We start from the raw sequence: 44921 nt of genomic DNA, 5'->3' as shown, positions 1-44921 counted from the left end.
CTAGGGGAGATTTGTCAATCCTCAGCACCACTAAGAGAGATTTGTACTTGTTCTAAAAATAAATAAATCTGCTCTACAACAGCCTCAATCTCATAATAAATTTCATCATTACTAAACCTCATCACTGTAAAACCTAGAGATCTTAACTCATCATCTCTTAATCGATCTTTTTCTTGATGCTCAGCCTCATAATGATGAGAACCATCTAGTTCGATAATCAGCTTTGCCTTTGCACAATAAAAATCTACGATATAATTCAGCAACGGCTTTTGACGATTAAAGCGAAAGCCTAATAATTGATCTCGATTAATCCGTTGCCATAATTTACGTTCAGCATCGGTCTGATTAGAACGTAATTTCTGTGAAAGTTCCTTTAAATTCTTAACGTAAGGCAGCATTCTAACTAAAATTTACTATTTCAAAAAATTCTATTAACTAACAATATATTATTTAGCAAGCCGTTCTTTCGCTCGTGATACCGCCAAATGCAATCGCTGCTCTAATATTTCTTTACTCGGTAACACCGTCATATATTCAGCAATATGAATATCAGAATGGTTTAAATCTAATAATTCAACTTGCTCTTGCTTTTTAGACGTACACAAAATAATACCCAAGGGAGGATTTTCCCCTTCTTCTTTTTCATATTTCGCAAGCCACGCCAAATAAAGTTCCATTTGGCTTTTGTGTGAATGCTTAAATGCTTCGGTTTTTAATTCAATGGCAATTAAACGTTTTAATTTACGGTTGTAGAGTAGTAAATCAATATAAAAATCATCATTATCAATTTGAATTCGTTTCTGCCGAGCAATAAAAGTAAAACCCGCTCCTAATTCTAAAAGAAATTGTTCAACTTCTCTTAAAATTGCATCTTCAAGATCTTTTTCTAAATAACGATCATTAAGTTCTAAAAAATCCAAAATATAAGGATCTTTTAAGATCATTGATTGATTATATTCGCCCTTTTCTCGCAATAACGTTAATTCTTGACTAATGGTTTCATCAGGCTTTTTCGAGATTGCGGTGCGTTCAAACAGCAATGAGCCAATACGCTCTTCTAGTGTTCTTGTACTCCAACGCTCTTGGGCTGCCATTGTGGCATAGAAATCTCGTTTGAGTGGATCATCAATATAAATTAATGCTTTAAAATGCGTCCAACTCAATTTTCCACGCAGTGCGTGGACAATCTCAAAATCACTAAATGTTTCCGCAAATTTCACACAATAATTAAGGTGAGAACGTCCCCAGCCCTTCCCAAATTGCTCTGTTAGGCTTTTAGACAAATTCTTAATCACTTCTTTGCCATATTCCGCCCGTTCATTATTGAGAATATGCTGATTAATTCGTTGTCCAATATGCCAATAAAGCAAGGTAAGCTCCGCATTAACGGTTACCGCAACACGTTGTTTGCTGGTTTGAATAAGTTGGCTAATTTCACCAACTAATTGCTGTTCACTTCTCACAAGTAGCTTTTTTGTCGTCATCTAAAACCTCTGCAAAACTTACCGCGCTTTTATTTATGGAGTAAACACTTCTGCCAGTTTCTTATAATCCAAAATTACTTCACCACTATTCAACAACAGTGCTGGAATTCCCGCATAGCCATTTGCTTTGGCGTTATCAAACACCGCTGACTTATCACGCAAACGTAGAAATTGTTTAAAATTGGCTAATGAAGTTAAAACTTCTACGCGTTCATAATCCACATTTAATCGCTTCAACTCTGCCACAAAAGGAGCAGTATCAGGGCAACTTTCGGCGAAAAATAAAATCGGTTTATCCATTATAGTTGCCCTTTTTGTTCTGCTAATGCTAATGGATTCGGTGTTGGTTCAGCAACCTTCGTTAAACGATTACGATCTTGATGATGAAACGGCTCATCGTAATTAGGAATTACCATTACAGTATCTTGCTCATATGACCACGTACCATCATTATTGATAGTTACAGTAATAGTATAACTTTCTGTACGGAAAGATTGTTCTAAAAATGGATTAGAAATAATACCATTCGTTAATGAACCACGTTGTGCGGTTAATGTAAATTTCTTGGCATCTACACTAGCATTACCAGTAGCAATTAAAGTTTGTCCGCGAGGAATACTTAAGGTTAACAATAAATTTCCTGTTGCCGGTTCCCATAGCCAATAACCAACTTGATCGTGAAATGTTTCCACTTCATTTGGTTGCACAATATGGATATGATAACGCAAACCATAAAAAAGCTGCGGTCCGTTAGTTTGTGGGTCAATAGGTTGTAACTCAATATGTTCAATATAAGGATCTTTTACCGCTCCTTCCGCTTTTGGATTAATATCTAATCCTCGTTTTCCTTCCCATATACCAGCCATTGCTGTTAATGGTCCAAGATTAGCAAGAGTATTCACATCCGCATCTGGTTCAGTGTAGATATCTTTAGGATATTGAAATTCTTTCATTGTTCCTGCCTTATTTTTTGTTACATCCTGGGAATCCCAATGCTTCGCGACTGGCATAATAAGCTTCCGCCACACCTTTAGTTAACGCTCTAATACGCAAAATATAACGTTGACGTTCGGTTACAGAAATGGCTTTGCGGGCATCTAACAAGTTAAAACTATGTGCCGCTTTTAAAATACGTTCATACGCCGGTAAGGGTAATGGTTTTTCCAATGCCAACAGTTCTTGAGCTTCTTTTTCATATTGTTCAAAAGCCTTGAAGAGGAAATCAATATCAGCATATTCAAAGTTATAAGTGGATTGTTCTACTTCATTTTGATGGAAAACATCACCGTAGGTGGTTTTACCGAGTGGGCCATCTGACCACACTAAATCATACACGCTATCCACGCCTTGAATATACATCGCTAAACGTTCTAATCCGTAGGTAATCTCACCAGTTACTGGACGACACTCCAAACCACCCACTTGTTGGAAATAGGTAAATTGTGTTACTTCCATACCATTTAACCAAACTTCCCAACCAAGCCCCCACGCACCAAGCGTTGGATTTTCCCAGTTATCTTCAACAAAACGAATATCATTTTGTGTTGGATCAAAACCAAGCATTTTAAGAGAACCAAGATAAAGCTCTTGAATATTATCTGGAGAAGGTTTGATCACCACTTGAAATTGATAATAATGTTGCAAACGGTTTGGATTTTCACCGTAACGACCATCAGTTGGGCGGCGTGAAGGTTGCACATAAGCAAATGCCATTGGCTCAGGACCTAATGCACGAAGTGCCGTCATTGGATGAGAAGTCCCTGCACCTACCTCCATATCAAACGGCTGAACGATAGTGCAGCCTTGTTCCGCCCAATATGCTTGAAGTGCAAGAATCATCCCTTGAAACGTTTTAATGTTAAATTGTGTTGTCATAATAAAATCTTTGTGCAGTGAGTTTCTAAAAAATAACGTTATTCTACTTGATTTTTTGGTTAATGAGTAGAATTAAGCTCTACTCCCTTTTATATTTATTTTCTTTTCCATTTTGGTCTTTTCTGTGACTTTACTCAAAAAACACTCTTTTTCAATTAGATCAATCCACTTTTTTGAAGTAAAATTATCTTGATTATTTAAATAATGAAGTTTTATTTTAAAATGTCTATTTATTATTCAAGGAGCAATCTATGCGTCTTATTCCATTACATAATGAACAACAGGTAGCAAGATGGGCAGCGCGCCATATTGTTGACAGCATTAATCGTTTTTCTCCCACTAAAGAACATCCATTTGTTCTTGGCTTACCAACTGGCGGCACACCGCTCGCTACTTACAGAGAGTTAATTAGGCTTTATCAACAAGGTGAAGTAAGCTTCAAAAATGTCGTTACTTTCAATATGGATGAATATGTCGGTTTGCCAAAAGAACATCCTGAAAGTTATCACTCCTTTATGTTTAATAACTTCTTCAATCACGTTGACATTCCGCTTGAAAATATCAATATTTTAAACGGTAACACTGATGATCACGATGCGGAATGCCAACGTTACGAAGATAAAATTAAATCTTATGGTAAAATTCATCTGTTTATGGGGGGTGTAGGTGAAGACGGACATATCGCATTTAATGAACCAGGCTCATCACTTTCCTCTCGGACTCGGATTAAAACTTTAAATGAAGACACTTTAATTGCAAACTCTCGATTCTTTAATAATGACATTAATCAAGTGCCAAAATATGCCTTAACCATCGGGGTTGGAACTTTAATGGATGCGGAAGAGGTAATGTTGTTAATTACCGGTTATCGTAAAGCTCAAGCATTGCAAGCAGGTGTAGAAGGTGCAGTAAATCATCTATGGACAATTAGTGCATTGCAAATGCACAGCCGTGCAATTTTTGTTTGCGATGAGTCAGCAACTCAAGAATTAAAAGTTAAAACTGTGAAATATTTCAAAGAATTAGAATCACACGCAATTCATAGTGTAAGAGAGTTAAAATGAAAAAATATGCGTTAGTCAATAGTATTATCTATACAGGGGCTGAGATTCTGTATGATCACGCTTTGATCGTAAATGACGATAAAATTGCAGATATCGTTAAAACCGCTGATCTTGATCCGGCTCTTGATACTATCGATCTTCAAGGTGCTAACCTTTCTGCCGGTTTTATCGATCTGCAACTTAATGGTTGCGGTGGCGTAATGTTCAATGATGATTGTTCTGTTGAAACATTGGAAATTATGCAGGCTACCAATTTAAAATCCGGCACAACCAGCTTTTTGCCAACATTCATTACCGCCCCTGATGCTGAAATGAAACAAGCTGTTGCGGTAATGAAAGAATATCTTGCTAAACATCACAATCAAGCGTTAGGGCTACATCTAGAAGGGCCATATTTAAGCAAAGCTAAAAAAGGTGTTCATCGCGAGGAATTTATTCGTGAAATTTCTGATGAAATGCTTACTTTTTTATGTGATAACGCTGAAGTGATTACAAAAATGACGATTGCTGCGGAAAATCCTACCGCAGATCATATTGCTGAATTTATTAGAAACAATATTGTCGTTTCTATCGGGCATTCCAATGCCACTTATCAACAAGCGAATGCTCGTTTCCAACAAGGAGCAACTTTTGCAACTCATTTGTATAATGCAATGTCGCCTGTGTCATCCGGACGAGAAATGGGTGTTGTTGGTGCTGTACTGGATAATCCTAATGTCTATACCGGCATTATTGTTGATGGTTTACACGTAAATTTCGGCAATGTGCGTATTGCTAAAAAATGCAAACAAGACAAACTTTGTTTAGTCACTGACGCTACCGCTGCCGCTGGTGCAGATATTGAATCATTCCAATTTGTGGGCAAAACCGTTTATGTTCGAGATCACAAATGCTATGACGCTAACGGTACAATCGGTGGTTCTGCTGTTACTATGATCGAATCAATCCGTAACTGTGTAAATGAAGTGGGTATTCCTTTAGACGAAGCCCTTCGTATGGCAACTCTCTATCCAGCTCGTGCCATTCATATTAATGATAGATTAGGTAGTTTAGAAAAAGGAAAGATTGCCAACTTAGCAGCCTTTAACCATAAATTTGAAGTAATTGGCACTGCAGTCAACGGTAATTGGCACTTTAACTAACTCTTTTATCCAAAAATTGCGATAATCATTTTATCGCAATTTTCTTTTTTATAATTATTCATTTATTAGCTAATCCAATTGTTTTACAGCCAACCTCTCCATTCACACTTTTATAAATCTATTTTAATTGCATATCAATGGACAACCATCCGACTATTTCTAATAAAAAAACAACAAATTGGCTATTCTCTATGCGAACAGACCGAAAAATCTTTTTTTCTAAAAAAATGTGTTGACGAGACTTACAGATATCAGCATAATTAGCGCCGCAAAAGCAATGGCTATGTAGCTCAGTTGGTTAGAGCACAACACTCATAATGTTGGGGTCACAGGTTCGAATCCCGTCATAGCCACCATTGCGGGACTGGCGAAATTGGTAGACGCACCAGATTTAGGTTCTGGCGCCGTGAGGTGTGTGGGTTCAAGTCCCTCGTCCCGCACCATTTTGCAACTTTCATAAAGTTGGGGTATCGCCAAGCGGTAAGGCACCGGGTTTTGATCTCGGCATCCCTAGGTTCGAATCCTAGTACCCCAGCCATCTTTTATTAATGATCATCTTTTATGTTGGGGTATCGCCAAGCGGTAAGGCACCGGGTTTTGATCTCGGCATCCCTAGGTTCGAATCCTAGTACCCCAGCCATCTTTATTAATAAATCCCCTTTAGATTGGGGTATCGCCAAGCGGTAAGGCACCGGATTCTGATTCCGGCATTCCTAGGTTCGAATCCTAGTACCCCAGCCATTTTCCTTGAATTCCGCTTTTTTAAGATTATATTTAACAATTACATCATTTTTGGATCAGGATATTGATAAACAAAATCTAAATCTCTACAAATTTTATCCGCTAAAATAATTCTCTCCATTTTTTCTTCATCCGGCAAAAAATGTGGTACTGGCAATGATAGTTTTTCCGCCATTGTAGTATAAAAATCCTGTTTTAATGGATGAATTGGCGCAACTAAATTATAACGACGGTGATGTGTTGGCGTTTCTAACAATAATTGAATTGCTCGTATACAATCAGTTAAATGAACTAAATTAACAGTCTGATTCGCACCTTGAATATTTTCTTTTCCGGATAAATGATAAACCGGATGCCGATCTTCCCCGACTAAACCGGCAAAACGAATAATATCTACATCAATATCCTGCAAATCCCACAACCGTTGTTCAATTTCCAAAAGTGCTTTACCCACATCCGATGTCGGTTTCGGCAAATAATCCTCATCAAACACACCAGAAATCATTGGATATACAGAAGTTGAACTAATAAAAATAATATGCTGAACATTATGTAAAAGCGCCTCTGTCAATAAATTTTCGACACTTAAAATATAATTATTAAGATCGAAAAAGTATTCACTTGGTGGGATATTGATAATTAAACTATCAACATTTAATAAGGCTTCAAGATCATCCGGATCAGCATTAATTGCCGGAGTTAACTCAAGTTGATAACACTCAATACGCTGTAATCGCATATGTTCTGTGCCTTCGTGTGTCCTTTTACTACCTTTTACTAGCCACCCTAAACTTTGTAAATAACGCCCTAATGGAAATCCTAACCAACCTAACCCTACAATAGCAACACTTCTCATTTCATTCCTATTTTTCATTTACTCTTTCCTTCATAAAAAACATATCCTATTTAATGTCCATTACAAAGTCAAAAAGATAAATCAATAAAAAAGATTATTCACTAAAAAAATTGAGCATATAAACAAAATAAATCTAATTAATTACATAAAAAACACCAATATTAAATAAGAAACATTAATTTTTAAAATATAAAATAACCACACAAAAATAAAAGATTTTTTACAAAAAATAGCTAATAAATTTTATTTATTGATTTTACTTTCATAGAAGTAATGTATAAAATCCACAAAATTTTTTAGGGTATAATTATATGAAAAAACATTTTTTAGCATTAAGCGTTTCTCTTGCATTAGCAACTAATGCATATAGTGTAGGAATGCCAGAAAAACTGATCATTTTTGGAGATAGCCTTAGCGATAACGGTAATATTCTTCGCTTTACTTACAACCAAGAAAATGTCTATAACGAATATCTAGCCAATTATTATGGCTATAATTCTCCTCGTCACGATGGAAATTTTTTAACCAAAAGAAATCAAGATGGACCTAATTATGCATTAGGCGGAGCTGTTGCTAATGATTATCTTGGTGGATTGCAGGGGTCTTTATCACCAAAATTAAGCGATGAAATCAATAATTATCTAAGAAGTCGTCGCAATACTCAAAATCAAGATTATAAATATATTTTTTGGATTGGTGGCAATGATCTCCGTTTAGCCGATGATGATATTAGTTTAGGTGATCCTAATATTTCAACAGACCAAAGCCAAAACAAAAAAATTCAAGGTAGTATTGAAGCCGTAGAAACACAATTAAAAAAATTATTGATCAATGGGAAGTCTAAGTTTGTAATTGTGCCAAATGCACCAAATATTGCGAACACCCCAAATTTTACTAACAATTTTCTTTCTGATGGGCGCATTTACTTTGACGGTTGGAAATCATTGCTTGGTGGGCGCAAATTTCTTGGTTTCGGTTGGATCAATAAAGATGACGTTATCCGTTTTTTAGATGATCAAAATAATCACGGTCGTCCAGCAAAAGACGTTATTTACGATGCTTTTGAATTTGTTTTGCGTAAGCATTATAACATCCCTCAAGGTAAGCCATTAACTAGTGCCGCCTTTCAAGAATTGCAACAATGGAAAAGACAATTTGAGCGTGTATATAAAGCAGAAACGTCTTTGGTAAATACATTTAATCAAGGTGTTGATAAAGTAATAGAAAACTTAAAAGCTCAACATCCTGATGTTACTTTCATCCGCCCAAATATCCAATTATTGCTAGATGAGGTAATGTCTCACTATACTGAATTTGGCTTTAATAATGTTTCCGGTTCTGCGGCAAATCCTTTTACCAGTGCAGTAGTTGGTTGGGGAGCTGGAAAAGGGCGTGTTGCGGCTTTTGAACCAATAGACAGGCAAAAAGGTGTTAAAGATAAAAATTATCTTTGGGGGAAAGGTTACCAATTCGTTTTTGCTGATCAATTTCATCCTTCACCAAAAACACATCGTATGATCGCAGATTATATTATGTCGTTACTAGAATCTGAGAGTGGAGATCCAACCGATTTAACAGTAAGACGTGTAAGCACTACGCCATTTAATAGCACTGCTAATAATATTTACCATTCTGCTGAAGGAGATGGCGTTTTCCATGTTGATATGCATAGTAATGATATTAACAAATCAAACCTCAATATTTTTAATGACGGTCGCGCTTTATTCGCCAGTAATAGTGGCACAATCCAATTAACTAATACAAATATCACCTCTCAAGGGCGTTTGGGTGGAATTATCAATGCAGAATTAGGGGGTAAAATTTATCTTACTAATGGTCATATTGATATTTATCGTACTAACCCTTATGTTGCCCCTTTCGGTGTAATGGTTAATGGACAAAGCTCAGAAGTTGAATTAAATAAAATCAAGTTGAATACCTTTGGTAAAGAAACGACTGCAATAACAGTTGGTAATAAAGCAACTTTACGATTACAAGACAGTCAAGTAAAAACCAATGGTATCGGTGCAAATGTTTTGAACTTATGGGATAGCACCGCAACAATCATCAATTCAACACTGAATACAGAAAGTGAAGGTGCAAGTGCAATTCGTGTTTTTGCTAATGACGAAGGTAATCTTTTATCTCAATTGATGATGAAAGGCAGTACAATTTCAGCAGAACACTATGCGATTAAAGTAGCAAAAAATGCGACTAAGAATTTGCCGGTGTTTGAAGCTTCAATCAGTAATTCTGTCATCAATGGCGGAATATATACTGAGAAAAATGCAAAATCCTATTTCACAATTGATAATAATAGCCAATGGAATATGTCTAAAAATTCCAGTGTTTATCAGTTAAATTTAAGCGATTCCAGTCTTAACTTATCGCAAACTACAGACACTTGGCAGCCAAAAACTTTGGAAATCTATGAAGGTTTAATTGCTCAAAATGCACGAATCACATTAGGAACAGATTTAGGTAATGATAATAGCCAAACAGATAAAATCTCTGTTAGCGGTGATAGTATCATTAATGGTAATTTGCAAATTGAAAAACGTTATTCATCTTTAGGTGAAAAAACCCAGTTTGGGATTAAAATTATCGATCTGAATGCTAATAAAGTTAATATTGGTAATCTAACATTAGCTAATGATGTTACAGCCGGGCTTTATCAATATGTTTTATCTCACGGCGGTGTAGGGGCTGATGATCAAAGCGATTACTATTTAACCTCAACTTACATTAAGCAAGATAATAAAATTATCCCTGTTATTATTGCACCAACATTAGAAGAAACTGCTCAGCCGGTAGAAGAACCAGTTATGCCTGCTGAAGTGATCGCTAAAAATGAACAAGCTGTGCCTGCATTAGCAGAAACCGTTCAGCCGGTAGAAGAACCAGTTGTGCCTGCTGAAGTGATCGCTAAAGATAAACAAGCTGTGCCTGCATTAGCGGAAACCGCTCAACCGGTAGAAAACCCAGTTATGCCTGCCGAAGTCATCGCCAAAAATGAACAAGCTGTGCCTTCATTAGCAGAAACCGCTCAGCCGGTAGAAGAACCAGTTATGCCTGCTGAAGTGATCACTAAAGATGAACAAGCTGTGCCTGCATTAGCAGAAACTGTTCAGCCAGTAGAAGAACCAGTTGTACCTGCCGTAGTCATCGCTAAAAATGAACAAGCTGTACCTGCATTAGCAGAAACCGCTCAGCCGGTAGAAGAACCAGTTGTGCCTGCTGAAGTGATCGCTAAAGATGAACAAGCTGTGCCTTCATTAGCAGAAACCGCTCAGCCGATAGAGAGATCAGTTGTGCCTGCTGAAGTAATCGCTAAAGATAAACAGGCTGTGCCTGCATTAGCAGAAACCGCTCAGCCGGTAGAAAAATCTGTTGTGCCTGCCTTAGTGATCGCTAAAGATGAACAAGCTGTGTCTTCATTAGCAGAAACCGCTCAGCCGGTAGAAGAACCAGTTGTGCCTGCCTTAGTGATCGCTAAAGATGAACAAGCTGTGCCTGCATTAGCAAAAACCGTTCAGCCGGTAGAAGAACCCGTTGTGCCTGCCGCAGTAAACACGCAATCAGTACCAACCAGTTCAGAACAAGGTGAATTAGCCAATGAACTAACTAAAATTCAAGAATTAAACGAATCTAACGAATTAAATAATTCAACAGATATTGTTAAAAAACGGACTAAACGCAATATTTATGATTTAGAAGCTACATTATTGACAACAAATAATCTAGACCAAAAAACCCCTGTAGTAATTGCACAAAATGGAACTACTGCATCGAGTGAACTGGCTGAGAATCAACAAGCAGACGAATCTAATGAATCAAATAATTCAGCAGATATTGTTAAAAAACGGACTAAACGCAATATTTATGATTCAGAAGCTACATTATTGACAACAGATAGCGTAGAAACTCCTGCGATAACTGCACAAAATGGCACTACTGCCCCTGCAAGTAAAGCAGCTGAAGTTAAACAAGACGAATCTGGTGAATTAAATAATTCAACAAATCTTGATGATAGTACAGCTGCTACAAATGAAACTACTGAACAAACTTCTCAATTAACAGCTGATAATAATAAGACTGTTCTACCAGCTTCAATAACAAACGATATGCCGATAAAGCGTTTATTAAATGCTGATGCGTCTTTAATTGCGGCATTACCTTATATCAGTAGTTATGTAGGTCAGTTACACCTTGATTATTCCAGAAGAAATCCAAATACTCCTCTTTGGAGTCAAACCAGTAATTTAGATTATTGGGTAAATATGGCATATGCACATAATGATGTGAAAGGTAAAGAGTTTTTGAACATCAAACAAAATAGTCAAATTTTGGCTATTGGTAAAGATTTAGTAAGTAATACCGATAATTTAATTGGTATCTCAGCAACTTATTCAAAAACAACTAGTAATGTCAAAAATGAAATTAATGAACATCTTAACCTTAACCCGTATGTAGGTAAAGTTACCTCAGAAATGGTTTCGGCTAATGGTTATTTTGCACACAACTGGAATAATTGGTATGCTCAAGCAATTATCAGTGCTGGGCGTGTAATTCACGATTTCAAAAATAAAGATAAAATACGTTATAAACAAAATGGATATATTTTATCGAGTGAACAAAATATTGGTTATCGTTATCCGTTTAATCAAGATTTAACACTTTATGCAGATCTTGGGTTACAAGAAAGCTATCACCGCTATAGCGCGATTTCAGTAAAAGATATCAATGTTGACGCTGTCAGAGAAAGTCAGGTTAATGCCTTAATCAATCTGGGCGCTGATTATCGAGTAGCAAATTTCGCTTTATCATCTAATATTAGATTGATCAAGAATTTACGTGATTTCGATCACCTCATTATGAATAATGAATGGATTGAAGATAAATTTGTTAAAGATAGTGCTGCACTCTCTGCAAATGCAAGATATTATTTCACAGATAATATTTCAACCTTTATTAATTTAGAGTATTTGCGTTCTTTAACTAAAGAACAAAAATTGAGAAGAATGAATTACCAAGTGGGTATGAGTATTCAATTCTAAAAAATAAAGACAAGAAATTGAAATAATTCATTAAGCTACTAATAAAAGGTCTAGATAAAAACTAGACCTTTATTCTAAAAGCAAATCTACAATAAAAAATCATAGATTGACTAACTGCATAACTGAATTTTATCTTAAAATTCGCTAATTAATGTGCTTGATCCCAATTATCCCCAAAATTAACATCAACAATGAGAGGAACACTCAATTTAACTGCATTCTCCATCATATCCTTGATAATGGTTTCATAGTATTCAATTTTATCTTCTTTTACCTCAAAGACTAATTCATCGTGAACTTGCATAATCATACGAATATCTTCTTTGTCAGCAATAAAACGATCTATATCAATCATCGCCTTTTTAATAATATCTGCTGCTGTGCCTTGCATCGGTGCATTGATTGCCACTCGTTCAGCTGCTTTACGACGCATTCCATTGCTTGATTTTAATTCAGGTAAATAAAGCCGTCGTCCCAGCAATGTTTCAACATATCCTTGTTGTTTTGCTTTCTCTTGAATATCACTCATAAACTGTTTAACGGCAGGATAACGATGGAAATAACGATCTATATAGATCTGCGCCTCATTACGAGGAATTTGTAATTGACGTGCCAATCCAAATGCACTCATTCCATAAATTAAGCCAAAATTGATCGCTTTAGCACGATAACGTTGTTGTGGAGTAACTTGTTCCAACGGAACATCAAATACTTCAGCAGCAGTAGAGCGATGCACATCCAAACCGTGAGAAAAAGCATAAGCCAAACCGGCATCTCCAGAAAGATGTGCCATAATTCTTAACTCAATTTGTGAATAGTCTGCAGCGACCACTTTAAATCCTTTTTCGGCAATAAATGCCTGACGGATTTTTCTGCCCTCTTCACTACGGGTCGGAATATTCTGTAAATTCGGATCGGATGATGATAAACGACCTGTAATAGTAACTGCTTGATGATAAGAAGTATGCACACGACCGGTATCCGGATCGATCATTTGTGGTAGTTTATCCGTATAAGTAGACTTCAATTTACTGAAACCACGATGCTCTACTAATAATTTCGGCAATTCGTGTTCATAAGCTAACTCTTCCAGCACTTCCTCATTCGTTGACGGTGCACCTTTAGGCGTTTTCTTTAACACTGGTAAACCGAGTTTTTCAAACAGAATTTCTTGTAGCTGTTTAGTTGAAGCCAAATTAAATGTTTGTCCGGCAAGTTGATGTGCTTGCTGTTCCAATTGGATAAGTCTAGCACTGATTTCCTGCGACTGCTGATAAAGCAGATCACTATCAATCAAGACACCGTTACGTTCCATTCGTGCTAAAACTTGAGAAAGGGGCAATTCCACTTCAGTAAAAAGTTTAACTAAACTTGGTATTTGATTAAGTTGCGACCACAAAGCCTGATGCAATTTAAAGGTAACATCTGCATCTTCCGCTGCATATTCAGCAGCTTTGTCAATTGTAATCTGATCAAACGTAAGTTGCCCTTTACCTTTACCTGCCAAGTCTTCAAAATGAATAGTATCGTGATGTAAAAAACGTTTTGCCAAATCATCCATATTATGGCGACCGGTGCTATCCAAAGTATAGGACTCCAACATTGTGTCATAAACAACACCCTGTAATGTAACACCGTGTCTGGCAAGAATGGTCAAATCATATTTTAAATTTTGACCAACTTTCTTAATATTCGGATCTTCTAAAATCGTTTTTAACTCAGCTAAAACCTGATCCCAGCTAAGCTGTTTCGGACAGTCAAGATAATGATGTTGTAGTGGTAAATAGGCAGCATCACCATTTTCTAATGCAAAAGATAAACCAACTAATTTTGCCTGCATATAATTCAAACTATTAGTTTCAGTATCTATCGCAAACAGTGTTGCTCTGCTTAATTTTTCACGCCACTGTGCTAACTGTTCTTCCGTTAAAATAGTTTGATAACGACTACGATCAATTTTGGCTGAAAAAGGCTGAATCTCACGGTTCGGCGTTGCTTTAGCCGCAACAACATTTTGCAATGAAGACACGGTATTTCCATTTAAAATTTCATTTAACCAACGTTTAAAATCATAACGTGCATAATATTCAATTAATTGATCACGGTTTTCACTTTGCAAGGTGAGTTGTTCAAAAGTAACTTCCAACGGTACATCTGTTTTTATGGTTGCCAATTTATAGGAAAGATCCGCATCTTCTTTGCCGGCAACAAGTTTATCAGCCAATTTTTTTGCGCCACGAATCGGTAAATCAGCAATTCTATCTAATTGTGAATAAATATCAGCAATACCACCAAGCCCTTGCAACAATGCAACAGCCGTTTTATTACCAACACTTGGAACACCCGGAATATTATCCGAACTATCACCCATTAATGCCAATAAATCAATGATTAATTCTGGCGGTACTGAATATTTTTCAATAACTCCCTCACGATCCAATAAAGTGTTAGTCATTGTATTGATCAGCATAATTTTATCATCGACTAATTGAGCCATATCTTTATCACCAGTACTGATCAATACATTACGCCCTGCTTTGGAAGCCTGCTTAGCTAATGTACCAATTACATCATCCGCTTCAACCCCCTCAACAATAAGTAACGGCAATCCTAAAGCTTCAATCATTTGATGAAGTGGCTGAATTTGTTGGCGTAAATCTTCCGGCATTGGTGGACGGTGCGATTTATATTTTTCAAACATTTCATCACGGAAAGTTTTTCCTTTTGCATCAAATACTACCGCAATATGTGTCGGCTTAACCTCTTTCAATAAGCTCTTAAGCATATTCAGTACGCCATACATTGCTCCAGTCGGCTCTCCGGCAGAATTAGATAATCCTAAGCGAAAATTAGCGTGATAAGCACGATATAAATAAGATGAACCATCAACAAGGACAAATGGATTTTCTGCGATTTGTGGCATAACGTTCTCAATTTGATTTAATAAATAATATTTTTACAAAGGGCTAATTCTAAGCGCTAAGAACGAAATTGCAACCGCAACACAAAAAAAGAGCCCGTTTTCAGGCGGACTCTTAGTTGGGGTTGATTGAGAGAATTATTTATTCAATTTTGCTTTGTAAGTTGGATTCATTAAGTTTTCAACAGAAAGAATATCATTTAATTGTTCTTCAGTAAGCAAACCTAATTCTAAAACAACTTCTTTCACACCTTTTCCAGTTTTCGCACAGATTTTACCAACTTTATCACCGTTGTGATGCCCAATAAACGGATTGAGATAAGTTACAATACCAATTGAATTAAAGACATAATTTTCACAAATTTCTTTATTTACGGTAATACCATCAATACATTTATCTCTTAAATTAACGCAGGCGTTAGACAAGATACTGATAGATTCAAACATTGCTTGACCGATAACAGGTTCCATTACATTAAGTTGTAATTGACCAGCTTCCGCTGCCATTGTTACTGTAATATCATTTCCCATTACTTTGAAGCAAACTTGATTAACAACTTCAGGCACAACTGGATTAACTTTTGCCGGCATAATTGAAGAACCTGCTTGCAATTCAGGCAAGTTAATTTCATTTAAGCCTGCACGAGGACCTGAAGAAAGCAAACGCAAGTCATTACATACTTTAGAAATTTTCACAGCAGTGCGTTTTAATGCACCGTGAACCATTACATAAGCACCACAGTCAGAAGTTGCTTCAATTAAATTTTCTGCTTTGACACAAGGCAAACCAGTTACTTTTGCTAAATTCTGCACAACTAAATCAGTATAGCCTTGAGGTGTATTCAATGCCGTACCGATAGCTGTTGCCCCAAGATTAACTTCCAACAATAATGCAGCAGTTTTTAATAAATTCTTAATTTCTTCATCAATTAACACTGCAAATGCTTTGAACTCCTGACCGACAGTCATTGGAACAGCATCCTGTAATTGAGTACGCCCCATTTTTAAAATATTGGAAAATTCGTCTGCTTTATTTTGGAAACCATCGTGTAAATATTGTAGTTTCTCCACTAATTTTAAAATGCTGTTATACACTGCAATACGGAATCCTGTTGGATAAGTATCATTAGTTGATTGGCTAGCATTGACGTGATCCATCGGGTCTAAGAATTGATACTCACCTTTTTTATGACCAAGGATTTCAAGTGCGATATTGGCAACCACTTCGTTGGTATTCATATTAACGGAAGTTCCTGCTCCGCCCTGATAAATATCAGACGGGAATTGATCCATACATTTTCCAGTAGTCAAAATTTCATCACAAGCTGCAACAATTGCATCAGCAATATTTTGCGGAATAGCACCAAGTTCACCATTAGTCATTGCAGTAGCTTTTTTCACCATTACCATTCCACGTACAAATTCAGGCACATCAGAAATAGTATTATTAGAAATATTGAAATTTTCGATAGCCCGAAGGGTATGAATTCCCCAATATACATCAGCTGGAATTTCTCTTTCACCAAGTAGGTCAACTTCTTTACGGAATTCGCTCATAAAACACCTCAAATTATTTATTTTTAATAAAAATCAAATTGATAACTAAAGAAAAATCTTTTTTTATCAATCTCTGTCAATCTATTTTTCGCGTATTATAAAAGTTGTTTTTATGAAATTTTGTGATGTGGATCATAAAATTTAAATGAGCAAATAGGAGTTATTTTTATTTAATTCATTAGTTTTTTTTATAGATTGAGCGCAAGAAAAATTTTTTAATTTCCCTCTTGAAAGTGTCTTTGTGATCCCCATTTCTACAAACGTTCAACAAACTGGGTAAGATACCTAAAAATCAATTTTCGCTAAAATGTATAGGAGTACTTTTATGAATATTCGTCCATTACACGATCGTGTAATCTTAAAACGTGAAGAAGTAGAAACTAAATCAGCTGGCGGCATCGTTTTAACTGGTTCTGCTGCACAAAAATCCACTAGAGGAAAAGTGTTGGCAGTTGGTAAAGGTCGCATCTTAGAAAATGGTCAAGTACAACCGCTTGATGTAAAAGTTGGTGATGTTGTGATTTTTAACGATGGCTATGGCGTAAAATCAGAAAAAATTGATGGTGAAGAACTATTGATCATCTCTGAAAATGATATTTTGGCAATTGTAGAATAATAAAAGAAGGAATATAAAATGGCAGCAAAAGATGTAAGATTTGGTAATGATGCACGCGTAAAAATGCTTAACGGTGTTAACGTATTAGCTGATGCAGTAAAAGTAACATTAGGTCCTAAAGGTCGTAACGTTGTATTAGATAAATCTTTTGGAGCACCAACTATTACTAAAGACGGTGTATCTGTAGCTCGTGAAATTGAATTAGAAGATAAATTTGAAAATATGGGTGCACAAATGGTTAAAGAAGTTGCATCCAAAGCTAATGATGCAGCTGGTGACGGTACCACTACAGCAACCGTTTTAGCACAAGCTATTGTAAATGAAGGTTTAAAAGCAGTTGCAGCTGGAATGAATCCTATGGATTTAAAACGCGGTATTGATAAAGCCGTTGCAGAAGTGGTTGCTGAATTAAAAAATCTTTCTAAACCTTGCGAAACCTCAAAAGAAATTGAACAAGTAGGTACAATTTCAGCCAACTCTGACAGCGTTGTCGGTAAAATTATCGCTCAAGCAATGGAGAAAGTAGGTAAAGAAGGTGTTATCACTGTTGAAGATGGTACTGGATTGGAAGATGAACTTGCTGTAGTTGAAGGTATGCAATTTGATCGTGGTTATCTTTCACCATATTTCATTAACAAACCAGAAACCGGAACAGTTGAATTAGATTCACCATATATTCTATTAGTAGATAAAAAAATCTCTAATATCCGTGAATTATTACCAGTGCTTGAAGCTGTAGCAAAAGCAGGAAAACCATTATTAATTGTTGCTGAAGATGTTGAAGGTGAAGCATTAGCAACTTTAGTTGTAAATACTATGCGTGGTATTGTGAAAGTTGCTGCTGTGAAAGCGCCTGGTTTCGGAGATCGTCGTAAAGCGATGTTACAAGATATTGCGATCTTAACTGCTGGTACAGTTATTTCTGAAGAAATTGGTATGGAATTAGAAAAAGCAACCTTAGAAGATCTTGGTCAAGCCAAACGTGTTGTGATTTCTAAAGACAATACTACTATCATTGACGGTGTTGGTGATGAAGCACAAATTCAAGGTCGTATAGCACAAATTCGTCAACAAATTGAAGAATCTACTTCTGATTATGATAAAGAAAAACTTCAAGAGCGTGTTGCTAAATTAGCAGGCGGTGTAGCTGTAATTAAAGTTGGTGCGGCAACAGAAGTTGAAATGAAAGAGAAAAAAGCACGTGTTGAAGATGCGTTACACGCAACTCGTGCAGCCGTTGAAGAAGGTGTTGTTGCAGGAGGCGGTGTAGCCTTAATTCGTGCAGCAAATAAAGTTGCCGGATTAGTAGGTGAAAACGAAGATCAAAATGTAGGTATTAAACTTGCATTACGTGCAATGGAAGCACCTCTTCGTCAAATCGTAACTAATGCAGGTGAAGAAGCTTCTGTTGTTGCAAGTAAAGTAAAATCTGGCGAAGGTAACTTCGGTTATAACGCCGGTGCAGAAGTATATGGTGATATGTTGGAAATGGGAATTCTAGATCCAACTAAAGTAACACGTTCTGCCTTACAATTTGCTTCATCAATTGCGGGATTAATGATCACTACTGAATGTATGGTGACTGAACTTCCTAAAGATGAAAAAGCAGATTTAGGTGCTGCCGGAATGGGCGGTATGGGTGGAATGGGCGGTATGATGTAATCGCTTGTCAACCTAATTAATGTTCTATCAAAATGCCGACTTAATGTCGGCATTTTTATATGGATTAATCAAATTTAACTTCCGTAATATATTCACTGTCTAACGTAGCAATCGGTAAGTTTGATCCCTGCCAAGCCCGAACAACCTGCACTTTCATTAAATCTAAGGTATCCAATCCCGGTGTTGTACTTGGAGTATATTGTTGAGCAATCCGAGCAAGTTGAGTTAAGCCAAAACTAGATTCAATACTTGAACTAATCACAGCAATTAGACCTTGTTGATGAGCTTGTTCAATCAAACGAATACATTTTTCTAAAGAGCCGACTAATGTTGGTTTTATCACAATTGCCACCACCCCTTCTTGTGATTGCACTACAAAATCAGGCTCTCTTACCGTTTCATCCCAAGCTATCGCAATACCGGTATCCTGTGCAAACTGCAAACTTTCCTCCGGCGTTTTGCAAGGCTCTTCTAAAAATTGAATGCGGCTGCGATGTTCCGGTTTAACATATTTGGCAAACATTTCTGCTTTTGCCGGCGTCCAAGAACGATTGGCATCCAAGCGCAGTTTCAGATCGGGAATCGCTTCTAGAAACATATCGGTAATTAAACCGTCACGATTGGCTTCGTAGAGTCCTACTTTAATTTTGGCGATTTTTTCACCGGGAAGTTGATCCAATTCGGCATACAATTCATCCGGATCGCCATAACAAAGCGGCGCAGTTTTAAAATTACCTTGAGCAGTTAATTTATTTTGCATCTCTGCCAAAGCACAGCTTAAGCCGAAAGCAACGGAGGGATAACAGTTTTCAAGCGAGAGCTTCTCATTTTTAGCGCGTGCTTGATCCCACGCTTTCAACCACTCAATCGCTTGTTGTTGTGCTTGTTCTAACGTTTCTTGGCTAAATTCCGGCAACGGTGCAATTTCTCCCCAGCCCTCTTTATCATTACATTTAATTTGTACCAATAAACCTTCTCGTTGTTTCAAAAAACGGTTACGTAATACCACTTGGGAATCCATTGGAATTTGATAACGGTAAAGTTTATAGTGTCGTTCTGCCATAATGCTTAATTCCTTTTAGTAAAAAATATCTTTCGGCAAAGAGTATAACATCACCAGACAAAGGAAAATATATTATCTTTTTTGCATTTTAATGTAGATCGCAATACACTTACGCCCGTTTAAATTTGTAAAAGAAAAAGAGATAAATTATGAGAGTGTCCGACTTTTATTTTGACTTACCCGATGAACTCATTGCTCGTTATCCACAAAAGGAACGTAGTGCGAGCCGTTTATTAAAACTTGACGGTAATAGTGGTGAGTTTTCGCACCATCATTTTAAAGATGTATTAGATTTTGTGAATGAAGGTGATCTTTTAGTATTTAATAATACTCGCGTTATTCCAGCAAGGATGTACGGGCGAAAAAGTAGCGGTGGCAAGGTTGAAGTGCTTATTGAAAGAGTGCTTGATCAAAAAAGCTGTCTGGCTCACGTTCGGGCATCAAAAGCTCCGAAAGAGGGCAGCGAAATCATTTTAGGCGAGGATAAATTAGGTGAAGGAAAAGGGATTCGAGCAATTATGATCGGGCGTTCAGATTCTCTGTTCCATTTACAATTTGATATTGATGGCTCATTGTTGGATACCTTACAGCAAATCGGACATATTCCATTACCACCATATATTGATCGTCCAGATGAAGATGCCGATCAAGAACGTTATCAAACGGTTTATAGTAAAATACCCGGTGCTGTCGCAGCACCAACTGCCGGATTACACTTTGATGAAGCATTATTGAATGCCTTAAAAGCAAAAGGTGTAAAAATGGCTTTTGTAACATTGCACGTTGGGGCAGGAACCTTCCAGCCAGTACGTGTTGAAAATATCGAACAGCATCATATGCACGCCGAATATGCAGAAGTGCCACAATCAGTCGTTGATGCAGTATTAGCTACTAAAGCAGCTGGCAAACGTGTTATTGCAGTAGGCACAACTTCTGTTCGTTCATTAGAAAGTGCCGCATTAGCAGCGGAAGAGAAACAGAGTACACAATTAATTGAGCCGTTTTTTGCTGATACCACCATTTTCCTTTATCCTGGCAAAAAATTTCGTGTTGTTGATGCCCTGATTACTAATTTTCATTTACCGGAATCAACTCTCATTATGCTTGTTTCCGCTTTTGCTGGTTACGATAATATTATGCGAGCTTATCGTAGTGCAGTAGAAAATCGTTATCGCTTTTTTAGCTATGGCGATGCAATGTTTTTGATTAAAAAACAATCATAATTTTTAATCAATCTTTAAAAATGCGTACAAGTTTACGCGATGATTTAAACTTCGAACTGTTTATTCGTTGATGGAGAAAATATGAAATATCAATTAAAAAATACTGATGGCGGTGCTAGACGTGGTGAGCTGACGTTTGAGCGTCCTCAAGGAACCTTTACGGTACAAACGCCAGCGTTTATGCCGGTAGGAACATATGGCACTGTAAAAGGGATGACGCCTGAAGAGGTGCGAGCCACCGGTGCAGAAATTTTATTAGGAAACACCTTCCATTTATGGTTGCGTCCTGGGCAAGAAATTATGCGTAAACACGGCGATTTACACGATTTTATGCAATGGCACCGCCCAATTCTTACTGACAGTGGCGGTTTCCAAGTATTCAGTTTAGGTAAATTACGCAAAATTACAGAAGAGGGCGTAAAATTCCAAAATCCAATTAATGGAGAACGCATTTTCTTATCTCCAGAAAAATCAATGGAAATCCAATACGATCTTGGTTCTGATATTGTAATGATTTTTGATGAATGCACGCCTTACCCATCAACTTTTGAGTATGCAAAAAACTCAATGGAATTATCTTTACGCTGGGCAAAACGTTGTCGTGTTCATTTTGACAAATTAGGCAATAAAAATGCGTTATTTGGCATTATTCAAGGTGGCGTACACGAAAATTTACGACAAATTTCATTAGATGGTTTGTTAGAGATTGGTTTTGACGGCTATGCAGTCGGTGGGTTGGCTGTGGGAGAACCGAAAGAGGATATGCACCGTATTTTAGAATATATTTGTCCAAAAATCCCTCAAGATAAACCACGCTATCTTATGGGAGTCGGCAAGCCGGAGGATCTTGTTGAAGGAGTAAGACGCGGTATTGATATGTTTGACTGTGTAATGCCAACTCGCAATGCACGCAATGGGCATTTATTTGTTACTGACGGTGTTGTTAAAATTAGGAATGCTAAATATCGTGATGACACTTCCACACTTGATCCAGAATGTGATTGCTACACTTGCCGGCATTACACAAAATCTTATCTACACCATTTGGACAAATGTGGTGAAATTTTAGGCGCAAGATTAAACACTATTCATAATTTACGCTATTATCAACGTTTAATGGCACAAATTCGCCAAGCGATTGAAGAACAGCGTTTTGAAGCATTTGTCAAAACTTTTTATGAAAGAATGGGGAAACCTGTTCCGCCGTTAAACACTTCATATTAGAAATGCTTAGAGTTAATCCTTATTTTGTTTGATTAATACTTTCCAATAAAAAACTACCCCACAATAAAGTGGGGTAGTTTTTATCAATTATAATAAATATTATAGGTCAGCTTGGCTGATATTTTCCCTGGTTGCACTGATACCTTATCACTTACTCTATGATAATAAACGTTATAACTATGTGTTGCATTACCATTCAGCGGTTCTTGATTAAATTGGTAAAACCCCTTTTCATCTGGTTTAGGTTTATCAAAAAAATTGCCATTTGACGGTAAAGTATTCTTTTTCCTATAAACTAAAGGCTGGTTAGTAACGGCATCTTTCACAGTTAATACCGTTTTTGTAGTCATAGTTTCAGGTGAAGACAACATCCCAATATCTCTGCCGGTATTTGTTGAATCAATGGCATCAGTAAAAATAATATAAGCGTTTTTCACACTTTGTGTAGGGCAATTAAGCTTAATATCAAACCTTCCTCCCTGTACTTCTTTTCTCTCATTAAGTTCTTTTACAGTCACATCCTTTAGTTTAATCATTTGCTCTTTATCTGCAATCGAGCAAGTCCGAGCAAAATTAAACGTAAATGGCTGTGCTGCTTTAGCTGTTACAATAGTAAAAGCATTATAATTACTATTTATCTCATCGCCGCCTTGATACACATCCTTTGACCTATTTACACATAACATTGTTATTACTGCTAATGCATCTCCTTGTTTTATTTGAATAGGTTCTGGAGTGTTACTATATAACCAATTATTTCTTAATTTAAAACTTAAACTAAGTTGTAGACTGTTTCCACGTTCTAGTTGTGCTAATTGATAAGAACCTTGACCAATGATTCGCTTACCATTTACGGTAAGTACTTTTTTTTCAAAAAACTCATTCTTATCCATCAACGTGTCTTCATATTTAAATTCTATCCAAAATTTGTTATATTGATTCTTACCGAGACGGTCAAGATTTCGACAATATGAATTACTAATTAGTTCTCCTATATCTGCCTGATAAATCACTTCGTTATAATTAGTCGAAGAAAGAGTTTGAGGGTTTAAATACTTAACTATATGTTGTGATTTTGGTTTATTTGCTTCATCCTTACCAGTAAGGGGAACCGTTATAGTCTTACCTTCAACAATATATGTCGTTCCATACAATGGCTTTATCATAAACAATAAAATAATTAGCATAAAACCATAAATCATATTCCCTTTCATTTTTTCCCCTTTTAATAAAACTGGCATTGTACTGGCACAATAACAGGCATTGTGTTATCGCTCTCTTGTGGCAATTGGTAATTGATATGGCAACGTGTTTCGCCCCAAGAAAGTTTTAATTCACCACTTTCTGCAATGCCTCGAGTATAGATTGTGCCACCTTGTGCCACCACACCGACTGATTGATTATTTTGATCAAACACTTCTGTACCTAATGGTGGCAACTCTTTTTCATCATTAGTTAATTCAAAGAAGACAACCGCACCTTGCTCTGTTTCAAAATTCACTAATATCGCTTGATTGGCACGCGGAATTACCGATTGTTCTGTGGCTGATAGCTCAACCGTGCTTGGTAGTGAATTTCCATCCAGCCCGACATAGTTCATTGCATAAGGTTCAATATAAGGCACAATTCCGTTACCGAAGTAATCAATTTTATTACCTACCGAACCATTAATTAATGCCCCTTTTGCTCCTTTGGCGTGAATAATCGCAAAACTATCGCCTAAATCATTGGATAATGTAATGCCTTTTGGATGAGCCACCACCGCACCAGATGCACCAAATGATATTTGCTGGCTGCCTTTATTATCACGGCTCCAAGAAGCACTAAGGCGTGCTTGTGGGCTTGAGTAGTTATTGTTAAAGGAAATATTGCTGTTATCTTTCTGTTTGCTCACTGCAATATTGTAGTTATATTTGCCTTGTTCACCCAATGAGCCATATAACGAAGTTGAGGCGTAATAGCCATTTTCTTTATGATAATTAAGCGTTTGTGAAACATAGGCACTATTCGTGCTATTACCTAACGGCAAGGATAATGACAGATAAACTCTTCTATCATTTTTGCCATTGCTTGTTTTCCCTTGAGAAAAGGAAAGGCTGTAATTAAGTTTTTTATAGCTATTACCATAACCAATTTGGTATTCATTGCGCTTTTCGCTGCTATCCCAATAGGTATAGGTGCTACCATTAACATAAATACTGCCCCAATTGTCTTTAAACACTTGGCTAACTGTAACTTGGAATTGGTTCTTTGGGCGATAAGAATATGACGACATATCAATCTCTTGTCTGTCAACAAAATCACGATTGTTCGCCAATATCGTATCTTGCAAACTGTAATACTTACGGGACAAATAGCGATATGCAGCCAATGTTACATTTGTATTGGTTGGTTCAATATGGGTGTTATAGCTAAAATAGAGGTTATATCCTTTATATTTTTGCTGTGAATTAACAATCTTGGCATTTGAAAATGTTGCATTCCCTGAAAATGCCCCAATAGGTGTATTCACTGCCAAACCAATTAATTCTGAATGGTAATTTTTAGCCAATATCGCACCAAGGTTCAATGTTACATTATTAGTTAAACCATATTGCCAAGTGGCTTGTGCAACATTATCTAAAGTTTCATTATCATAACGGTAACGTCCCGCACTTAATTGATAGCGACTATAACCAGGGCGGATTAATTGTGCTGTAGCAGTGTATGGCACGGTAAAGGTGCGTTTCTCGCCATTTGCTTCTAACACTTCCACTTCAAGATCACCGCCATAACCGGTCGGGAACAGGTCATCAATGGAGAAAGCTCCCGCAGGTACAGACACTTCTCGTAATAGATTACCGTTTTGTCGAACGCTAACAATCGCATTCGTATTGGCAACGCCTCGTATAACTGGTGCATAGTAACGTTCAGAAGCTGCCAGCATTCTATCATCAGATTCTAACTGCACGCCTCGAATGGCGATACTGTCCATTAATCTACCACTGGTGTAAAAATCCCCGATAGTAAATTGACCGCGTAATAACGGAACATCGTGTTTAGCATAGGTTGCAATTCGTTGATAGCTCTGTTTTTGTTGATCAGTCCAAGTCTGAGAACCACGATGACGAAATGCCCAACCAAATAAATTAACACCTGCATCAATGCCCAAATAGGTTTGTTGAGCGTCTATATCTGAATATTTATAACGATAATGTGTGGCATCATAACGCACAAAAGCAACGGGCGTGCCATCTTGCCATTGTGCCGGTGAAATATAGCCTTGCGGACGTTGAGTGATTAATGCTTGAGCAATATTGACATCTAATCGCAATTGCCCCATATCAAAGTTCACTGTAGCTTCAGGCACCAGTTCAGAGAAAGAGTGACAATTTCCATTAATTGTTTTAGGCTTATCTGCAAACGCTTCACTTTTCAAATCTAACAAGGCAAGCAAATTTTCTGTTGCACATAATACAGAACGTTTTTGCTCAGGCACATCGCTATATTGAATGTTAATACGTCCAAGCAATTTCTCATTCAAATAAACATCTGCAATATATTCACCTGCCGGAACTGCGTTCTCATAACTAAAGCGTTGAACATCAATATTTTTTTTGCTTTCACTGCCAAATAAAAAATCAGCGTCAAACTCTACATATTCATTAGCATAGGCATAACTAAACCAGCTATTTAACAAAATTAATGATAAATAGCTCAGTTTAAATTTTGTTGGTTTGCTGAAAAATTTAGGTTTTATCATATTTATCATTAATGTTGCATAGTGCTAGTGCCACTTGGAGTCGCACCATAATCGTTGATAACAGTCCAAGTTACGGTTGTTGCTGTCGCTGGAAGAGCTTTATTTAATTGAAAAGTCGCTTGTGAGAATGGAGCTATCATATTCGCACTCACAGTTTCTGCGGTACCAACTTTCACTTCAGGATACGTGATGTAATACGGGGTTGGATTATCCACAAGCAATTGTTTACCTTGCCCACGCCATTTTACTTGTGAATAGGCATCGCTCGGTGAAATGGTTAATTCCACAGGGCGGAAAAAGAGTTTAATACGGCTACGCAAGGCGATTTGTAAATAATTTTGACTTTGGTCTTTTGGTTTTGGCGGAATATCTAACACATTTAAATAGAAAATAGATTCACGGTCTTTAGGCAATGATGCGCCAGTATAAGTAATACGCAATGTTTGCCCTTTATTTCCGTCAATACGAGAAATCGGTGGTGTAATCACAAATGGGGTTTTAATTGTTTCCGGTGCGGCTTGAGGGTCGCCATTGTCAATCCAAGCTTGAACTAAAGAAGGTTTTGTGCCGGCATTCGTAAGTTGCACACTCACTGTTTTTTGATTAGAAGGATAAATCACCCGAGTGCCGGTGATAACCACATTTGCTGAAACTGACATTGCCCACAAGGCGATGATGATGGTGAAAAAATATCTCAACATAAGCCCCTCTAATAAAACTCTCAATAAAACCATTAATAAAAGTGCAATAAAATAGATAAGTAAAAAATCGGGCAGGAAATCTGCCCGATAAGTAGAAAAAGATTATTCGTATGCAAGATTGTATTTCACACTTGCTTGCACCGGTCCAGCAGTTACACTGGCAGCCGTTGCATAGTACCGTGCTATATATTTAAAAGTAACACTGTTATCCGTGGTGTAAGCAACTTTTTGAGTTCCTGCCTGCGTTAATTCATCATCTGTAACTTTAATTGCTGAGCCATCACCGCGGAGCAATTGCACAGCCACACCTTCAGCTGGTGAGTTACTAGCTTTGTTTATTAACAAACCGTCCCTATTTACTTTATCTGGTTCATCCTCAAAATATGCATATACATTAGTTATAGGACCGCCACTTTTACGTATGCAGTCTTTTAACACAATATTAAATGGCTTTGGTGCTGCTGTAGTGCCTTGTCCAGTGAAATTTGCTACTTGAACAGTATCTAATACTACGTTCTTATCTGCACCACCTTCAATAGTACAAGTCATATCCTGTACTTTTCCAGTGAAATTAATATTACCACTAGCTACATGCGTTGAATCCTGCGCAAATGCACCTTGTGCTGATAAGCCCAAACCAACGGTAATTAAAGTTGTTAAAAGTAATTTTTTCATTTTTTTAAATACTCCTTCAGGATTAAGTTAATTTACGTGAAAGTATACATAAGTTTCAGGGGGGGGGGGCAAGTAAATTTTAATCAATAACTGTAAATTTATACGTAAAGGTAGAGATATTTAAAAAACGCTTTTAAATAAAATCAATATAATCAATATGTTAGCTTTTATAAACAAAAATTTAATATAACTACTCTATTTTGGAGTAAACAATATAAATAAAGAAAAAAAGCAAAAAAGTTGAATTTGTGAATTAAATCAAAAATGAATTTTGATACTAATAATATGAAAATGATTTTAGGATGGTAATAATCTGCACTTTAATCTTGAGCAATTTGAGCTGAGATTAAAAATGCAGATTTATTTATTCTTATTGAATAATGTTATTTACCACTGTCGCCATAGTTATTCAGCACACGTGCACTAGGGTCATTTACATTGCACCCTTCCCATTCTTTATTCGGCATCCAGAAACTTTTAATCCAATGGCTTTGCCCCGGATAGAATTTTTCAAAAATATCACGATAAAGCAATGATTCTTTGGTAAATGGTGTGCCGTATGGATATTTTTGTTTTGCCTGCGCCAACTCTTCATCGCTATATTTGCTTTCAGCAAAAGCTTTTAAGTGGTCAACCATTGAATGCCCTACTGCATCACTGAATGCTGCTTTTTCTCGATATAAAATGTTATCCGGCAGATAGTTTGTCCCCTCAAAGGCTTTGCGTAATAAATATTTCCCTTTGTTGTAAACATTCATTTTTTTCTCAGGGTTAATGCTCATTGCGTAATCAACGAAATCAATATCACCAAATGGTACGCGTGCTTCCAATGAGTTAGCAGCTAAACAGCGATCAGCCCGTAGTACATCATACATATATAATTCACGAATACGTTTTTGCGCCTCCTTTTGAAATTCTGCAGCATTCGGTGCAAAGTCAGTATATTTATAACCAAAAATTTCATCACTCACTTCACCAGTCAAAAGCACTTTTAAGTCTGTTTTTTCGTGAATATATTTACACACCAAATACATTCCAATACTGGCTCGAATGGTCGTAATATCCCAAGTTTCTAAATGCCAAATCACTTTTTCCAACGCATCCAACACTTCATCTTTGCTCATAATGACTTCGGTATGTTCAGAACCGAGATAATCGGCAACCTCTTTCGCATATTTTAAATCGATCGGATCGGTATCCATTCCAATCGCAAAGGTTTTGATTGGTTTATCCAAGTGTTTCTGCGCAATCGCACATACTAAGGAGGAATCTAAACCGCCACTTAACAGAAATCCGAGCGGTGCATCAGAATGCAAACGCTTAATCACTGCTGTTTCAAGTTTTGTTCTCAATGTTTGTGTGATGGTATCAAGATCTTGATCACGCATCACTTTCGGATCGGCAATATCGTTATAGCAGATAAATTCACCGTTCAAATAATAGTGTCCGGGTGGGAATGGTTGAATGTCACGACACCAGCCGATAAGCCCTTTCGCTTCGGAAGAGAATGCGATGCCGCCGCTCTCTTTATCAAAACCATAAAACATTGGGCGAATGCCGATGGGATCACGTCCGGCAATTAAATCGCCGGTGTGGCTGTCTTTTAATACCAACGCAAATTCCGCATCTAACATTTTCATCATCACATCCACACCGACACGTTGATAAAGTGGGATAAGCACTTCGCAGTCACTGCCGGATTGAAAACTGTAACTACTTGATAATAAAGATTTTAGTTCTTCGTAGTTATAAATTTCTCCGTTACAGATTAAGGAAATGCCTTCATATTGGAACGGTTGGTTGCCTTGTGAGCTTAAATCCATAATAGATAAGCGATGGAAGCCCCAAGTGGCATCATCCGCATAAATAACGGCTTGATGATCCGGCCCTCGATGAAAAATATGATCAAAACTCTGTTTAAATGCACCGGATGTTTGTGCTGAAGATGAAAAAACGAATCCACACATACGAAAGTCCTCTTATTATCTTTTATAAGTTGTTAATGGCTATATATCATAGCAGTAAATTAGATTTTATCTAGTATTTCTAGTAAAAAATTATTATTTTTTACTTAATTTATTCTTTGTTGTTTTGTTTTTATCAAAAAATTGCGCTTAAAATTAATTTTTATCTATTTTTATCTTGATTTATGTACTGAAGCGTTTTGTCATACATTTTGTTATAGTAACGGCTCTAAATTGAGAGGAGGAGTTTTCTATGTTGTCTTGCCCTAAGTGTGAGAAAAAAGTGAATGAAGAGTTGGATTTTTGTCCGTTTTGTCAAACGGCACTACACGATGAAGCTGCAAAGCGCGTTTATCAGCAGAGATTATCGCAGGATGTTGAACATCGTCAGGCAATGAATAAGCAAAATGCAAAAGTACAACTGATTTGGTTTGTGATTTTCGTGGTTGTGATTGGAGGATTATTGTGGTGGAAAAATTAATTCCTATGAAAACAAGTGAATATTGGTTATCTTGGTTTGATCGAACATTAGCTGTAATTTCAGATTATGCGATAAATGTCATCGCATCTATATTGGTGATTTTTTTAGCTCACTTTATTTCAGCTCAAATTAAAAAATTTTATAAAAAACATCTTCACCAAGATTCTTCTAATCAAGTGCATAACATTAACTCAGTTATTGCGTTTACATTACGCATTTTATGCTTGCTGATAGGTTACTTTATTGCAATTCATTTATTAGGGCTACAAGGCGTTTTAACACAAATATTAGCAAGTGCTGGGGTAATCGGTATCGTTGTTGGTTTTGCAACTAAAGAGACTATTGGTAATTTCTTTTCTGGTATGTTAGTGAACATATTAGTGCCGTTTAAAGTTAATGATTGGGTGAATATCAATGGTCAATATGGATGTGTCGAGAAAATAGGGACTTTTGTAACAACGGTGTTAACCGAAGATGGGCAACGAGTGCATATTCCCAATCAACTAATTTATTCACAAAACGTAATAAATTATTCTTCATTAGGAAAAAGAGTTGCGGTGGTTTCTACCGGAGTATCTTATGGTGATGATTTACAAAAAGTTAAAGCGGTTGCATTAGATGAAATTGGGAAATTGTCGGGATTATTATTGGATGAGGAAAATCAGCCTCATTTCTTTTTTACTGAAATAGGCGCTTCTACCTATAATTTTGAATTACGAGTGTGGGTTGAATTTATTGACCACGATCAGTATTTAGAATGTATTCATCAAATGATAATGGCGATTAAAAAACGTTTTGAACAAGAAGATATTTCTATTGCATATAATGTTACAACACTTGATTTTGGTGTAAAAGGTGGTGTGAATTTGTATGATAACCCGATACAAATTAAACAACTGAATTAAGATTAAGTTGACATCCTCCCCGCCCTAAAGGACGGGGATTCCTACCAGTGCCCATTTAAAACAATAGGCTACTCTCGGTGGGTTCTTGCTGCTGACCGCTAATGCGATTCACTTCACAAGCTCTACGGGCATGTCCTGCCCTGACATTTTATTACGCGTGGACGATAACTCGCCCACGCCCCAATACATTTAACGCGCCAACCACATCGGCATTTTCTGTGTAGCCACATTCTACACACTCAAAATTAGCCTGTGTTTGGCGATTTTCTTTTGCTACATGACCACAACAAGGGCAAGTTCGACTGGTATTTTGCGCTGGCACTGCCACTAAAAATCCACCTTGCCATTGCGTTTTGTAGCTCAACTGACGGCGAAACTCAAATCACGATTGGTCGAGTATCGAACGGTTTAAACCTGATTTTGCAGCAACATTTTTGCCTGGTGTTTCCGCCGTACCTTTGGCGGATTTCGACATATTTGCCACTTGCAAATCTTCAATGTAAATCATTGCGTGGTTTTTGCTGATTTGGGTTGAGATTTTATGCAAAAAATCTTTGCGGCAATTAGCGATTTTATGATGCAATTTGGCGATTTTTGCCTTTAATTTCTGCCAATTTTGGCTAAATTTGACCTTGTTTTTAAGCCGTTTTTGCAGTTTTGCCAATTTGCCTTTATAGGTTTTAAACGCATTCAACGGTTCAAAAAACTCACCATTTGAAAGTGTGGCAAATCGTGCCACGCCCATATCAATACCAATTTCACCGCCGTTGTGTATTGGAATTTGATATTCAAACTCGGTCTGAATACTGACGAAAAAGCGTCCACATTTCTGGCTGACAGTGACATTTTTGATTTCGCCGATGACCTCACGACTATTGCGATAACGAACCCAGCCGATTTTTGGTAGCCAAATGCGGCTATTTTGTTGCTCCAGCTTGCAACCTTGTGGAAAACGAAAACTTTCTTTTACGCCTTTTTTCTTGAATTTTGGAAAATCTGAACGCTGTTGGAAGAAATTTTTAAACGCATTTTCAAGGTCTTTTAACGACTGTTGCAGCACTTGCGAATGACATTCTTTTAGCCAAACTAATTCTTTTTTCCATTGTGGAAGCAAGTTGGCGATTTTAGTGTAACTGAACTTAAAGCTGTTATCTTGCTCGTATTGTTCATTTTGCCAAGCCAATGCCCGATTGAACACAAAACGAGAGCAACCACAGAACTGTTTAATTCTGCGGATTTGGTTGCCGTTTGGCATTATCTCGAACTTAAAGGCTTTGCGGAGTAACATACAAAAATAGGAGTGTAAAAATGGTGCTATTTTATATTGTTATTGATTTTTCGCCAACATCGACAACAACAAACGCCAGATTCGCTTGTGCCTTATATCTCCGCCCTGAAGGGCAGAGTTTTACGGCACTGTTTGATAAAATAGGCAAATGCCATTTCTCCGGAAAGGATAAAAGCTGTGATTCTAGAGAATAGCCCTAGCACTAATAAAATACCACCGACTAATTCTAAAACACCGCCAATTCCCAATAATGAGAAAACAGATAAGCCATCAAAAGCGGAAACGTGTGGGAGTGCAAATAATTTGGCGCTGCCGTGCAGTAGGAAAGTGTAACCGGCAACGATGCGCAATAAACCTAAACCGTAATGGCTTAATGATTGAGAGTTAGACATAAATTATCCTTTTTTAATTAAGTAGTGAAAACGTGAGTTAGTATATTGATTTCATAATCTGAAAACGATATGGTTTTTAGAAAAGTATTTTTTCTTAATAGGAAATGATAATGGACACTTTACAGAGTATGAAAGTATTTCGACAGATAGTCGAAAAAGGCAGTTTTAGCAAAGCCGCAGAACAGTTGAATATGTCCACGTCAATGGTAAGTAAACATTTATCAAACTTAGAACATTATTTGCAGGCAAAATTATTAAATAGAACAAGCAGGCGTTTAAGTTTAACCGAAGTTGGTACAGATTATTATCAACGTTGTGTGGTGGCATTAGATGATCTTGAAGAGGCAAAACAGATAGCGAGTCAAGGAACGATCCATCCGCAAGGGACATTAAAAATCACTTTACCGGTTTGGTTTGCAACAAGGCGTTTCGCAGAATTTTTAGCTGAATATCAACATCGCTATCCTCAAGTGAATTTGCAGCTTTCGTTGGATAATCATCACACTGATTTGGTTGGTCAAGGTTTTGATTTGGCGTTAAAAGTTACCGCACATCCAGCAGAAAATTTAATTGTAAAACCCTTAGCCAGCTTGCCGTTTTTCTGGGTTGCTAGTCCTAAATATATTCAGCAGTTTGGACAATTAAATGAGCAGTCGTGGACGCAACATAAAGGTTTAATCCCAACTTATACACAAGTCGATCATCATTTTATTGATATTATCTCAAGCAATAATACCTTAATGTTGTATCAGTTGGCATTGGCAGCTCAAGGCATTGCTTATTTGCCTAGTTTCTTGTGCGAGGATGATTTAAAGCAAGGAGATCTGCAAATTGTGCCACATCCGGCAAACAGAAATCATACACTATATGCTGCTTATATGAATCGAGAATTTATGAGTGCGAAAGTACGCAGTTTTATTGATTTTATGGCAGAGAAGTTCCTGAGTTATCCGTTAAAACATTACGATTTTTAGCAAAGGTAGAAAGGAAAAGTGATGGGAAAATCCCATCACTTTTAAACAGTTAAGCTTCTAATGTTTTCGGTTTAATCATTGCATACAACACACCGGTAACAATACTACCAGCTGCAATAGCCACTAAATAAAGTAATACCGGCTGAATAGCACCCGGAATTGCAAGCACAAAAATACCTCCGTGTGGCGCCATTAACTGTACACCAAACAGCATTGATAACGCTCCTGTTAATGCACCGCCAATCATACAACTAGGAATCACACGCATTGGATCACGGGCAGCAAACGGAATTGCTCCTTCGGAAATAAAGCATAAACCAAGAACAAAAGAGGCTTTACCGCCTTCCAATTCATTTGCATTGAATTTTTTGCGAGCAATAAAGGTGGCTATCCCCATACCTAATGCCGGCACCATACCTGCTGCCATTACAGCCGCCATAGGTAAGTAGGAAGCAGATGCTAATAGACCAACACCAAAAGTATAGGCAGCTTTATTTACAGGACCGCCCATATCAAAACACATCATTGCTCCAAGGATAATGCCAAGCACAACTGCACTGCCTGATTGCATTCCTTTCAAGAATTCAGTCATACTGTTCATTACCCAAGCTACCGGTTCACCAACGATATAAATCATAATTAAACCGACAAACAAAGTAGAAAGGAATGGAATAATCAAAATCGGTTTTAGGGCATTCATTGTTTGTGGCAATTTAACGTGATCATTGATCGCTTTAGCGATATAACCTGCCAAGAAACCGGAAATAATACCACCGATAAAGCCAGCACCAAGCGAGCTTGCCAACATACCGCCAACAAGCCCCGGAGTAAGCCCCGGACGGTCAGCAATAGAGTAAGCGATATAACCGGAAAGAATCGGAATCATCAATGCGAATGCGCTACCGCCACCGATTTTCATCAATGCGGCTGCCAATGTTCCTTCTTCTTTGAAAGCTTCGATACCGAATACGAAAGAGAGCGCAATGATAAGACCACCGGCAACCACCATTGGTAACATATGAGAAACACCGGTCATTAAGTGGCTATAAATGCCTTTTTTCTCACCTTTTTCTTTGCTTTCAGTTTTCGCCGTGGCGTTATTATCCTGTTTATGGTGATAAACTTTAGCCTCTTTAAACGCTTTTTCAAATTCCTGTGCGGTTTTCTTTAACGCTAAACCGGTTGAAGTGTGGTACATTTTTTTACCATCAAATTTGCTTAAATCAACGTCAATATCGGTAGCGATAAAGGCAAGATCGGCAGCAGCAACATCTTCAGCTGAGATTAAGTTGCTGGCACCAACCTGACCACGAGTTTCGACTTTTACGTTCCAACCCTGTTTTTGGCAATAGGTAGAAATCGCTTCCGCCGCCATAAAAGTATGAGCTACACCGGTAGGACAAGCAGTAACTGCAACGATATTTAATGGACGATCACTCGCAACGGTTTCGGCTGGAGCGTCTGTTGGTGCTTGATAATCTGTTGCTGATGTGAGGGCTTGTTGTAAGGTTTGCTCCGGTGCATTAAACGCCTGTTCAAAAGCTGTTAAAAATACTTTTTTACCGGCAAGCTCTGGATTATTTGGTAATTTATCGCCTAAAACTAATACAAGATCGGCATCTTGTGCCTGTTCAACCAGCTGGTGGTTTTGCTGATTAGCAATTTTACTAACCATTTGTTTTAACAAGTAAAGCGTTGCATTACCACGTTTTTCTTGTGCTAATAAAAAAATCTTCATAGATTATTCCTCAATTTTGGTGATTTTGACTTGGTCAATAAGTTGATGCAATGCTTGATGATCGGCAACACCAACATTACTTTGTGCAACTGCTAATGCAGAAACGGCAGAAGCGAAACGTAGTGTTTGTTCTTTTGAAAGCTGTTGTTCTGTGCCGTAAATTAAACCGGCAACCATTGAATCACCAGCGCCGACCGTACTTACCACATTAGTGCATTTTGGTGGTTGAGCCTGCAAAACACCTTCATCATTAATCCATAATGAACCTGCTGCCCCCATTGAAATAATAACATTAGCAATACCTTGCTTTTTCAACTGCTTAGCGGCATCAATAATTTCTGTTAATGAATTGAGCGGTTTACCAATCCAAGCTTCCAACTCACGATGATTTGGTTTTACTAGCCACGGATTTGCTTTTAAACCGGCAGTGAGAGCCTCATTGCTGCTGTCTAAAACGACTTTAGTATGCTGTCCAAGTTGTTGTAACCAAGCAGTAAATGCTTGTGGAGAAATGCCTTTCGGCAAACTACCACAGACAGCAACCAAATCGTAATCTTTAAAATCCTGTAGCGATTGTTCAACAAAACATTGCCAATCCGTTTCAGAGACTTGATAACCTAAGAAATTTAAATCGGTTACATCCGCTTCAGTTTCAGTAACTTTAACGTTAATTCGAGTTTTTCCGGCAACACGTTGAAAACGATCATCTAACCCAAGTTGTTGAAAAAGTTGAATAAAATCGCCCTGATTCTCTTTCCCAAGAAATCCACTGACACTGACATCCAAATTGAGGTCGTGCAATACTTTAGCAACATTAATTCCTTTACCAGCCGGATAGATCCCTAAGGTTTCAACAGTATTCACTTCACCAAGTTGAATGCGAGATAAACGCCCGACCAAATCGAAAGCTGTATTTAATGTAATAGTCGCAATGCGAGGCATTTTACTCTCCTAAACCGGCATTAATTGCTTCGCCGATACCTTTTAATGCTTGTTCTGCATCCTCACCCTGAGCAATAAAGCATAAACGTTGACCTTTCGTTGTACCTAAACCAACAACTTTCATTAAACTTTTCGCATTCACAAAACCGGTATCTCGATCAATATTTTTCACTTGGATCGTTGATTTATATTTTTTCACTTCATTGATAAGCACTGCTGATGGACGAGCGTGAAGACCGTGTTCATTTTTGATAGTAAAAGTAGCTTCCAATTGCTCCTCTGAGGCAGACACTGTTGATGTAGCAGATGCCGTTGTGTTAGCAGTAGCAGGAACTTCTTCAACTTTGCCTTGCAATGCTGCAACAACTTGCGTAGCAGAGCCGTTGAGTAACTGTTGTTGGCATTGCGGATCAAGTAGATTTGCCAATAACTTCTCAATACTGTCATCTACATTAGCGATAGTAACTAAACCGGCAATAGTTTTATTATTATTTTGGAAAGCCTGTTTCGGACGAGCAAACGCAATTGCATTTTTTTGGTTACCGTTAACGCTGTCATTAACCCAAAGCCCATTGCCTAAAGGCAGAGCAGCAGAAGCAATAACATCACTAACGAACTGATTATCAACCGCTTTGGCTTGTTGTAAGTTGCCGGCATTAATTGCTGTTAAAGTTAACAAGCTGGTGGTATCAATATTAAGAGAAACTAATGTTTCATCCACAATATTACCATTATTGTCGCCATTAAAGAGGGCAATAAATTCTTGAGTATCAGTGGTTTTTGCAAGTTTTTCAGCAATATCTTCATCACCAAGTAGGTGAGTTAATTGACGTAAAATAGCAAGATGTTCATCAGATTTTGCTGCAATACCGATAACTAGATATGCGATATTATCATCGCTCCATTTTACGCCGTTAGGAAATTGGAATATTTGTACACCGGTTTGTTTTACTAAATGACGAGTATCCAGTGTGCCGTGAGGGATCGCAATACCATTCCCTAAAAATGTTGAAGTTTGTTGTTCTCGAGCAAGCATACCTTGTAAATAACCCTCTTCAACCAGCCCTTTTTCAACAAAGGCTTGGGCAACAGCAGTAATCGCTTGTTGTTTGTCATCGGCTTGCGCCGCAAGATGGATGTCTTTTTCAACGAGATTAAACACGATTGGACTCCTTAGATTATGAGTGACTAAAATAAATTGCACAATTTTAACTCAATTTATTTTATTTAGTAAAAAAATTATGCAGAAAAAACCTATTCTTTGATTTAAAAGGGTATTTTTAAAACCTTGCTAAACCGTTTTAGATATTTAGCAGGTGAGAATAAGGTATAAAAAAATCGGGAAGCTCTCCTGCTTCCCGATTTATTAAAAAGTTTAGGTATCTCATCTAGATAAATAGGCTTCCCCATAAGAAACCGAATAGAACGGATAAGAAAATGGCAATTACCCCCGGAATAATAAATGGATGGTTAAAGACAAATTTCCCGATACGGGTTGAACCAGTATCATCCATTTCTACTGCCGCAATTAATGTTGGATAAGTCGGTAATACGAACAATGCAGATACCGCCGCAAAAGCCGCCACAGCAGAAAGTGGAGAAACCCCTAACAAAATAGCTGTTGGATAAAGTGCTTTTGCAGTCGCTGCTTGTGAATAAAGCAATGTACTTGCAAAGAATAAAATTACCGCAAACATCCAAGGATAATTTTGTAATAAATCAGCAGAAACTTCTTTGATTTCATTAATATGACCACCAACAAAAGTGTTACCTAACCAAGCAACCCCCATTACACAAATTGCTGCAGACATACCTGACTTAAATGTTGCCGCTGAAGTGATTTTGCTAATATCAATTTTACAGAAAATAACAATTAATGCGGCTGCCCCTAACATAAAGCTAATAATCGCTTCGTTACGAGGTAAAACCGGATTCTCAACTAAACCAACGGTTTTACTAATTAATGTCGCATAGAACATCACGATGATAACAGTCGCTAAGAAGATCGCAACAGAGCGTTTTGCATAAGGTTGCACTTCAATCTGAGATTCACCACGTAATTTAATTAAACCTGCCGCTAAACGACGTTGATATTCTTCGTCATCTTTTAAGTCTTTACCTAAGAAGTTACAGATAAAGGCGGTAATCATACAGGCTGCGAACGTAGTAGGAATCCAGATTGCTAATAATTCGATGTAACCAATCCCATAATTTTTTTCGATTTCTCCAGCAAGATAAACAACAGCAGCAGAAATTGGTGAGGCGGTAATAGCAATTTGTGAAGCAACAGTAGTAATGGACAATGGACGAGAAGGTCTAATACCTTGTTCTTTCGCTACTTCAGCCACCACTGGAAGAATTGAAAATGCAGTGTGACCTGTACCAGCACAAACAGTCATAAAGTAACCTACTGCCGGTGCAAGGAAAGTGATATGTTTAGGATGTTTACGAAGTACGTGTTCCGCCCATTTAACTAAGAAATCCATACCACCTGCGACCTGCATTGCAGCGATTGCCATAATAACAGACATAATGATAGAAATAACATCAAATGGAATTTCACCCGGTGTTAATCCTAATAACGCTAATGCAACAACACCTAAACCGCCAGCAAAACCGATTCCTATTCCACCAAGGCGAGTACCTAAAAATATAAAGAAAAGTACAACTAAAAATTGTAACCAGATCATATAAGTTCCTTATTTAATTTTATGATTTACACACAACAAATAAGCGTTAATTAAGATTAACGCTTTGTGGTTAATAATTTTATCAGTTTTTATATCAATATTGTTGAGCTAGATCTAAATAATGATGTTATTACACTGTTTCACGAGAGTGACAGATTGATTTTTCTTCAGGAATTGTTTTTATCCAAAAGAAAAAACACCAATATTCGATCAAAAGTAATAAAAGAATTACGATCTTACCTATGATATTTGGTAAGGCATAAAAAGAGAGTGCCATCATTATTGTTGAGATTAATAAAATGGAACGTTTCGCGCGTTTTGTTAAAGCTCGTTGTTCATTAAATGTTTTTAAATATTTATGATAAACCTGAGTCTGTTTAAACCAGTTTTCTAGCCTAGGGGAACTTTTTCCAAAGAAAAAAAGCGTACAGAGCAAAAAAGGCGTTGTCGGTAAAAGTGGGAGGAAAGCACCGAGAATGCCTAAAGCTAAACAAGTAAATCCAAGAAAAATATAAATATAGCGTAACATTAGCCTTTTCTTTGTTGAGAATTATTCTTAATAAGATAGCAGTTTTTGTGAAAAAAAGAAATGAGAAAGAAAAGAAAATGATCTACACCGCTGATTAACCACTCTTATCAATTAATCTTTCAGTGTAGATCAAATGTTGTTGTTAATATTCTAATTTTGGCAGTGATTGGTTTTCAATAACATCCTGATCCACAACCACTTTCTTTAATCCCTCTAAAGAAGGAAGATCGTACATTGTATCTAATAAAACACCTTCGACAATGGAACGTAATCCTCTGGCACCAGTTTTACGCGCAAGTGCTTTTTTGGCTATTGCTGTTAATGCCTGTGGCGTAAATTCCAATTCTACATTTTCTAGTTTAAACAATGCCTGATATTGTTTGATTAACGCATTTTTCGGTACAGTTAAAATACTGATTAATGCCTCTTCATCTAGTTCCGCTAATGACGCTACAACCGGTAAACGACCAACAAATTCAGGAATTAAACCAAATTTGATTAAGTCTTCGGTTTCTACCTGTGCAAATAATTTGCTGATATCATTCTCTTTTTCTTTGCTTTGTACATTTGCATTGAAACCTATTCCACGATCTTTATGAGTGCGTTTTTCGATGATTTTATCCAATCCGGAAAATGCACCTCCACAAATAAAGAGAATTTTTGAAGTATCCACTTTCAAAAACTCTTGCTGTGGATGTTTTCTTCCGCCTTGAGGTGGAACAGATGCGATTGTACCTTCAATTAGTTTCAATAATGCTTGTTGTACCCCTTCACCGGAAACATCTCTAGTAATCGATGGATTTTCAGATTTACGAGTAATTTTATCAATTTCATCAATATAAATAATGCCCTGTTCCGCTTTTTCGGTATCGTAATCACAATTTTGTAATAACCGTTGAATAATATTTTCAACATCTTCACCGACATAACCGGCTTCAGTTAACGTTGTCGCATCGGCAATTGCAAAAGGAACATTAATTTGGCGAGCCAATGTTTGTGCCAATAACGTTTTTCCACTTCCAGTCGGACCGATCAGCAAAATATTACTTTTCCCTAATTCAACATCAAGCTCTGTTTCATTGTTACGTAGGCGTTTGTAATGATTATAAACAGCGACAGAAAGGATTTTTTTTGCTTGATCTTGTCCGATTACATAATCATCCAAATGCGCACGGATTTGATGTGGTGTAGGTAGCTTTTCTAGCGTTTTTCCTTGCTCTTGCTCTTTTTGCTGCTTATTAGCTTCTTCCATCAATAAATCGTGGCACGTTTCCACACATTCATTACAAATATAACCGGATACTCCGGCAATCAATTTGCTCACTTCGTGTTTCTCTTTACCACAAAGTGAGCAGTAAAATTTCTCATTATTCTCTGGTTTATCTGACATAAATTTCTCACTTATAGTTGGCGATGAGTTAATACTTCATCAATTAAACCATATTCTTTAGCTGCCTGAGCAGACATAAAGTTATCACGATCAGTATCACGTTCTACAACTTCCAATGGTTGACCAGTATGGAAAGCAAGACGTTGATTTAAAGTATCTTTGATTTTAAGAATTTCTTGTGCGTGAATTTGAATATCTGATGCCTGACCACGATATCCACCTAAAGGTTGATGGATCATAATACGAGCGTGTGGAAGTGCAAAACGTTTTCCTGCTGCACCACCCGCTAATAAAAATGCTCCCATAGAACAGGCTTGTCCCATACAAAGCGTACGAACATCAGGTTTAATAAATTGCATTGTGTCATAAATTGCCATTCCGGCAGTAACTACACCACCAGGTGAGTTGATATAAAGATTAATATCTTCATCAGGATTTTCCGCTTCAAGGAATAATAATTGAGCAACAATTAAGTTAGCCATATTATCCTCTACTTGACCGTTAAGAAAAATTACACGTTCTTTAAGCAAGCGAGAATAAATATCGAAAGCACGTTCACCACGAGCAGTTTGTTCGACAACCATTGGAACTAATGCCATATTTTCTCCTATTTTGTAGCTAATCTTTTTAATCGTAAAAAGAATAGAAAAAGTGCGGTATAGATTAACCGCACTTGATGAATGTAGAATAATTTTGTGTTATAGCGCTATTTTCAAATAGTGCTATAGCACTATTCATTATGCACGAGGAGTGTTCATAATGTCGTCAAAAGATTTTTCAACTTCTGACACTTGCGCTTTAGCAAGAATTGCATCAACAGCTTGATCTTCTAATACAACGTTACGGATGTTGTTGGAAAGTTCTTTATTGCTGCTGTAATAATTAATCACTTCTTCAGGTTGCTCATAAGCAGAAGCAATACTTGCGATCATTGATTTAACACGATCTTCATCTACTTTTAAGTCATTACCGGAGATAACTTTGCTAAGCAATAAACCGACTTTAACACGACGTTTAGCCTGTTCTTCAAAAATTTCACGTGGTAATTCAAGCGCTTGTTTAGCATTACCACCAAAACGTTGTGCTGCTTGTTGACGTAATACGTTGATTTCTTCATCAACCGCTGCATTCGGAACATCGATATTATTTTGCTCAAGCAAACCATCAAGAACTTGCTGTTTGATGTTTGCAGTTACTGCATTATCAAGTTCACGTTGCATATTTTTTTCAATTTCTGCACGAAGGTCAGCAACAGTTTTAGTATTTGGCCCGAATTTAGCCACAAATTCATCTGTTAATTCAGGAAGTACCATTTTTTCCACTTTTTTCAAGGTAATAGCAAATTTAGCCGCTTTACCTTTTAAGTTTTCTGCGTGGTACTCTTCAGGGAATGTGACATCAATATCGAATTGTTCGCCGGCTTTGTGACCTACGATACCGTCTTCGAAGCCAGGAATCATACGGCCTTGTCCCATAAAGAGGATGAAGTCGTTCGCTTTTCCGCCTTCAAATTCTTCGCCATCAATAGAACCGACGAAGTCTAAAGTCACACGACTGTCCGCAGCTGCTGCTTCAGTGGTTTCTTCCCAAGTTGCTTGTTGTTTACGTAATGTATCAACCATTTTATCAATGTCTGCTTCATTGATTTTTACAACTGGTTTTTCAACTTTGATATTTTCTAAACCTTTGATTTCCACTTCAGGATAAACTTCAAAAGTTGCAGAGAAAGTTAAATCTTCACCAACATTGTATTTTTCTGGTGTGAAAGTTGGACGGCTTGCCAAATTGATTTTTTCCTGCATTACGGCATCAAAGAAGTGACGTTGCATTACATCACCTAAAACATCCTGACGAGCAGAAGCACCAAAACGTTGTTCGATAATGCTTGGCGGCACTTTACCTTTGCGGAAACCGTCAATACGAGCAGTTTTAGCTACTCTTTTTAATTCTTCACGAACAGCTTGTTCGATCACATCTGCCGGTACAGTAATGCTAATACGGCGTTCTAATCCTTGAGTTGTTTCTACTGAAATTTGCATTTATGCTACCTCAAAAAAAGTAATTGTACTCGGCATTTTCTATCACTACCGAACACGCAAAAAAGACCTATTATTTAAAAGTAATACAGGCGTATTAAAAAAAGAACGCCCGATTATAGCCTATTCATTGGTAATATGTCGAGAAAGCGAACGATAAAAACGGATAGTTGTTTATTGTTCACTCAATTTAATTGCTTTTACTTCTTCCCTTGTGCTAAATAATTTAATTTTAAGCTCACATCAGATAACAAGAACATCTTATAGATCGTTGACAAACCTTCAATGACTTATTTTTCTATCTACATTAGGGCGGATGACAGAGAACAATAGAAGATATTTGTAATATTGGAGTATTTTTAATTTGAGATTTTTATTAAATCAAAGACCCAGTTTTGAACTAGGTCTTTATCATTATTTTTAATCTTTATTAAAACTAAATTTAGTTTTTATTAAAGAAGATACTCCGCTGCTTTCACAACAATTTTCACCGCATTTTCTTCTGTCGCTTTCATTGTTGCCTCATTAGGAATTTCCTGTTGTGTGCGGTTAACAATTGCACCTGCAACCATACCAGCTCGTAACCCTAACGCTGAACACATTGTAAACAGCGTTGCCGATTCCATTTCAAAATTCATCACATTGAGCTCTTGCCACTGCTTCAAAGAGCCGGCAAACTTACGCCAAACTTTACCGCTGTAAGTGTCATAACGCTCCTGCCCCGGATAGAAAGTATCCGATGAAGCCGTAATGCCGACATAAGTTTTATTCGGATTTAATTCTTGCGCTGCACGATAAAGTGCGGTGGTACATTCAAAATTCGCCACTGCCGGATACGCTAACGGCGCAAAGTGTTGGCTTGCACCATCCAAACGTACCGCACCGGTTGTGATCAGAACATCACCGACATTAATATGCGGTTGAATCGCTCCCGTTGTACCGATACGCAAAAAGGTACGCACACCAAGCTGTGCCAACTCTTCAACAGCAATGGATACCGATGGGCCACCAATACCGGTAGAACAAACAACCACGGCTTTACCGTGCAAATAGCCTAGCCACGAAGTAAATTCACGTGTAGATACTAAAAATTTAGGGTTATCCAACAGCTTAGCAATAACAGGAACTCTTTCCGGTGCACCCGGCACAATGGCAAGGGTAGCGCCATCCAAATCTGTTTTCTTTAAGCCCAAATGAAACACATCAGACATACAGCCTCCTTATTTTATTTTTGTATGTTATGGTTTTATATCCCGGAGAATAGGATTTTGCATCGAGATCAAAGTTTCAGTCGATTGGATCTCATCAATCAGTTGAATTTTCGTTGCCAACACGTGGTGCAACTCTTCGATAGTATGTGTCATCACCTTGATAAATATAGAATAATTTCCGGTTGTGTAATAGGCCTCTACCACTTCATCAAAATCTTTCAGTTTTGCGATCACTTTTTCATAATCTTTCGCACTTTTCAGGATAATGCCGATAAAACAACAAACATCATAGCCTAAACGTCTTTCATTGATTTTAACTTTTGTGCCTTCAATAATACCGGACTGGCGCATCTTTTCGACCCGAACGTGAATCGTTCCCGGACTAACGCCGAAATTTTTCGCCATTTCCGCATACGGAGTACGAGCGTCTTGCGTTAACACACGTAAAATCTGCTGATCCAAATGATCAATATTGGTAACTGGTTGCATATTCAGCCTTATAAGTAATGAAATGATTAGATAATATATAATTTATCGATATAAAAAATAAATTTCTTCTAATGGTAAGAGAGTTGCTGATTTGTTTCAAGACAAAATCCATTTTCTTGCCATTCTTCCAACAAAAATGTGAAGCAGATCAAAATTTCAAGCTAAATCAAAGAGATTTAACTGCCTTACCCGCTGTGGCAAATCCCCACTTAATCCGGTTGCTTGCTGAATAAATTGCTGCTTAATCGGCGACAATTGATTGGTTAATGATAAGCCCACGCCTCGTATCA

The 44921-nt window shown here is 37.3% G+C and carries 36 protein-coding genes, 5 tRNA genes and 1 pseudogene (1 of these 42 only partly in view); 15 read left to right on the top strand and 27 right to left on the bottom strand.

Features of this window, described 5'->3' with window-relative positions; translation table 11 throughout:
* Nucleotides 1–14 precede the first annotated feature (14 nt).
* From JP36_RS01050 to glyQ, 5 genes are read right to left on the bottom strand one after another with little or no spacing between them, the layout of a single operon-like run.
* Nucleotides 15–398 (bottom strand): endonuclease domain-containing protein, encoded by a 384-nt coding sequence (locus JP36_RS01050; protein ID WP_039171069.1) that lies wholly within the window; start codon nucleotides 396–398, stop codon nucleotides 15–17.
* Between the two features lie 48 nt (nucleotides 399–446).
* The gene (locus JP36_RS01045) at nucleotides 447–1484 is read right to left on the bottom strand and encodes a PDDEXK nuclease domain-containing protein (RefSeq protein WP_039171065.1); all 1038 of its coding nucleotides are present in this window, start codon (nucleotides 1482–1484) and stop codon (nucleotides 447–449) included.
* 33 nt (nucleotides 1485–1517) lie between these two features.
* The gene (locus tag JP36_RS01040; RefSeq protein ID WP_039171062.1) at nucleotides 1518–1784 is read right to left on the bottom strand and encodes a hypothetical protein; all 267 of its coding nucleotides are present in this window, start codon (nucleotides 1782–1784) and stop codon (nucleotides 1518–1520) included.
* A complete protein-coding gene (locus JP36_RS01035) occupies nucleotides 1784–2437 on the bottom strand; it encodes an FABP family protein (protein WP_039171060.1) in 654 nt (217 codons plus the stop codon). The genes JP36_RS01040 and JP36_RS01035 overlap by 1 nt, the downstream gene beginning before the upstream one ends.
* Before the next feature lie 10 nt (nucleotides 2438–2447).
* On the bottom strand, nucleotides 2448–3359 hold the full coding sequence (gene glyQ, locus JP36_RS01030) for a glycine--tRNA ligase subunit alpha (protein ID WP_039137156.1): 912 nt from the start codon (nucleotides 3357–3359) through the stop codon (nucleotides 2448–2450).
* A 251-nt stretch (nucleotides 3360–3610) separates the two neighbouring features.
* Between glyQ and nagB the strand changes: the two genes are divergently transcribed.
* The 7 genes from nagB to JP36_RS00995 all read left to right on the top strand — a co-directional run bounded on the left by nagB (nucleotide 3611) and on the right by JP36_RS00995 (nucleotide 6306).
* Complete coding sequence (gene nagB / locus JP36_RS01025; protein ID WP_039171057.1) at nucleotides 3611–4423, top strand: glucosamine-6-phosphate deaminase; 813 nt, start codon at nucleotides 3611–3613, stop codon at nucleotides 4421–4423.
* The gene (gene nagA, locus JP36_RS01020) at nucleotides 4420–5565 is read left to right on the top strand and encodes an N-acetylglucosamine-6-phosphate deacetylase (RefSeq protein ID WP_039171054.1); all 1146 of its coding nucleotides are present in this window, start codon (nucleotides 4420–4422) and stop codon (nucleotides 5563–5565) included. Before nagB ends, nagA begins: the two co-directional genes overlap by 4 nt.
* Before the next feature lie 279 nt (nucleotides 5566–5844).
* Nucleotides 5845–5921: transfer RNA gene (locus JP36_RS01015), tRNA-Met, on the top strand.
* Between the two features lie 2 nt (nucleotides 5922–5923).
* Nucleotides 5924–6008: transfer RNA gene (locus JP36_RS01010), tRNA-Leu, on the top strand.
* A 20-nt stretch (nucleotides 6009–6028) separates the two neighbouring features.
* Nucleotides 6029–6103, top strand: a tRNA-Gln gene (locus tag JP36_RS01005).
* A gap of 27 nt (nucleotides 6104–6130) precedes the next feature.
* A tRNA-Gln gene (locus tag JP36_RS01000) sits at nucleotides 6131–6205 on the top strand.
* Between the two features lie 26 nt (nucleotides 6206–6231).
* Nucleotides 6232–6306 (top strand) — tRNA-Gln (locus JP36_RS00995).
* A gap of 40 nt (nucleotides 6307–6346) precedes the next feature.
* Here the strand turns inward: JP36_RS00995 and JP36_RS00990 are convergent.
* Nucleotides 6347–7162 (bottom strand): NAD-dependent dehydratase, encoded by an 816-nt coding sequence (locus JP36_RS00990; protein ID WP_039171090.1) that lies wholly within the window; start codon nucleotides 7160–7162, stop codon nucleotides 6347–6349.
* A 311-nt stretch (nucleotides 7163–7473) separates the two neighbouring features.
* Between JP36_RS00990 and JP36_RS00985 the strand changes: the two genes are divergently transcribed.
* Nucleotides 7474–12219 carry an autotransporter domain-containing protein gene (locus JP36_RS00985; protein WP_039171051.1) on the top strand — a complete coding sequence of 1582 codons (4746 nt, stop codon included), beginning with the start codon at nucleotides 7474–7476 and terminating at the stop codon, nucleotides 12217–12219.
* Between the two features lie 148 nt (nucleotides 12220–12367).
* Here the strand turns inward: JP36_RS00985 and polA are convergent, their stop codons facing one another.
* Together polA and aspA are read right to left on the bottom strand one after the other, a co-directional pair.
* Nucleotides 12368–15142, bottom strand: coding sequence for a DNA polymerase I (gene polA / locus JP36_RS00980; protein WP_039171048.1), 2775 nt, complete (start codon nucleotides 15140–15142; stop codon nucleotides 12368–12370).
* A 135-nt stretch (nucleotides 15143–15277) separates the two neighbouring features.
* Nucleotides 15278–16696, bottom strand: coding sequence for an aspartate ammonia-lyase (gene aspA / locus JP36_RS00975; protein ID WP_021461356.1), 1419 nt, complete (start codon nucleotides 16694–16696; stop codon nucleotides 15278–15280).
* Between the two features lie 325 nt (nucleotides 16697–17021).
* On the opposite strand from aspA, the gene JP36_RS00970 reads away from it, so the two are divergent.
* Both JP36_RS00970 and groL read left to right on the top strand, forming a co-directional pair.
* Entirely contained in the window at nucleotides 17022–17312 is a 291-nt protein-coding gene (locus JP36_RS00970) for a co-chaperone GroES (RefSeq protein ID WP_021461355.1), read from the top strand.
* A gap of 18 nt (nucleotides 17313–17330) precedes the next feature.
* On the top strand, nucleotides 17331–18974 hold the full coding sequence (groL, locus tag JP36_RS00965) for a chaperonin GroEL (protein WP_039171044.1): 1644 nt from the start codon (nucleotides 17331–17333) through the stop codon (nucleotides 18972–18974).
* Between the two features lie 64 nt (nucleotides 18975–19038).
* Here the strand turns inward: groL and menC are convergent, their stop codons facing one another.
* The gene (menC, locus tag JP36_RS00960) at nucleotides 19039–20037 is read right to left on the bottom strand and encodes an o-succinylbenzoate synthase (RefSeq protein ID WP_039171041.1); all 999 of its coding nucleotides are present in this window, start codon (nucleotides 20035–20037) and stop codon (nucleotides 19039–19041) included.
* Nucleotides 20038–20186: 149 nt separating this feature from the next.
* Here menC and queA point away from each other — a divergent pair, with 149 nt between their 5' ends.
* Both queA and tgt read left to right on the top strand, forming a co-directional pair.
* Nucleotides 20187–21260, top strand: a complete 1074-nt coding sequence (gene queA, locus JP36_RS00955; RefSeq protein WP_039171038.1) for a tRNA preQ1(34) S-adenosylmethionine ribosyltransferase-isomerase QueA — start codon at nucleotides 20187–20189, stop codon at nucleotides 21258–21260.
* Between the two features lie 81 nt (nucleotides 21261–21341).
* Nucleotides 21342–22484, top strand: coding sequence for a tRNA guanosine(34) transglycosylase Tgt (tgt, locus tag JP36_RS00950; RefSeq protein WP_039171036.1), 1143 nt, complete (start codon nucleotides 21342–21344; stop codon nucleotides 22482–22484).
* Nucleotides 22485–22567: 83 nt separating this feature from the next.
* On the opposite strand, the gene JP36_RS00945 is transcribed toward tgt, so the two are convergent.
* The 5 genes from JP36_RS00945 to asnB form a co-directional block, all read right to left on the bottom strand.
* Complete coding sequence (locus JP36_RS00945) at nucleotides 22568–23698, bottom strand: fimbrial protein (RefSeq protein WP_039171033.1); 1131 nt, start codon at nucleotides 23696–23698, stop codon at nucleotides 22568–22570.
* 11 nt (nucleotides 23699–23709) lie between these two features.
* Nucleotides 23710–26226 (bottom strand): fimbria/pilus outer membrane usher protein, encoded by a 2517-nt coding sequence (locus tag JP36_RS00940; protein ID WP_052119425.1) that lies wholly within the window; start codon nucleotides 26224–26226, stop codon nucleotides 23710–23712.
* An 8-nt stretch (nucleotides 26227–26234) separates the two neighbouring features.
* A complete protein-coding gene (locus JP36_RS00935; protein WP_039171028.1) occupies nucleotides 26235–26927 on the bottom strand; it encodes a fimbria/pilus periplasmic chaperone in 693 nt (230 codons plus the stop codon).
* Between the two features lie 102 nt (nucleotides 26928–27029).
* Nucleotides 27030–27602, bottom strand: coding sequence for a fimbrial protein (locus tag JP36_RS00930; RefSeq protein ID WP_039171024.1), 573 nt, complete (start codon nucleotides 27600–27602; stop codon nucleotides 27030–27032).
* A 383-nt stretch (nucleotides 27603–27985) separates the two neighbouring features.
* Nucleotides 27986–29569 carry an asparagine synthase B gene (gene asnB, locus JP36_RS00925; RefSeq protein ID WP_039171021.1) on the bottom strand — a complete coding sequence of 528 codons (1584 nt, stop codon included), beginning with the start codon at nucleotides 29567–29569 and terminating at the stop codon, nucleotides 27986–27988.
* 250 nt (nucleotides 29570–29819) lie between these two features.
* Here asnB and JP36_RS00920 point away from each other — a divergent pair, with 250 nt between their 5' ends.
* Both JP36_RS00920 and JP36_RS00915 read left to right on the top strand, forming a co-directional pair.
* Nucleotides 29820–30047, top strand: a complete 228-nt coding sequence (locus tag JP36_RS00920) for a DUF7575 domain-containing protein (protein ID WP_018345820.1) — start codon at nucleotides 29820–29822, stop codon at nucleotides 30045–30047.
* Nucleotides 30035–30952, top strand: a complete 918-nt coding sequence (locus JP36_RS00915; RefSeq protein WP_039081044.1) for a mechanosensitive ion channel family protein — start codon at nucleotides 30035–30037, stop codon at nucleotides 30950–30952. The genes JP36_RS00920 and JP36_RS00915 overlap by 13 nt, the downstream gene beginning before the upstream one ends.
* A gap of 151 nt (nucleotides 30953–31103) precedes the next feature.
* Here the strand turns inward: JP36_RS00915 and JP36_RS00910 are convergent.
* Nucleotides 31104–32240, bottom strand: a pseudogene (locus JP36_RS00910) (RNA-guided endonuclease InsQ/TnpB family protein).
* Between the two features lie 92 nt (nucleotides 32241–32332).
* Nucleotides 32333–32632: a DoxX family protein gene (locus JP36_RS00905; RefSeq protein WP_234702131.1), complete on the bottom strand. Its 300-nt coding sequence runs from the start codon at nucleotides 32630–32632 to the stop codon at nucleotides 32333–32335.
* Between the two features lie 110 nt (nucleotides 32633–32742).
* On the opposite strand from JP36_RS00905, the gene JP36_RS00900 reads away from it, so the two are divergent.
* Nucleotides 32743–33606, top strand: a complete 864-nt coding sequence (locus JP36_RS00900; protein WP_039135241.1) for a LysR family transcriptional regulator — start codon at nucleotides 32743–32745, stop codon at nucleotides 33604–33606.
* A gap of 49 nt (nucleotides 33607–33655) precedes the next feature.
* On the opposite strand, the gene fruA is transcribed toward JP36_RS00900, so the two are convergent.
* From fruA to JP36_RS00845, 11 genes are all read right to left on the bottom strand, one after another.
* Nucleotides 33656–35344, bottom strand: a complete 1689-nt coding sequence (fruA, locus tag JP36_RS00895) for a PTS fructose transporter subunit IIBC (protein WP_039171017.1) — start codon at nucleotides 35342–35344, stop codon at nucleotides 33656–33658.
* Nucleotides 35345–35347: 3 nt separating this feature from the next.
* The gene (gene fruK / locus JP36_RS00890; RefSeq protein ID WP_039135236.1) at nucleotides 35348–36286 is read right to left on the bottom strand and encodes a 1-phosphofructokinase; all 939 of its coding nucleotides are present in this window, start codon (nucleotides 36284–36286) and stop codon (nucleotides 35348–35350) included.
* Nucleotide 36287: 1 nt separating this feature from the next.
* Nucleotides 36288–37448: a fused PTS fructose transporter subunit IIA/HPr protein gene (gene fruB, locus JP36_RS00885; RefSeq protein ID WP_039135233.1), complete on the bottom strand. Its 1161-nt coding sequence runs from the start codon at nucleotides 37446–37448 to the stop codon at nucleotides 36288–36290.
* Nucleotides 37449–37674: 226 nt separating this feature from the next.
* The gene (locus tag JP36_RS00880) at nucleotides 37675–38976 is read right to left on the bottom strand and encodes an anaerobic C4-dicarboxylate transporter (RefSeq protein ID WP_039135230.1); all 1302 of its coding nucleotides are present in this window, start codon (nucleotides 38974–38976) and stop codon (nucleotides 37675–37677) included.
* A 130-nt stretch (nucleotides 38977–39106) separates the two neighbouring features.
* On the bottom strand, nucleotides 39107–39505 hold the full coding sequence (locus tag JP36_RS00875; RefSeq protein ID WP_039171014.1) for a YbaN family protein: 399 nt from the start codon (nucleotides 39503–39505) through the stop codon (nucleotides 39107–39109).
* 142 nt (nucleotides 39506–39647) lie between these two features.
* Nucleotides 39648–40895: an ATP-dependent protease ATP-binding subunit ClpX gene (gene clpX, locus JP36_RS00870; protein WP_039171011.1), complete on the bottom strand. Its 1248-nt coding sequence runs from the start codon at nucleotides 40893–40895 to the stop codon at nucleotides 39648–39650.
* An 11-nt stretch (nucleotides 40896–40906) separates the two neighbouring features.
* Nucleotides 40907–41494 carry an ATP-dependent Clp endopeptidase proteolytic subunit ClpP gene (gene clpP / locus JP36_RS00865; protein WP_013745609.1) on the bottom strand — a complete coding sequence of 196 codons (588 nt, stop codon included), beginning with the start codon at nucleotides 41492–41494 and terminating at the stop codon, nucleotides 40907–40909.
* A gap of 138 nt (nucleotides 41495–41632) precedes the next feature.
* Entirely contained in the window at nucleotides 41633–42934 is a 1302-nt protein-coding gene (gene tig / locus JP36_RS00860; protein WP_018345830.1) for a trigger factor, read from the bottom strand.
* A gap of 449 nt (nucleotides 42935–43383) precedes the next feature.
* A complete protein-coding gene (gene udp / locus JP36_RS00855; protein WP_013745648.1) occupies nucleotides 43384–44142 on the bottom strand; it encodes a uridine phosphorylase in 759 nt (252 codons plus the stop codon).
* Between the two features lie 27 nt (nucleotides 44143–44169).
* Nucleotides 44170–44631 carry a transcriptional regulator AsnC gene (gene asnC, locus JP36_RS00850; RefSeq protein WP_013745649.1) on the bottom strand — a complete coding sequence of 154 codons (462 nt, stop codon included), beginning with the start codon at nucleotides 44629–44631 and terminating at the stop codon, nucleotides 44170–44172.
* 156 nt (nucleotides 44632–44787) lie between these two features.
* Nucleotides 44788–44921 carry the end of an FAD-dependent monooxygenase gene (locus JP36_RS00845; protein ID WP_039171008.1) on the bottom strand. It continues 1087 nt past the right edge of the window, so only the last 134 of its 1221 coding nucleotides appear in the window; the start codon falls outside the window, past its right edge; its stop codon occupies nucleotides 44788–44790.

Source organism: Gallibacterium genomosp. 1 (genome assembly GCF_000771875.1).
In the GTDB taxonomy this organism is placed as follows: domain Bacteria; phylum Pseudomonadota; class Gammaproteobacteria; order Enterobacterales; family Pasteurellaceae; genus Gallibacterium.
Note: the sequence above shows the minus strand (reverse complement) of the source record. Positions and strands in the feature narration are given on the sequence as shown.

Bases quoted from the DNA above. Each gene is read 5' to 3' on its own strand.
- JP36_RS01050 (WP_039171069.1), bottom strand. From the start codon at position 398: ATGCTGCCTTACGTTAAGAATTTAAAGGAACTTTCACAGAAATTACGT.
- JP36_RS01045 (WP_039171065.1), bottom strand. From the start codon at position 1,484: ATGACGACAAAAAAGCTACTTGTGAGAAGTGAACAGCAATTAGTTGGT.
- JP36_RS01040 (WP_039171062.1), bottom strand. From the start codon at position 1,784: ATGGATAAACCGATTTTATTTTTCGCCGAAAGTTGCCCTGATACTGCT.
- JP36_RS01035 (WP_039171060.1), bottom strand. From the start codon at position 2,437: ATGAAAGAATTTCAATATCCTAAAGATATCTACACTGAACCAGATGCG.
- glyQ (WP_039137156.1), bottom strand. From the start codon at position 3,359: ATGACAACACAATTTAACATTAAAACGTTTCAAGGGATGATTCTTGCA.
- nagB (WP_039171057.1), top strand. From the start codon at position 3,611: ATGCGTCTTATTCCATTACATAATGAACAACAGGTAGCAAGATGGGCA.
- nagA (WP_039171054.1), top strand. From the start codon at position 4,420: ATGAAAAAATATGCGTTAGTCAATAGTATTATCTATACAGGGGCTGAG.
- JP36_RS00990 (WP_039171090.1), bottom strand. From the start codon at position 7,162: ATGAGAAGTGTTGCTATTGTAGGGTTAGGTTGGTTAGGATTTCCATTA.
- JP36_RS00985 (WP_039171051.1), top strand. From the start codon at position 7,474: ATGAAAAAACATTTTTTAGCATTAAGCGTTTCTCTTGCATTAGCAACT.
- polA (WP_039171048.1), bottom strand. From the start codon at position 15,142: ATGCCACAAATCGCAGAAAATCCATTTGTCCTTGTTGATGGTTCATCT.
- aspA (WP_021461356.1), bottom strand. From the start codon at position 16,696: ATGAGCGAATTCCGTAAAGAAGTTGACCTACTTGGTGAAAGAGAAATT.
- JP36_RS00970 (WP_021461355.1), top strand. From the start codon at position 17,022: ATGAATATTCGTCCATTACACGATCGTGTAATCTTAAAACGTGAAGAA.
- groL (WP_039171044.1), top strand. From the start codon at position 17,331: ATGGCAGCAAAAGATGTAAGATTTGGTAATGATGCACGCGTAAAAATG.
- menC (WP_039171041.1), bottom strand. From the start codon at position 20,037: ATGGCAGAACGACACTATAAACTTTACCGTTATCAAATTCCAATGGAT.
- queA (WP_039171038.1), top strand. From the start codon at position 20,187: ATGAGAGTGTCCGACTTTTATTTTGACTTACCCGATGAACTCATTGCT.
- tgt (WP_039171036.1), top strand. From the start codon at position 21,342: ATGAAATATCAATTAAAAAATACTGATGGCGGTGCTAGACGTGGTGAG.
- JP36_RS00945 (WP_039171033.1), bottom strand. From the start codon at position 23,698: ATGAAAGGGAATATGATTTATGGTTTTATGCTAATTATTTTATTGTTT.
- JP36_RS00940 (WP_052119425.1), bottom strand. From the start codon at position 26,226: ATGATAAAACCTAAATTTTTCAGCAAACCAACAAAATTTAAACTGAGC.
- JP36_RS00935 (WP_039171028.1), bottom strand. From the start codon at position 26,927: ATGTTGAGATATTTTTTCACCATCATCATCGCCTTGTGGGCAATGTCA.
- JP36_RS00930 (WP_039171024.1), bottom strand. From the start codon at position 27,602: ATGAAAAAATTACTTTTAACAACTTTAATTACCGTTGGTTTGGGCTTA.
- asnB (WP_039171021.1), bottom strand. From the start codon at position 29,569: ATGTGTGGATTCGTTTTTTCATCTTCAGCACAAACATCCGGTGCATTT.
- JP36_RS00920 (WP_018345820.1), top strand. From the start codon at position 29,820: ATGTTGTCTTGCCCTAAGTGTGAGAAAAAAGTGAATGAAGAGTTGGAT.
- JP36_RS00905 (WP_234702131.1), bottom strand. From the start codon at position 32,632: ATGTCTAACTCTCAATCATTAAGCCATTACGGTTTAGGTTTATTGCGC.
- JP36_RS00900 (WP_039135241.1), top strand. From the start codon at position 32,743: ATGGACACTTTACAGAGTATGAAAGTATTTCGACAGATAGTCGAAAAA.
- fruA (WP_039171017.1), bottom strand. From the start codon at position 35,344: ATGAAGATTTTTTTATTAGCACAAGAAAAACGTGGTAATGCAACGCTT.
- fruK (WP_039135236.1), bottom strand. From the start codon at position 36,286: ATGCCTCGCATTGCGACTATTACATTAAATACAGCTTTCGATTTGGTC.
- JP36_RS00880 (WP_039135230.1), bottom strand. From the start codon at position 38,976: ATGATCTGGTTACAATTTTTAGTTGTACTTTTCTTTATATTTTTAGGT.
- JP36_RS00875 (WP_039171014.1), bottom strand. From the start codon at position 39,505: ATGTTACGCTATATTTATATTTTTCTTGGATTTACTTGTTTAGCTTTA.
- clpX (WP_039171011.1), bottom strand. From the start codon at position 40,895: ATGTCAGATAAACCAGAGAATAATGAGAAATTTTACTGCTCACTTTGT.
- clpP (WP_013745609.1), bottom strand. From the start codon at position 41,494: ATGGCATTAGTTCCAATGGTTGTCGAACAAACTGCTCGTGGTGAACGT.
- tig (WP_018345830.1), bottom strand. From the start codon at position 42,934: ATGCAAATTTCAGTAGAAACAACTCAAGGATTAGAACGCCGTATTAGC.
- udp (WP_013745648.1), bottom strand. From the start codon at position 44,142: ATGTCTGATGTGTTTCATTTGGGCTTAAAGAAAACAGATTTGGATGGC.
- asnC (WP_013745649.1), bottom strand. From the start codon at position 44,631: ATGCAACCAGTTACCAATATTGATCATTTGGATCAGCAGATTTTACGT.